The sequence below is a fragment of the Pseudomonas cannabina genome (assembly GCF_900100365.1).
GTDB classification, from domain to species: Bacteria; Pseudomonadota; Gammaproteobacteria; order Pseudomonadales; family Pseudomonadaceae; genus Aquipseudomonas; species Aquipseudomonas cannabina.
Map to the genome: position 1 here is coordinate 5,452,501 of NZ_FNKU01000001.1, position 57,671 is coordinate 5,510,171.

Sequence of the window (57,671 nt, forward strand, 5' to 3'; positions counted from 1 at the left end):
GTAATCGCGAATCAGAATGTCGCGGTGAATACGTTCCCGGGCCTTGTACACACCGCCCGTCACACCATGGGAGTGGGTTGCACCAGAAGTAGCTAGTCTAACCTTCGGGGGGACGGCTACCACGGTGTGATTCATGACTGGGGTGAAGTCGTAACAAGGTAGCCGTAGGGGAACCTGCGGCTGGATCACCTCCTTAATCGACGACTCAGCTGCGCCATAAGCACCCACACGAATTGCTTGATTCATTGAAGAAGACGATGAGAAGCAGCTTTTGCTTTGCACACCCGATTTTGGGTCTGTAGCTCAGTTGGTTAGAGCGCACCCCTGATAAGGGTGAGGTCGGCAGTTCGAATCTGCCCAGACCCACCAGTTACCTGGTGAAGTTGGTCAGAGCGCGTACGACACCCGGATACGGGGCCATAGCTCAGCTGGGAGAGCGCCTGCCTTGCACGCAGGAGGTCAGCGGTTCGATCCCGCTTGGCTCCACCACTTACTGCTTCTGTTTGAAAGCTTAGAAATGAGCATTCCACCCCGATGATTGAAGGGTGCGTGAATGTTGATTTCTAGTCTTTGATTAGATCGTTCTTTAAAAATTTGGGTATGTGATAGAAAGAAATATAGACCGGGCACCTCTTTCACTGGTGCGTGTCCGGGCTAAGGTAAAGTTTGTGAATGCAAACTTTCGGCGAATGTCGTCTTCACAGTATAACCAGATTGCTTGGGGTTATATGGTCAAGTGAAGAAGCGCATACGGTGGATGCCTTGGCAGTCAGAGGCGATGAAAGACGTGGTAGCCTGCGAAAAGCTTCGGGGAGTCGGCAAACAGACTGTGATCCGGAGATGTCTGAATGGGGGAACCCAGCCATCACAAGATGGTTATCTTACGCTGAATACATAGGCGTAAGAGGCGAACCAGGGGAACTGAAACATCTAAGTACCCTGAGGAAAAGAAATCAACCGAGATTCCCTTAGTAGTGGCGAGCGAACGGGGAGCAGCCCTTAAGTTGTATTGAGATTAGCGGAACGCTCTGGAAAGTGCGGCCATAGTGGGTGATAGCCCTGTACGCGAAAATCCCTTTGCAATGAAATCGAGTAGGACGGGGCACGAGAAACCTTGTCTGAATATGGGGGGACCATCCTCCAAGGCTAAATACTACTGACTGACCGATAGTGAACCAGTACCGTGAGGGAAAGGCGAAAAGAACCGCGGAGAGCGGAGTGAAATAGATCCTGAAACCGTATGCGTACAAGCAGTGGGAGCCCACGTTGTTGGGTGACTGCGTACCTTTTGTATAATGGGTCAGCGACTTATTTTCAGTGGCGAGCTTAACCGAATAGGGGAGGCGTAGCGAAAGCGAGTCTTAATAGGGCGTCTAGTCGCTGGGAATAGACCCGAAACCGGGCGATCTATCCATGGGCAGGTTGAAGGTTGGGTAACACTAACTGGAGGACCGAACCGACTACCGTTGAAAAGTTAGCGGATGACCTGTGGATCGGAGTGAAAGGCTAATCAAGCTCGGAGATAGCTGGTTCTCCTCGAAAGCTATTTAGGTAGCGCCTCATGTATCACTGTAGGGGGTAGAGCACTGTTTCGGCTAGGGGGTCATCCCGACTTACCAAACCGATGCAAACTCCGAATACCTACAAGTGCCGAGCATGGGAGACACACGGCGGGTGCTAACGTCCGTCGTGAAAAGGGAAACAACCCAGACCGTCAGCTAAGGTCCCAAAGTCATGGTTAAGTGGGAAACGATGTGGGAAGGCTTAGACAGCTAGGAGGTTGGCTTAGAAGCAGCCACCCTTTAAAGAAAGCGTAATAGCTCACTAGTCGAGTCGGCCTGCGCGGAAGATGTAACGGGGCTCAAACCATGCACCGAAGCTACGGGTATCACCTTTGGTGATGCGGTAGAGGAGCGTTCTGTAAGCCTGTGAAGGTGAGTTGAGAAGCTTGCTGGAGGTATCAGAAGTGCGAATGCTGACATGAGTAACGACAATGGGTGTGAAAAACACCCACGCCGAAAGACCAAGGTTTCCTGCGCAACGTTAATCGACGCAGGGTTAGTCGGTCCCTAAGGCGAGGCTGAAAAGCGTAGTCGATGGAAAACAGGTTAATATTCCTGTACTTCTGGTTATTGCGATGGAGGGACGGAGAAGGCTAGGCCAGCCTGGCGTTGGTAGTCCAGGTTTAAGGTGGTAGGCTGAGATCTTAGGTAAATCCGGGATCTCAAGGCCGAGAGCTGATGACGAGTGTTCTTTTAGAACACGAAGTGGTTGATGCCATGCTTCCAAGAAAAGCTTCTAAGCTTCAGGTAACCAGGAACCGTACCCCAAACCGACACAGGTGGTTGGGTAGAGAATACCAAGGCGCTTGAGAGAACTCGGGTGAAGGAACTAGGCAAAATGGCACCGTAACTTCGGGAGAAGGTGCGCCGGTGAGGGTGAAGCATTTACTGCGTAAGCTCATGCCGGTCGAAGATACCAGGCCGCTGCGACTGTTTATTAAAAACACAGCACTCTGCAAACACGAAAGTGGACGTATAGGGTGTGACGCCTGCCCGGTGCCGGAAGGTTAATTGATGGGGTTAGCGCAAGCGAAGCTCTTGATCGAAGCCCCGGTAAACGGCGGCCGTAACTATAACGGTCCTAAGGTAGCGAAATTCCTTGTCGGGTAAGTTCCGACCTGCACGAATGGCGTAACGATGGCGGCGCTGTCTCCACCCGAGACTCAGTGAAATTGAAATCGCTGTGAAGATGCAGTGTATCCGCGGCTAGACGGAAAGACCCCGTGAACCTTTACTATAGCTTTGCACTGGACTTTGAATTTGCTTGTGTAGGATAGGTGGGAGGCTTTGAAGCGTGGACGCCAGTCTGCGTGGAGCCAACCTTGAAATACCACCCTGGCAACTTTGAGGTTCTAACTCAGGTCCGTTATCCGGATCGAGGACAGTGTATGGTGGGTAGTTTGACTGGGGCGGTCTCCTCCTAAAGAGTAACGGAGGAGTACGAAGGTGCGCTCAGACCGGTCGGAAATCGGTCGTAGAGTATAAAGGCAAAAGCGCGCTTGACTGCGAGACAGACACGTCGAGCAGGTACGAAAGTAGGTCTTAGTGATCCGGTGGTTCTGTATGGAAGGGCCATCGCTCAACGGATAAAAGGTACTCCGGGGATAACAGGCTGATACCGCCCAAGAGTTCATATCGACGGCGGTGTTTGGCACCTCGATGTCGGCTCATCACATCCTGGGGCTGAAGCCGGTCCCAAGGGTATGGCTGTTCGCCATTTAAAGTGGTACGCGAGCTGGGTTTAGAACGTCGTGAGACAGTTCGGTCCCTATCTGCCGTGGACGTTTGAGATTTGAGAGGGGCTGCTCCTAGTACGAGAGGACCGGAGTGGACGAACCTCTGGTGTTCCGGTTGTCACGCCAGTGGCATTGCCGGGTAGCTATGTTCGGAAAAGATAACCGCTGAAAGCATCTAAGCGGGAAACTTGCCTCAAGATGAGATCTCACTGGAACCTTGAGTTCCCTGAAGGGCCGTCGAAGACTACGACGTTGATAGGTTGGGTGTGTAAGCGCTGTGAGGCGTTGAGCTAACCAATACTAATTGCCCGTGAGGCTTGACCATATAACACCCAAGTAATTTGCGACTCCCCTAAGGAGCATCAGATTGCGGTGACTGTGGAGATGACACGAACCGAAGGTTTGCGTCACGAACGACACCAATGCTTGCTATCACATACCCGATTTGCTGAAGCGCGCCGCAAGGCGCGACTCGGTACCCGAATTTCTTGACGACCATAGAACATTGGAACCACCTGATCCCATCCCGAACTCAGTAGTGAAACGATGTATCGCCGATGGTAGTGTGGGGTTTCCCCATGTGAGAGTAGGTCATCGTCAAGATTAAATTCCAAAAACCCTCATCGCTTACGCGTTGAGGGTTTTTGTTTTTCTGGCTTTCGAAAAACTTCATCTCGTCCCTCGGACACATCCCGCCAGTCATCCAGATCAACGTGCATATGGCAATCCAGCGCGCTTGCCCTTATGGTTCGGCCTCAGGTTTCTATCGCACTGGTCAAGGAAGCACGCATGCCCGTAACAACCTCCCTAAGCGCAGGTTTCATGGTGGTTCAAGGTAACCGCCCGGATGAACTGCGCAGTCTGGTGGTGTCTTGGATGCGGCGTTACCCCTTGTCACCACTGGAGAACGAGATCGCGCTGGTACAGAGCAACGGGATTGCGCAGTGGCTCAAGCTGGCCCTCGCCGAAGATGCTCAGGATGAAGACAGCGGAGGCTGCGGTATCGCCGCTGCCATAGATGTTCAGTTGTCCGGCAGTTTCATGTGGACGCTGTACCGAACCGTTCTGGGGCGTGGTGAAATCCCCGAGACCTCACTGCTCGACAAAGGGCCTCTGACCTGGCGTCTGATGCGCTTGCTTCCTGCGTTGATCAATCAGCCGCACTTCGAGCCACTGCAGCGCTTTCTGACCGACGATACCGACCTGCGCAAGCGCTATCAGCTATCCGAGCGCCTGTCTGATCTCTTTGACCAGTATCAGGTCTATCGCGCCGATTGGCTGGAAGACTGGGCCGAAGGGCGCCATCAATTACGCGACGCTCGAAATCAGTCCAGACCACTGACCGCTGCCAATTGCTGGCAGGCAGAGCTATGGCGTGCGCTGCTCGACGATGTCGGTGCCGAAGGCATGGCACAGAGCCGCGCGGGTGTGCATCAGCGCTTCATCGAGCGCATTGGCCACATGACCGAAGCGCCTCCAGGTTTGCCGGCGCGTGTCATCGTGTTCGGTATTTCCTCTCTGCCAGCGCAAGCGCTTGAAGCATTGGCGGGCCTGGCGAAGTTCAGCCAGGTGCTGCTCTGTGTGCATAATCCCTGTCGGCACCATTGGGCCGACATCGTTGCCGACAAGGACTTGCTGCGCCACCAGTACAAACGTCAGGCGCGCAAGACCGGCATGCCGATAATCCTCGATCCGCAAGCGCTGCATCAGCACGCCCACCCGCTACTCGCCGCCTGGGGCAAGCAAGGTCGTGATTACATCAACCTGCTGGACAGCCATGATGATCCGCGCAGCTATCGTTCATCGTTCAAGGACGAGCGCATTGACCTGTTCAGCGAAGTCGAACCTGCCAACCTGTTGAACCAGTTGCAGGACGACATTCTCGAATTGCGCCCGCTGGATGAGACTCGGGAAAAGTGGCCGGTAGTCAATCCGCTGGAAGACCGTTCGGTCCGTTTCCACATCGCCCACAGTGCCCAGCGCGAAGTGGAGGTGCTGCACGACCAGCTCCTGGCAAGGTTCAGCAAAGACCCGGCCCTGCGCCCGCGCGACGTGATTGTGATGGTCCCGGATATCGACAGCTACGCGCCACATATTCGGGCGGTGTTCGGCCAGATCGACCGTGAAGATCGGCGCTTCATCCCTTTCACGCTGGCGGATCAGGGGCAGCGCGGCCGTGAGCCTTTGCTGATCGCAGTCGAGCATTTGCTCAAGCTTCCCGACAGCCGCTTCCCGGTCAGCGAAATACTCGACCTGCTCGACGTTCCGGCGTTACGTGCGCGCTTCCGGATTCAAGAGCGCGACCTGCCGACCATGCATCGCTGGATTGAAGGTGCGGGCATTCGCTGGGGGCTCAATGCGCAACAGCGCGCCAGTCTGGGCTTGCCTGATGCGCTGGAGCAGAACAGCTGGCATTTCGGTTTGCGCCGCATGTTGCTGGGTTACGCCGTGGGTGCTGGTACGGCGTATGACGGTATTGAACCTTACGACGAAATCGGCGGGCTAGATGCGGCCTTGATCGGCCCTCTTGTGGCCTTGATCGACGCCCTTCAGGTGGCTCACACGCAATTGTCTACGCCGACCACACCGGAAGCGTGGGGCGCGCGTTTGCAAGCGCTGCTGCAACTGTTCTTCCAGGCCGAAAGCGAGCACGACGATTACCTGCTGGCTCAGCTCGAAACGTTGCGCGAAAACTGGCTTGAAACCTGCGCAACCGTCGGACTGATCGACGAGCTGCCGCTGACGGTGGTCCGCGAAGCGTGGCTGGCCGGGCTCGATCAAGGGCGTTTGTCCCAGCGTTTTCTGGCTGGCTCGGTGAATTTCTGTACGTTGATGCCGATGCGTGCCATCCCGTTCAAGGTCGTTTGCCTGCTCGGCATGAACGACGGTGACTATCCCCGCGCGCAACCGCCGCTGGATTTCGACCTGATGGGCAGCGATTACCGTCCCGGCGACCGTTCGCGGCGTGAGGATGATCGCTATCTGCTGCTCGAGGCGCTGCTTTCAGCCAGAGACCAACTGTACGTCAGTTGGGTCGGCCGAAGCATTCGTGACAACAGCGAACGTCCGGCCTCGGTGCTGATTGGCCAGTTGCGCGACCACCTTGCCAGCGGCTGGAAGCTGGCAGGCGAAACCGACCCTGCCAGTCCGCAGGATGAAGGCGAGCGCTTGCTGAAAGCCTTGACCGTGCATCATCCGCTGCAACCGTTCAGTGCCCGTTATTTCCATGCCGGCACGGGCTATTTCAGCTTCGCCCGTGAGTGGCGCCTGCTGCACGAGACCGATGCGCCGTCGCCTGCCTTGAGTGAACTGTCACCCCACGAGCAGGAAGAGCCGCTGACCATCGCGCAATTACAGGACTTCCTGAGAACCCCGGTGAAGCACTTTTTCAGCCAGCGCCTGAAGATCTATTTCGAAGTGGCCGAAGCGCCACTGGCCGACGAAGAGCCGTTCGTGCTCGCTGCCCTTGAGCGTTACGGGCTCAGTGAAAGCCTGCTCAGCGCCGCGATGGCCGCCCCTGACGACATCGATAGCGCGCTCCATACACAGGCGCTGAAACTGCAAGCCAGCGGTCTGTTGCCCCTGGCCGGTTTCGGCACCTGTATGCAGGACGAACTGATCGAACCGCTGCCGGACGTGTTGAAGCGTTACCACGACTTGCTGGCGCTCTGGCCCGAGGTACTGAGCAGCGCCTTGCCGATCAGTTTCGCCCACGGTGCGGTGAGCATCGATGGCTGGCTGGGCGGTCTGCACCGCAACGCCAACGGCGATCTGTTGCTGGTGACGGCCATTCCCAACAGCATCGGCTCGAAAAAGACCCGGAAATGGCACCGGCTGATCCGTCCATGGGTGAATCATCTGGTGGCCTGCGCTTGTGGGCTGCCATTGAGCACGGCATTGGTCGCCAGCGATGAAAGCCTGATGCTGGAACCGCTGCAAAAAGACGCCGCGACCACCACCCTCAATCACCTGCTGATGGCCTGGCTGCACGGTATGCAGCAACCGTTGCCGGTCGCCGTCAAAACCGCGTTCGCCTGGCTGGGCCAACCTGCCGACAAAGCTGAAGCCGCAGCACGCAAAGCTTACGAAGGCGACGGCCAGACCTCGGATGGCGAACGCCGCGAAAGCACGGCACTGGCCCGCCAGTTTCCTGATTTCGATGCGCTGATGGACAGCGAAGAGTTCGCAGGCTGGTGCGAGACGCTCTACAAACCGATTTACGACGCGCCCTGGCAATCAGTGTCTGGCGGCGAGGGCAGCGCATGAGCGACCAAACACTTCCTCTGGCGCTACGTTTTCCGTTACGCGGCAGCCAGTTGATCGAAGCCAGCGCCGGGACTGGCAAGACGTTTACCATCTCCGCGCTGTACCTGGGTCTGGTCCTCGGCCACGGTTCCGAACAATCGGGTTTTGGTCGCGAACTGCTGCCGCCGCAAATTCTGGTGGTGACCTTCACGGATGCTGCAACCAAGGAACTGCGCGACCGGATTCGGACCCGGCTGGCCGAGGCTGCGCGTTTCTTTCGGGACGAAATTCCTTCGCCGGATGGTCTGATTGCCGAGCTGCGCGAGCAGTTCGAGGCCGAGCAGTGGCCTGCCTGCGCCAGTCGCCTGGACATCGCTGCGCAGTGGATGGACGAAGCCGCCGTTTCGACGATCCACAGCTGGTGCCAGCGCATGCTGCGTGAACATGCCTTCGACAGTGGCAGCCTGTTCACCCAGACGCTGGAAACCGATCACAGCGATTTGCTCGGCGAAGTGCTGCGCGATTACTGGCGACGGTTCTGCTACCCCATGAGTGGCGACGCGCTGGCCTGGGTGCGGGAGAACTGGAGCGGTCCGGCGGCGCTATTGCCGCGCGTGCGAGGTCTGTTTGGCCGCGAACGCAGTACCGATAGTCGAGAACCCGCGGAACTGATCCAGGCGTCGTTGCAGGAGCGTCGAGCCGCCCTGATCGCCCTGAAAGCCCCTTGGGCCGCCTGGGCTGACGAGCTGTACGCCATCTGCCAGGACGCCGTCGCGCGCAAGGCGGTCGATGGTCGCAAGATGCAGGAGCGGTACTTCAAACCTTGGTTCGAAAAACTCTCCGCGTGGGCCGCTGACCCAACCCAGGAAGAACTGGATCTGGGCACCGGTTTCACGCGCCTGACGCCAGAAGGTGTTGCTGAGGCCTGGAAAAGTGATCCGCCTTCGCACCCGGCAATTGACGCGATGGCCGGGCTCAAAGCCGCGCTCGACGCGCTGCCCAAACCGGACGCGGCGGTATTGCAGCACGCTGCGCAGTGGGTGAGTGCGCGCTTTGAGGAAGAAAAGCGTCGTCGCGCCGAGATGGGTTTTGACGACATGCTGCTCAGGCTCGACGCTGCCCTGCGCAGCGCTGGCGGCGAACGTCTTGCGACCCTGATTCGCGAGCAGTTTCCGGTGGCGCTGATCGATGAATTTCAGGACACCGATCCGGTTCAGTACCGCATTTTCGAGAGTATCTATCGTCTTGAAGACAACGACGAGCAGACCGGCCTGTTTCTGATTGGCGACCCAAAGCAGGCGATCTATGCCTTTCGCGGCGCTGACATCTACACCTATCTGCGCGCCCGCCACGCGACTCAGGGTCGCTGGCACACGCTGGACACCAACTTCCGCTCCAGCCACGCGATGGTCGAATCGGTCAATCATGTCTTCATGCGCGCAGAACAGCGTGCGGAGGGGCGTGGCGCGTTTCTGTTCCGCGACGGCGAAGACAACCCGGTGCCGTTTTCCAGCGCACTGGCCCAAGGTCTTAAAGAGACGCTGGAACTCGATGGCAGTCCATTGGCCGCGTTGACGGTCTGGCAACTGGAGAGCGAGCAGCCGGTGTCCGGCGTCGTCTACCGACAGCAATTGGCCGCCAGCTGCGCCAGTGAAATCGTGCGCTTGCTCAACACGGGTCAGCAAAGTCGTGCCGGCTTCGTCGCGTCTGACCAGACACTGCGCGGGCTGCGCCCGGCCGACATCGCCATTCTGGTCCGCGACGGCAAAGAGGCGCAGGCTGTGCGCAGCCAGCTGTCGGCACGCGGCGTGCGCAGCGTCTACCTGTCGGACAAGGATTCAGTGTTCGCCGCCCAGGAAGCCCACGACCTGCTGTCATGGCTCAAGGCCTGCGCCGAACCGGATTCCGAACGTACGTTACGTGCGGCGCTGGCCTGTATCACGCTGAACCTGCCATTGGCCGAGCTCGAACGGCTCAATCAGGACGAACTGGCCTGGGAAAGGCGCGTCATGCAGTTCCGCAGTTACCGTGACATCTGGCGCATTCAGGGCGTGCTGCCGATGTTGCGTCGTCTGCTGCACGACTTTGCCCTGCCGCAGACACTGATCTCGCGGACCGATGGCGAGCGGGTGCTGACCAACCTGTTGCACTTGTCCGAACTGCTGCAACAGGCGGCAGCGGAACTGGACGGTGAACACGCGCTGATTCGTCACTTGAGCGATCACCTGGCGCTGTCCGGTCAGGCCGGAGAAGAGCAGATCCTGCGCCTGGAAAGCGATGAGCAACTGGTTAAAGTGGTGACCATCCACAAATCCAAGGGGCTGCAATACCCGCTGGTGTTCCTGCCGTTCATTTGCTCGTCCAAACCGGTCGACGGCAGCCGTCTGCCGCTGCAGTTTCACGACGCTGAGGGCCGCGCACAAATCAGTCTGCAGCCCACCGAGGAACTGATTCAACTGGCCGATAACGAGCGCCTGGCCGAAGACCTGCGTTTGTTATACGTCGCATTGACCCGCTCGGAGCACGCATGCTGGCTGGGCGTTGCCGACCTCAAGCGCGGCAATGCCAACAGCTCGATGTTGCACCGCTCGGGGCTGGGTTATTTACTGGGCGGCGGCGCGGCGTTGCCTGAGTCGGCGGCCTTGAAAGTCTGGTTACGTGATCTGGCCGAAGGCTGCCCTGCGATTGCCTTGCAGCCGGTTCCGGAGCCTACGGCCGACAGCTTTGTCGCGCCACGCAGCGAAGCTTCGCTGGTCAAGTTGCTGGTCCCGAAACGCCGTGCCGCGGAGAACTGGTGGATCGCGTCCTATAGCGCTTTGCGGATTGGCGACATAGTGACAGCCGGTGCCGACGAGTCGCCGGACAGCCCGCAGGCGCAGAAGCTGTTCGACGACGAGCGCCTCGACCCCGAAGCGCCTCGCGATATTCTGGTCGGCGGTGCAGACATCCATCGTTTCCCTCGTGGCCCGAACCCCGGCACCTTTCTGCATGGCTTGCTGGAGTGGGCAGGCAACGACGGGTTTGCGCTCACGGCGCATAACGTCGAGCTGATCAGAGATGCCGTTGCCCGTCGCTGTCATCGCCGCGGCTGGGCGGGCTGGATCGAGACCTTGCGCGACTGGCTGCATCAGTTGCTGAACATGCCGATGCACCTGTCGCCCGACGCCGCTCCGGTTGCGCTGGGTGATCTGAATCAGCCCAATCAGTACCGCGTCGAGATGGAATTCTGGTTCGCCAGCAACCACGTCAATGTGGCGCAAATGGATGCCCTGGTGCGCCGCTTCACCCACGACAATGCGCCGCGTGCCGCGACCGAAACCGTCTCGCTCAATGGCATGTTCAAAGGCTTCATCGACCTGACGTTCGAGCACGAAGGCCGCTATTACGTGGCCGACTACAAGTCCAATTGGCTGGGTGCCGACGACGATGCCTACACCGAGCTGGCGATGGAAGCCTCGATACTCGACAACCGCTACGACTTGCAATACGTCCTGTACCTGCTGGCATTGCATCGGCAGCTCAAGGCACGGCTGGCCGATTATGATTACGACCGGCACATGGGCGGCGCGCTTTACCTGTTCTTGCGTGGCAGTCGCTCAGCCTCGCAAGGTGCCTGGTTCACCCGCCCGCCACGCGAGCTGATCGAAAGCCTGGACGTGCTGTTTCAGGGCAAACCAGTACCGCATGACCTGCCGGGAGTATTGGTATGATCCGCACGTTTGACGACCTGTTGCCCACCGCGCTGGACGATGCCGGCCTTGCCGAGCTGAGTCCGCTGACCCGTGTCGACGACCTGCTGATGCTGCTCGAGCGCTGGGTCGAGCGCGGCTGGTTGCGTGCACTGGACCGAGCGTTCGTCGCGTTTCTCGGCGAACTCGATCCGCAGGCCGATCCGCTGGTGCTGGTGGCGGCGGCGTTTACCAGCCATCAGTTGGGGCACGGCCATGTCTGCCTCGACCTCTACGAGACACTGAAAGAACCGGACTTCGCCTTGTCGCTGCCGCCCGAAGGCGATCAGCAAGACGGCGCAATGCTGCTGCCCTCGCAACTGCTGGCTGCGCTGGACGGCGCAGCGTGGTGTCAGGCGCTGGCGCGCAGTGTGCTGGTCGCGGAAGTAGGAGACTCAAGCGCCGAAGCGCTGCAAAAACCATTGGTGCTGGCGGAGCGGCGTTTGTACTTGCGCCGCTACTGGACCTACGAGCGTCGTATCGCGGCGGCCCTGCGTCAGCGACTCGCCCAACCTGACACGCCGCCAGCAGATCTGCCGCAGCGCCTGACCGCGTTATTCGGCGCTGCCGACTCTGCGCCGGACGCCGTTATCGACTGGCAGAAACTGGCCTGCGCTCTGGCAACCCGTCGGGCATTCAGCATCATCACCGGCGGCCCCGGCACGGGCAAAACCACCACCGTGGTGCGCCTGCTGGCATTGCTTCAGGCACCTGCCGTGCAGAGCGGCCAGCCATTGCGCATTCGCCTCGCAGCCCCGACCGGCAAGGCCGCGGCACGTCTCACCGAGTCCATCAGTCAGCAAGTGCAAAGCCTGGACGTCAGCGCCGAGGTGCGGCAGAAAATCCCCAGCGAAGTGACCACCGTGCACCGCTTGCTGGGCAGTCGTCCCGGCACTCGCCACTTCCGCCACCACGCGGCCAACCTGTTGCCGCTGGACGTGCTGGTGGTCGACGAAGCATCGATGATCGACCTGGAAATGATGGCCAATCTGCTCGACGCACTGCCATCCCATGCGCGCATGGTTTTGCTGGGCGACAAGGATCAGCTGGCCTCCGTGGAAGCAGGAGCCGTGCTGGGGGATTTGTGTCGCGACGCTGAAGAGGGTTTCTACAGTCCAGAAACCCAGGCCTGGCTGGAAGCCGTCAGCGGCGAAGATCTGAGCAAAGGTGCGCTGCAACCGGGCGACGCGCAACGACATCCGTTGGCACAGCAAGTGGTCATGCTGCGGCACTCGCGCCGCTTCGGCCAAGGCAGCGGCATTGGCCAACTGGCCCGGCTGGTCAACCAGCAGCAGGACAAGCAGGCGCGCGCCTTGCTGTCGGCAGGCAGCCACACCGATCTGTTCGCCCTGGCGCTCAAGGGCGAGCAAGACCTCAAGTTCGAACGGCTGGTGCTGGACGGTCTTGGCAAGGGTGAACAAGGTCCGCAGGGTTATCGGCATTACCTCAATGTGCTGGCTGCCGAGCGTCCCGCGCAGGGTTCGGCACTCGACGACGCGTGCTGGACGGTCTGGGCCCGCTCGGTGCTGAACGCGTTCGACGCATTCCAGTTGCTGTGCGCCGTGCGCAAAGGTCCGTGGGGCGTGGAAGGCCTGAACCAGCGCATCACTCACGCGCTATTCAGCGCTGGCCTGATCGAAAGCGAACAGCAGTGGTACGAAGGCCGCCCGGTGCTGATGACCCACAACGATTACGGCCTCGGCCTGATGAATGGCGACATCGGCATCACCCTGCGCTTGCCCGAGCGCGATGGCGACGGCAAGCAAGTCCTGCGTGTCGCTTTCCCGCGTAACGACGGCACTGGCGGCGTGCGCTTCGTCCTGCCCAGCCGGCTCAACGAAGTGGAAACCGTATACGCCATGACCGTGCACAAATCCCAAGGCTCGGAATTCGCCCACACCGCCCTGATCCTGCCCGAAGCCCTCAACCCGGTGCTGACCAAGGAACTGATCTACACCGGCATCACCCGCGCCAAACACTGGTTCAGCCTGATCGAACCCCGCCAGGGCATCTTCGAAGAAGCCCTGCGCCGCAAGGTCAAACGCCTGAGTGGCCTGATGCTTGGGCTTTGAATCTGCAAACGCCCGCGCCTAAACAGGCTGCAGTCTGTAATGCACAAGTCGTGAACGCTCTGAAAGGTAGCGTCTGCCCGGGTGGCGCGGGAGCGGGCCTGGCGCTTCGCTTGTAGTGGGAGTGGACTCGTCCGCGAACTGCCGGGAACCGGCAGCAACGGTACACACGGTACATCAGACGCAACTGAGGCAGCCCGTTTCAGGGCCGCCGCAGATCCGACACAACACCTCACACGCCATAATCCACATATCGCGCCATAACGTTCGGGCGACTAAACGTATCAATCGTATAAACCCGCTGCCACATGGCATCAACCTCGGCCTTGAACGTGGCGTCATCCATATCAATCCAGTAGCGTGGGTTGCGGCCATTTTGCTGATCGTGGCTGGCGGTCACCGGGTCTAAATGCCGGTAGGGTTCGAACAACGGAATATCCGGAATCGGCCCGCTGACGTCCATGTAGTTTTGCAGGAAGTCCCAGAGTGCGCAGGGGCGTTGCTGGAAGTCGTCCGGGCCGAGTAATGCGTGAAAGTTGATGCGCTGGTCTTCACAGCGATGCTGGAGGATCAGGCCGTAAGACGGTCCATGTCGATTGCACGTAGTAATCATATAAGCGTCGAACTCGTAGAACGGGGCGATGAACTCGTCGATGACGCCCTCCTTGCGGTGACGCTTGTAGTCAAAGATCGTGACCAGACCCGTCCTGCGATTAAGCTCCCAGAGCGGACCTTTTGGAGGGCGGAACCAGATTCGTGGGAAGTGGTTGATGACGATGTGGCCGATTAGCCAACTGAGTAGTGGGGGGAGTGAAATAAAATAGCTGCCACCGATGAACGCTTCAAGAAATTCTACTTTTGTATATGAGTTTTTTGAGGCTATATGCATCGTCATACAGATCAATGCATAGAGAGGCGTTAACGTCAGAAAAATCCATTTCCCTCCAAGATTTAAGATAAGCCAGAGTTGCGACCGCATAGGTAATTGTGCATAGCGCAGACGCTCGTGATCGTATTTCTGATGAAGGTTTGCACCTTCAAACGGAGCGGGTACATAAGAACCATTGTTTGCTTTTTCTCGTTTTTTGCGTTTGAAATCTTCCCAGAAAAGCATCTCGGCTGGTGTGGGATCATCCAGAAGCCTATCAGGCACAGCGGCCGTAGTTTGCCCCCATGGCAATCGTATACCTTCAAAGTTATAGACGGATTTTGCTGGCTGAGCGCGGACCCCGTCGGATTTGTACGCTTGCGTGCCGTAATAAGATTTGCTGCTGGATTTAAGCATTGGGCGAAGCCTCATGAGTAGTCTCATCTGCCCAGAACGGTTGGTTGATCTTATTGAAATCAGGCTTTGCCCAGCTCTGGCTGTACTGAGTAGGATCCTTGATTGCCGGGGCAGGGAAGTATTTTTTTTCTCCTCTGTGGGTCAAAATAAATTGGGCTCGTACCGCCCATTTGTAATAGTGTCGACGGCTACCCGAGGATAGGGCATGGTTAATTGGCGTCGTGAAAAAAAGCTCCAGTGCATCAGGCAGTAGGCGCTGTGCTTTAGGTGTTTCAGGTCGGTCGCCGATCTCACTTTCTGCTCGATAAGGAATACCCTGATTACTGGTCCTTTCAGTCATATGACGCAGCCTGCATTCATTTTTAATACTAAGGCTGTCGAGATTTCCTATAAATCCCGGCAGACGACTCTCTAAACGGATGACAGTGTCAGCGCTACGTATTGCATGAGGTAGTTCTGCGTGTGGATCAAATTTGGCCTGCAGTTCGTAAGCAGGATTTTTTTCGACTGAGATACTGATTGCTGCAAGCATGCTCGTTAGTCGATAGAAAGCCTCCGTTGGGTCCTGCAAATATCGGTCGATCGGGTCGCTCTTGCCGAACGGTCCATTTGCTAGCCATAATTCCAACGGGGTTGAGCTCAATAGAGTGACTAAGCCCACGCCTACGGCAATCAGGAGCAACGCGGCCCAACCCAATACTGGAAGTCCGAGCAGCGTTGTTGCCGCTCCGAACAAAGTTCCTAGTGACCCCGATAGTCCACCCAGAGATAGCAGGAGATAACCATGCATAGCGCCATCGTCCCACTGCCATGCTTGCCATGCATCGATAACATTGACTATGGATAGAATCCAGCCAGAAATGAAGAAGCCCACGATTCGACCAGTCACTTTTGTGGTCAGCTTTTTGGCCAAAGCCTCGCCGAAGAAAATGGCGGCTTTTTTTGATGAGATGCTGAATAGCGTTGTTCTGGCTACTGAAAGTTTTGATTGCTGACCACCCAGTTTTACTGCCAATGCTTCTAACGCTATTACAAAATACAGGCTGGCACCTAAGATACCTAAGGAGGCGCTGATTTATTCGATTTTTCGTCCCTGCAACGCTCTGGAGGCCTTGATTTATCTGGGGGCAACAGCTGGGTTTTAGAATAAATCAGCGTCTCCCTAAACCTGTTCTGACTGCCCCTTTCTCCCTAACCGTCTGCTCCCATGCAGATATCTCCGAACTCACATTCCAAACCTCCAGCATCAACACCGCCAGACAAAACGGGGTTGACGCCAGCACTCTGTAAGCCGCCTTGTTCCTCTGCGAGTCCAGCCCCTCTATCACTTCACTCAGCCCGCTTTTCGCCCGGACATGAGCCGCTTGCGCTTCCCCCACGGCGCCGGCTGTTTCCCGAGCTTTTTTCAGTGCTCGGTTCATGTCGCCGACCACCTGTGCGGTCTTGTGTCCGCGAGGGATCACCAGCACCCAATTGTCGCCCGTGGGCACGCGAGTCGAGTAGTTGGGCGGTGAGTCGATGTCGCCGAACGGGCTGCCGTCGGCGCGCAGGTATTCGCCATAGCGCGTTTTTGGCATTGACTCCCGAGCAGGCAGGTCTTCCAGGCCGAATACGTAGTGTTGAGGCGTGACCTGATTGCGGCGCATCAGGAACGCTGCACCGAAATGCTCGGGCATCATGCTGCGCAGTTGTTGCACGCCGCGGCCTTGGCGGTTGACGTTGATCTTGTGTGCGTTCGCACCCAGTCGCTCTTGCATCTGCGCCAGTCGGTCAGATGCAGAGCGGGCGTTGGCGCTGGCGTTTTGCACGTTGCCGTTGGCTGGCGCGAGTGCCTGGCTGGCCTTGTCGATTGCATTCGCTGCGCCATCTGCGGCGCTCTGCAGATTTTCGAAGATCCCGACCAGCGCCGCCGTGGTCGCCTTGCCGTTGTTGATGAGGAAGAAGTTCTGCAGGCTGTCGCCTTCCAGCAGGTTGGCCAGGGTGGTGGCGTCCAGCGTGACTTGAGCGACGGGGTCGGGCGTTGGCCGGTTTTCGAAGCGGGCCAGTTCGGTGGCCCGAAAGCGCCCATCGCCCAGGTTTCTAGTGTCTTCAAGCGGCGTTACGTAGGGCGCGCAGACTGTCTGCAGATCGCACTCGGGCCACAGCATCGCGTGCAGAGAGGAGGTGTCGTCGCTGGCAAGCGCATTCAGAAATGTCTGCCCCGGACTCACGGCCTGATCCCAAAGGCCGATACCCGTGACCGCGTCCACAATGTCGCCGCTGGGAGCCAGCGGGTCGACATTGGACGGCACCAGCGCCACCGTCGCCAGTGTCCGGCTCAGCTCGTACATTGCCGCCACGTAGGCAAAGCCATCCAGACTCAGGTGATCGGCCAGCATCTGCACGGTGCCCGCCTGCTTCAGGGTGGCAACCAGTGTGTCCTGCGTTCCGATCATGTGCCGCCAGACCATGGCACGTTCAACGGTGGCGGTGCATTGGTTGATGGCGCGCCTGCCAGGCTCATGCAACTTGGCCATCGTCGCGTGTAACGGGTTTTCCTTGCCGCGAATGCTGCGCGGTACGACCAGTTGCTGCACCAGCAGTGCGCTGGCGTGATGCGGCTGACGAATGGCCAGTCGGGCACACAGGCCGAACAGTTGCTGATAAGTGTCGATGCGTTGCCGCAAGTGACGCAGCCGAAAACACGCATCGTCCAGTAGCACACCGCAGACTTGACGCTGTCGCGCAAGGGTCAGCACATCGTCGGCATTCGGCTGTGCTTGCCAGAGCGTATCGGTATCGACGGTCTCGTCCTGCGTTTCAGCCGGTAAGCTGGCGAGCAAGGCGTCGGCCATCGCCGTGAGTTCCAGAGCCCCGTCATCCTGAGCGGCAGTGCCTCGGGCAGCCTGAGCCAGAAAGGCTTTGGCTTGCCTGAACGACTCGACCGGAAACTGCCCCGACAGATCACACAGGTAGCGCGCCGGATGATCGAGCAGGCGCTCATAACCAGGTTGCCGCGCACGCTGCGGTGCCGCCAGGCTAACCGGAAAGGCGCTGTGTTCCAAGTTGAGACGAGTCGCGTTGACCCGAGCGATCACCGCTTGGGCCGCGTAATCTTTTGCATCGAACCCGGAAAACGCTTTGAGCATCGCCGCGCCATCGGGCTTGCCCTTGTACAGGTCCGTGAAGCGCTCTTTTGACCAGCTCAGGTCCGGGCTCTTGCAGCGTTGTGCTCTCAGCGTCGCATCGGTTTCCAGACGTTCAAGACGCGGCGCGCTGAGCTGGATTTCCGAAAAGCAGAGTTGCAGATTCTGCACTCGTCGGTTGTTGCAGATTGCCGGCAGCCAGATATCTTCAAGCGCCGCGCCGGTGGCCTTGCGCTCACCGGGTAGAAAACCGACTGGCTGGCGATAACGGGCTATGTCGATGTCGTGATAAGTACTGCCGGTTTCACCGACTTGAATCTCCAGCTCGCGCCACAGCGTCGCCTGATAAAACACGTACACGTAACCCGCGCGCGCCAGCACGGGTGTGCCGAGGTCGTACGCGGTCTTTGAACAGGGCAGCGGTACAAAGGGCAGCACCGGCACGATCTGGTTGAACTGCGTATCGGACTGTCGCGGTGTCACCTGCGTGTCGTTGAATAGTGGCAGACAAATCGGCTCGCCCTTGGTGGTTGCGATCTGCAGTTCAAGACGCGTGCCGCTAATGTGATCCCAGACCTCAAGGGTGCTGCTGCACAGCGTGTGCTCTAGCTTTTCCGGTGTTGACGAATAGACACGGTCGCCGGTTTCGCTGATCAGTTGAACCTTCTGCTGGTCCGAATGATGCTTGCCCACGATCTGGACGATCAGCTTGTCCATTTCGCAGGACGGCCCTGCGCTCAAGCTGCTGGCGGTCATTGTGGAAATTCCTTGATCTGGCGGCGCAATGCGTCTTCCTGGCGTTGGCTCAGCGCCAGGGTCATGGGAGGCTGCGGGGGAACCCAGTGAGGCGCGTGCGGATTGTCGATGCTCATCCAGTGCTGATTGCCTTGCGCAACGTCTGCCCAGGTTCCGCCATACCAGCGAAGTCGAGACATGGGCCCCAGCCATTGGGCACTGGATTGCGCGGTGTCGGCGGTAAACAAATAGCTGGCAGTCACCGGGTGCGAATAACGCAAAACGCCTCGGCGTACCCCTTCGAACCTGACGAATAAAATGTGCCTGAGATGCGCGAGCACGACCTCCACAGGTGAGGCGCTTTCGATGATCAGGCCGGGCCAGGCGTCGGGGTGCTCAAGCACGATGTTCAGCAGCGGATGCTGGACGGACGCATCCAGCAAGACGGGACTTTTATCCCGGTAGGCAGCGAGCTCGGTCTTGTCGAACAGCAGGGTCGGCGCTGGGTCGGGCAGCCGTCGGTAAAGCTGTTCCAGCAGTGAGTCAGTGCGTTCCAGCAACAGATAAATGTTCATCTCCGGGCCCCCGACTGCAACGCTTTTCGGCAGCCGCAATCGGCCAGCGGGCAATTCGCAGGTGTTCCACCTTTCGGTTTTTGGCAGAGTTCAATGATCGGCCCCGATCCACTCAGACGCTGCATCAGCAACTGCCCCGGCGCGCTGTCATCGACCCGCTGCACCCGCCCCGGCAGTCGTGGTGTGGGCGCTGTTCCGTCAGGCAACTTGCCCCCGGAATCGAGCCTGACGACCTGCGGCCCGTCCACGGTGATACCGCTGGCGTCGATCTTGATGAAGGAATCGCCAGCCTTGAAAGTGATCTCCAGACCTGCCTCGATCACCACGTTATTGCCAGCCCTGATGTAGATTTCCTGCCCAGCCTCTGCCAGCAACCCATCTGCCACTCTGATGTGCTGCGTGCCTCCCACCGTCAGGTGATCGCTCCTTTTGACTTCGGTCAGCCGGGCACCTTTAACGGTCCGGTGCTCCTCAGCCCCGAACTCGCTGTAGCTGTTGGCTTCGACCCGGTCATGACGCTCATGGCCGACGTTGATTGTCTGGTCGTGCTTGACGATCTGGTCCCAGTCGCGCTGGGCGTGAATATAGATATGCTCCTGCCCGGCGCGGTCTTCGATACGCAGTTCGTTCGATCCTCCACCGCCCGGACTGCTCAAGGTCTTGAAGACACTTTGCGTCTGATTCGCAGGCAATTTGCCGGGCTGCAGGTGCTCTGCATGGTACAGACAGCCGCTGACCAATGGCCGGTCGGGGTCGCCTTCCAGAAAGGTCACCAGCACTTCCATGCCGACTCGCGGGACGACCATGCCGCCGTAACCATTACCTGCCCAACTGGACGAGACCCGCAGCCAGCAACTGCTGCGGTCATTGCCCGCGCCTTCGCGATCCCAATGGAACTGCACCTTGATTCGGCCATGTCTGTCGCAGTGAATTTCCTGGCCTTTCAGGCCGGTGACGACGGCGGTCTGACTGCCGAAGATCTTTGGTTTTGGGTGGCGCAGAGGCGGGCGGTAGGGCGCCTTCCTGGGTGTGGCCAGAAAGGTGTTGCGGTAGCCTTGTTGAGCGTTCCCCTCGTGCTGGCCGGGCACTAGAGATTCCTCCAATACCTGCGGCTGACGGCCTTCATGGCGTACTTCGGTCAGCAGCCAGAGGTCGTTCCAGTCTGTGTTGGGATGGTGGCTGAACGGCATGATATGACCGCTGGCCAGCCTGTGCTGGTTGCTTTGACTTTCGGCCTGACGGTAGTCGTGGCGATGGCGCTCCTGGGCCCGTTTAGCCAGGTGAATGCCGCGATCTTTATCGGTGAAGCCGCCGGGATAAGCGTAGTCTTCGAGCGGGTTGTTTTCGTCATTGTAAGTTGCGCCCTGCATGTCCACGCGCGGACGTTCAAAATGATAGTCGCGGCGCACGGTCTGGCCGGGCCGGGTTTCCAGCCTCTCCAGGAAGTGGTTGACCACGGGCTCACCTTCCACCAGCCCCGAACTTTGCTGATAGCGCACTGGCGCCAGTTCAGGAAACATCGTTTGGTCATCGCCGAAGATTAATTTATGCGCTGAAGAGCTGTGTTCAAAGTGATAGTGCACGGCTTCTTCTTCACACAATCTCTGGATGAAGTGCAGGTCCGACTCGTTGTACTGCACGCAGTATTCGCGTTCTGGATAAGTTGTGCGGAGATGGAATTGATAACTGTCGCCCAGTAATCGGTGATCTTTCAGCACCAGAGCAATGATCTGTGGCACTGTTTTATGCTGAAAAATACGCTGGTTGGTGCGATGCTCAAGTCGGGCCAGGTGCGGGCGCAGGATGATCGAATAATGCGTCAGACGGGTGCCGGAATCGCCTTGGGCGATACGATCGATCAGCCCGTGGACGCCTCGGTCGTTAGGTCCGAATTGCAAAAAAGCCGGTAGTCCCAGCAGGCTTTCGAGGTCCAGTGACAGGCGTTCGCTGACCAGTTCCAATTTGAAGCAGAAGGGCTGGTTGATGGCTTCATGGCCGGAGAAGGCCAGAACCTGAAAGCCATGATCGATGTTATTAGGGCGTTCAGAGCGATCAATGCTCAGGCTGAAGCGTGGCTGATGGGCAGAAGCGAACATCCAAAACTCTCCGCAGTAACGGACAATCGCGCCCGTCGAACTGAGAGAGTCATTACAAGAACAGTGCCATCTGATTTTTTTCCATTCAGATCAATGGGTTAAAAATATTCCAACGAAAAAACAGCAAGAAAACCGAAAAACCTGCGCAGGATAGTGCGCGCTTTCCACGCCAGACTGCGCAGTATCTGACGAGCAAATAATCCGCGCCCTCAAGCCTGAAAATCGCCTGTGACGCAGGTCTTATTGAGCAATCTCTTGCGCATCACCCGACGAACCGCAGCGCTGCCCCTTCACCCAACAAAAACCCCTTATTCAACTCCGTCACCTCCCGAATGTAATCCCACAGCAACGTGATCCGCTTCAACTTGCGCAGGTCCTCCCGGCAGTACATCCAGAACTGACGAGTGATGTTCACTTCATCCTCCAGCACCGGCAACAGCCTCGGGTCTTGCGCGGCGAGGAAGCACGGCAGGATCGCCAGCGCGCGGCCTTGCAGGGCGGCGGTGTATTGGGCGATGACGCTGGTGCTGCGCAGTTGCGCCTGGGCGTTGGGCAGCAGGTTGCTCAGGTACAGCAGCTCCGAGCTGAACGCCAGGTCGTCGACGTAGCTGATGAATACGTGTTCGCTCAGGTCGGCCTTGCGCTGGATCGGCGCGTGGCTGTCCAGGTATTCCTGGGTCGCGTACAGGCGCAGGCTGTAATCGCAGAGTTTGCAACACACGTACGGGCCGTGTTCCGGGCGTTCTAGGGCGATGACGATGTCTGCCTCGCGCTTGGACAGGCTGATGAAATGCGGCAGCGGCAAGATATCCACTGAAATGCTTGGGTAGCTGCCGAGAAAGTGGCTGAGCTGCGGGGTGATGAAGAAACTGCCGAACCCCTCGGTGCAGCCCATGCGGATATGCCCGGACAAAGCCACGCTGGAGCCGGAAACCTGTTCGCAGGCCATGTGTAGCGTGCTTTCGATGGACTCGGCGTAGCCCAGCAAGTGTTGACCTTCGGCGGTCATGATGAAGCCGTTGTTGCGCGACTTTTCAAACAGCAATGTGCCGAGCGAGGTTTCCAGCGAATTGATACGCCGCGACACGGTGGTGTAGTCGACGGCCAGGCGTTTGGCCGCGCTGCTGACTTTGCGGGTGCGTGCCACTTCGAGGAAAAACTTCAGGTCGTCCCAGTTCAACAGGCTTAGGGAAGTGATGTTTTTTTGCATGTTAACCCTGCTTTTATCTGCGTTCTTATTAGAAGTTTGCACATCTATACTCCAAAGCACGCCCCCTGACCAACTCAAAAACAACACTGTCGGGAGACCACGAACATCCATCGGCAACTGCCCCGGATCGCGTGGTTTGCTGAAGGGAGAACCGCTGAAATGAATGCCTCGCTGAATAGCACCGCTACTTCGGTAGCCCGCGTCAAACTGTTGATCGATGGCCAGTGGCTCGACTCGCAAAGCAGCGAATGGCAGGACATCGTCAACCCGGCCACGCAGGAAGTGCTTGCGCAGGTGCCGTTCGCCACAGCCAGTGAAGTCGACGCCGCCGTTGCTGCCGCCCACGCGGCCTATCGCACCTGGCGTGACACGCCCATCGGCACGCGCATGCGCATCATGCTCAAGTTGCAGGCGCTGATCCGCGAGCACTCCAGGCGCATTGCGGCGGTATTGAGCGCCGAGCAGGGCAAGACGCTGGCCGATGCCGAGGGCGATATCTTTCGCGGCCTTGAGGTGGTCGAGCACGCGTGCTCGATTGGCACGCTGCAAATGGGCGAGTTCGCCGAGAACGTCGCCAGCGGCGTCGATACCTACACGCTGCGCCAGCCCATTGGTGTGTGCGCCGGCATCACGCCGTTCAACTTCCCAGCGATGATTCCGCTGTGGATGTTCCCGATGGCGATTGCCTGCGGCAACACCTTTGTCCTCAAACCCTCCGAACAGGACCCGCTATCGACCCTGCTGCTGGTCGAACTGGCGATCGAGGCGGGCATTCCGCCGGGCGTGCTTAACGTGGTGCATGGCGGCAAGGACTTGGTCGACGCGATCTGCACGCACAAAGATATCAAGGCTGTTTCCTTCGTCGGTTCGACCGCTGTCGGTACGCACGTTTACGACCTGGCCGGACGACATGGCAAGCGCGTGCAGGCGATGATGGGTGCGAAGAATCATGCCGTCGTGCTGCCCGACGCCAATCGTCAGCAGACGCTCAACGCGCTGGTGGGCGCAGGCTTCGGCGCGGCAGGGCAACGTTGCATGGCGACCTCGGTGGTGGTGCTGGTCGGCGCGTCGAAGCAGTGGCTGCCGGACCTCAAGGCGTTGGCGCAGAAACTCAAGGTCAATGCCGGTCACGAGCCGGGCACGGACATCGGGCCGGTGATTTCCCGACGGGCAAGGCAGCGCATTCTCGACCTGATAGAAAGCGGCGTGCGTGAAGGCGCGACCCTTGAGCTGGATGGCCGGGAAATCTCGGTGCCGGGCTATGAAGGCGGCAACTTCGTCGGGCCGACGCTGTTCTCGGGTGTCACCACCGACATGCAGATTTACACCCAGGAGATCTTCGGCCCGGTGCTGGTTGTGCTGGAGGTCGACACGCTGGATGAAGCCATTGCGCTGGTCAACGCCAATCCGTTCGGCAACGGCACGGGCTTGTTTACCCAGAGCGGCGCTGCGGCGCGCAAGTTTCAAAGCGAGATCGACGTCGGCCAGGTGGGCATCAACATCCCGATTCCCGTGCCAGTACCGTTTTTCAGCTTCACCGGCTCGCGGGGTTCCAAGCTGGGTGATCTGGGGCCGTATGGCAAACAGGTGGTGCAGTTCTACACTCAGACCAAGACCGTCACCAGCCGCTGGTTCGATGACGACAGCGTGAATGATGGCGTGAACACCACGATCAGTCTGCGTTGATCGTTCTACACACGTCCAACTGACTCTCGTGCCACCGCGTTGGCATGCATTTCTGGACGCTCTGCGTCTGATCTTGAGCGCGCGGCGCGGTGCAGATGTGTGACGCGGAGCGTCATGAAAGGCGTTCCCACGCTGGAGCGTGCGGAACGAGAGGTGTCTGGGCACCACTTGGCGTGAATCAGTTGGGCTTGCTTATAACGGCGAGGACCATACCAAGGAGAACAACAATGAACATCGCATTTATCGGTCTGGGCAACATGGGCGCGCCCATGGCTCGTAACCTCATCAAAGCCGGGCACAACCTGCATGTGTTCGATTTGAACAAGGCGGTCTTGGGCGAATTTGCCGAGCTGGGCGCAACGGTCAGTGATTCACCCAAGCAAGCAGCAGAGGGCAGCGAGCGGGTCATCACCATGTTGCCCGCCGCCGCACATGTGCGCAGCGTGTACCTGAACGACGACGGGGTGCTGAAGGGGATTGCGCCCGGTGTTCCGGCCGTTGATTGCAGCACCATCGACCCGCAAACGGTCCGCGACATCGCCGCCATCGCTGCGCAGCAAGGTGTCGTACTGGGCGACGCGCCGGTATCGGGGGGCACCGCAGGGGCGCAGGCTGGCACGTTAACGTTCATGGTCGGCGGTTCGGTGCAGCACTTTGCCGTGCTCAAACCGCTGCTTGAAATAATGGGCCGCAACATCGTGCATTGCGGCGAAGTGGGCACCGGGCAGATCGCCAAGATTTGCAACAACATGCTGTTGGCGATTTCCATGATCGGCGTTTCCGAATCAATGGCCTTGGGCAACGCGCTGGGCATCGACACCGAGGTGTTGGCCAGCATCATCAATACCTCGACCGGCCGTTGCTGGAGTTCAGAGGCGTACAACCCTTGGCCGGGCATCGTCGAGACTGCGCCGGCATCGCGCGGCTACAGCGGCGGCTTTGGCGCGGAGCTGATGCTCAAGGATCTGGGGCTGGCAACCGAAGCAGCAAGGGCAGCGCATCAGCCGGTGATTCTCGGTGCTGTGGCCCAGCAGCTTTATCAGGCGATGAGCCTGCGCGGTGATGGCAGCAAGGACTTCTCGGCGATCATCGAGGGGTATCGTAAAAAAGCGCTTTGACAGAAAAGAGGCCGGGGCGGTCGTGCGGCCGCGAAATGTTGTCACATCTTGTCCAACCTTCCTGAATGCAGATGCATACGATTCTCTTTTACTTGTGAATCGTAAGGAAGCTCCATGCATTCTCCTCTTCGTTTGCGGCCTGCGGCTGTGATGGTCAAACTCGCGCTGGCCTGTCTGGCAGTGGGCCAGGCTCATGCTGCCGAGCCCGTCATCGAGCCCGCCAACGTGCTGTCGCTTGACGACGTGGTGGTCACCGCTTCCGGTTTCGAGCAGAACCTGGAGGATGCACCGGCTTCGATGACGGTGATTACCGGCGACGAATTGCGCAAGAAATCCTTTCGCGATCTGACCGATGCATTGCGTGACGTCGAGGGCGTGACCGTCAATGGCGGGGCCAACGAAACCGATATTTCCATTCGCGGCATGCCTGCCGATTACACGCTGATTCTGGTCGATGGCAAACGCCAGAGCGCCCGTGAATCGCGGGTCAACGGCAACAGCGGTTATGAGCAGAGCTTCATTCCGCCCGCCGAGGCCATCGAGCGTATCGAGGTGGTTCGCGGGCCGATGTCATCGCTGTACGGCTCGGATGCAATTGGCGGGGTGATCAACATCATCACGCGCAAGGTCACGTCGGAGTGGGGCGGTTCGATCACCTACGATTACTCGGCGCGCCAGCACAGCGATCAGGGCAATGCGCGGCAGACCCAGTTCTTTCTCGGCGGCCCGATCAAGGAGGACCTGTTGGGGTTGCAGGTCTGGGGGCGTTATCTGGATCGTCAGGCTGACGACGACGTCGAAACCACCAACGGTTTCAGCAAAGCCGAACATCGCGATCTGACGGCCCGGCTGTCGTTCACGCCGACCATCGACCACGACATCCTTCTGGAAGCCGGGGCCACGCGTCTCAAGAACGGCGATGGCGTGAGTGCCAACTGGGCCACTCGTGAGCAGGAAAACAACCGCGATCACTGGTCGATTTCGCATCAGGGGCGCTGGGGCTGGGCGACCTCGGACGTGTCGCTGGCGTATGAAAAATCCAGTCGCGAAGGCGAGGCCAGCGCGACCCAGACTGACGTATTGGGGCGCAAGCCTGAAGTTGAAAACCGGGTGCTCGACGCCAAGCTGGTGATGCCCACTGAGCGCAATATCACCACCACCGGCCTGCAGTGGAACGACACCACCGTGACCGACTGGAATCAGGGCCTAGGCGACCGCAAGGACTACGAGTTCTCGGTGGTGCAGAAGGCGCTGTTCGCGGAAAACGAATGGTCAGTGACCGACACCTTCGCGCTGACCACCGGCCTGCGCATGGACCACCACGAACAGTACGGCGTGCATTTCAGCCCACGGGTGTATGGCGTGTGGCGCGCTACCGATGACTGGACCATCAAAGGCGGTGTGGCGCGAGGCTTCAAGGCGCCTGAAGTGCGCGCCGTGGTGCCGGGTTATTCGTACCTGCGTCGCAACCGGTTCGTGATGTTCGGCAACCCGGACCTCAAGCCGGAAACCAGCACCAACTACGAGTTGTCGGCGCTGTGGTCGAACCGCAACGACCTGTCGGCGGGCATGACGGTGTTCTACAACGACTTCCAGGACAAGCTTTCGACCGTGACCACCACCGAGGTGTGGAATGGTTTTATCGTCATGGACCGGGTCAATGTCGACAAGGCGGTCATCAAGGGCGTCGAGCTCAATGGTCGTTGGGACATCACGCCTGCGGTCGCGATCAAGGGCAATTACACCTACACCGATTCTGAACAGAAAAGCGGCGCCAACGCCGGTGCCCCGCTGGCGCTCACGCCGGAGCAGAAGGCCAATCTGCGCGCCGAGTGGACGCTCAACGACCGCACTCAGTTATGGGCGTCAACCAATTACTACGGCAAGGAATACGGCAACACGCTCACCGACGAAGCCGCGCCGGGCTACACCACAGCGGACCTGGGCGGCTCTTATGAACTGAGCAAAAACATCTCGCTCAACGCCGCGCTGTACAACGTGGCAGACAAGCGACTGGATGACGAAACCTACGGCACCGTCAATTACGGCCGGACGCTGTGGGCGAGCACCACTGTACGGTTTTGAGGTGGGATTTATCGTTCCTCACGCATCAGTCTTGTGGGAGCGTCCGGATCGCCGCCCCGGTCACTCCCACGAAAACGGTGCTTTGACCCGCAGCTGCGATGTGAATACATATCTCAGTGGGAGTGACCGGGGATCTATATTCCGCCCGCAGGCAACCGCACCACTGCACACAACCCCGCGAGCGGGCGGTTTTCCAGGGTGAGTTCGCCGCCGTGGGCCTGTACGCAGGCGCGGGCGATGGCCAGCCCAAGGCCGAGCCCGCCGCCTTGAGCGTGGTCGATACCGGTCTGGCTCAGTTGCACGAAGGGCTCGAACACGTGAGTCAGCCATGCCGCTTCGATGCCCGGACCATGATCGAGGATCTCCAGGCGGATATCCTCGTCAGGCGCTTTGTATAAACTCACCGTGGCATCCCCGGCGTGCTTCAGTGCGTTGTCGATCAGATTGGTCAGTGCGCGTTTCAGCGCCAGTGGCCGGCAGCGGCACCTGATCTGGCTTGCACCATCCCAGCCAATCGGCGTTCCCATCGTCGCGTAACGCCTGGCCAGATCATCGATCAGAGCGGTGAGCGATATCTCTACCGTGGCTTCCTGCACCGCATCACCGCGCACGAAATTCAGGGTCTCGCGCACCATCGCCCGCAGCTCATCGAGGCTTTCGAGCATGTCATCGCGTGTTGGCCCGTCTTCAAGCAACTCCATGTGCAGGCGCAGTTCGGTGATCGGCGTGTTCAGGTCATGACTGATGGCGGCCAGCATGCGCGTGCGACCTTCCACATGACGGGCAATGCGCGCCTGCATGATGTTGAATGCCGTGGTCAGCTCACGCGCCTCCTGCGGGCCGGACAGCGGCAGCGGCGGTATCCATTCACCGCGGCTGACGCGCTCGGTGGCCTTGGCCAGGGTCTTGACCGGTTGCACGATACGGCGCATGAAAAACACCACGATCAGCAACACGGGAATGGTCGTCACCGGCAGCGTGTAGGCCAGCATGCGACCCCATTCATAGCCACCCGCCGGGTGCTGAATGCCGTTCAGGTACGAGCCGTTCAGCAGGTTGATACTGGTGCGCAGGCGCAAAGGCGCCCAGCCTGCCGCCACGAACACGTGCTCGCGCGCCGGGCCACCGCTGATGCGTTCCAGCTGCATGCCAATGGTGGTTTCGGCGGGCAGCTTCAGCCGGTGGCTCAAGTCCGCGACCAGTCGATATTCTTCGGCACGCATGTCCAGCGTGGTGGCGATGGGCCGGGCGGACACCCACAGCTCCGAATCCGGCGTCTGCATGGCGGCCAGCAGGCGCGATGCGTCTGCGGCCGACAGGCCCTGCGTGGCATGGTAAGCGGTGATCAACCGTTCGATGGCAAGGGTGCGCGACAACGGATGAATCAGCGCGCCGGTACGTTGCAGATAAAGCATCGCGATGGCATTCGAGGCCAGTAGGGCAATCAGCAGCAACAGCGCCAGTTGTTGCGTCATGCGTCTGGGCCACAGCCGGTTCAACAGGGTCATGCGTCGAGCGTGGCGACAGTGGCCGCCAGCAGGTAGCCGTCGCCCCAGATGGTGCGCAACAGCTCGGGCTCGACCGGGTTGTCACCGAGCTTGCGGCGCAGGCGGCTGATCTGCCGGTCGATAGCGCGGTCGTAGACTTCGCTGCCCGGTCGCGCGGTCAGATCGATCAGGCGCTGGCGACTGAGAATAGTGTTGGGATGGCTGAGCAATACGCCCAGCAGACGACTTTCCACCGTGCTCAGCCTGACTGCCGAGCCGTCTTTGCGCAGCAGCGTTGCGGTGCTGCTGATGAAACGCAGGCCGGCGAACGCATAGTGCTGCGTCAGTGCAGGCGCAGCGTCGACCGGTTTCGCCTCAATGATCGCCGGGACCGGCCCGCGCCTGCGCAACACGCTGTTGAGGCGGGCCACCAGCTCGCGCGGCTCGAATGGCTTGGTGATGTAATCGTCGGCGCCAATGTCCAGGCCGCGTACCCGGTCGGCGCAGGTGTCGCGCGCGGTGAGCAGAATCACCGGGATGTTCTCGCGTCGATGCAAGCGGCTGCACAGCTCAAATCCGTCGCCGTCCGGCAGCATCACATCCAGCACCACGGCATCGAACGGCAGTTGCTTGAGCAGTTGCCACATGCCCGCCGCATCCTCGGCCGTGCGCACGTCGAACAGGTGGCGACGCAGATAGACCGCCAGCGGATCGCGGATTTTGCGGTGATCGTCCACGACCAGAATGCGCGGGGCAGGGCGAGGCTGAGGGGTGGGGCGCATCATGTAGTTCCTGCAGTACGGCTGGGGATGATTCTCATTGAGTGTCGCGATATTATCCCATTTGTGACTGGGGAGTTGCCTTGCGGGGCGACAAGCCGGTGCTTGGCTCAGCGGATAAGTGACGTGCATCGATATTTTTTACGCTAGGGAGACGCTGATTTATTCTAAAACCCAGCTGTTGCCCCCAGATAAATCAAGGCCTCCAGAGCGTTGCAGGGACGAAAAATCGAATAAATCAGCGCCTCCCTAGGTAAACGCGCCAGAAACAGCTACTTTGGAGCGGGTCAGATTCGCGCAGGGATGCCCGGTACGCTTCGACGAGAAGCGCAGCATCCCTCGACCAGAGGCTGGCGCCGCACTCATCAAACGTTCCGACTCAGCAGAAGAAGAGATCGATCATGAAGCTCGAACCCCTCGCCAGGTCGCTGATCGCGACGGCACTGATTGTTGCGTACTCCCCCACATTCGCCGCATCACAGGCCCCGGTCGCCGCTGAAAACGGTATGGTCGTGACTGCCCAGCATCTGGCTACCCACGTGGGTGTCGATGTGCTGAAGAAGGGTGGCAACGTGATCGATGCCGCCGTGGCGGTCGGTTACGCGCTGGCAGTGGTCTATCCCGCAGCCGGCAACCTGGGTGGCGGCGGCTTCATGACCATTCAACTGGCCGACGGGCGCAAGACCTTTCTGGACTTCCGGGAAAAGGCTCCTCTAGCCGCTACCGCCAATATGTATCTGGACAAGGACGGCAACGTCATTCCGGACCTGAGCACCAAAGGCCATCTGGCCGTCGGCGTGCCGGGCACTGTGTCCGGCATGGAAATGGCGCTGAGCAAATACGGCACACGCAAGCGCGAAGAAGTCATCGCACCTGCTATCAAGCTGGCTGAAGACGGTTTCGTGCTGGGGCAGGGCGACATCGACATGCTGTCCAGCGCCACCGAGGTGTTCAAGGCCGACATGGCTGATTCCGGGTCGATCTTCCTCGACAAGGGCGAGCCGATGCAGGTCGGTCAGAAGCTGGTGCAGAAAGACCTCGCCAAGACACTCAGGGAAGTGTCCGAGAAGGGCAGTGACGGTTTCTACAAAGGCTGGGTCGCCAAGGCGCTGGTCGATTCGAGCCAGGCGGGCAAGGGCATCATCACCCAGGCTGACCTCGACCATTACAAGACCCGCGAGTTGGCACCGGTCGAATGTGATTATCGCGGTTATCACGTCGTATCCGCGCCGCCGCCGAGCTCCGGCGGTGTGGTCATCTGCCAGATTCTGAACATTCTTGAAGGCTACCCGATGAAAGAGCTGGGCTTCCGTTCGGCGCAGGGTATGCACTATCAGATCGAAGCCATGCGCCATGCCTACGTGGACCGCAACAGCTATCTGGGCGACCCGGATTTCGTCAAGAACCCGGTCGCGCATTTGCTGGACGTGAAGTACGCGGCCAAGCTGCGTGAGGCCATCGAGCCACAGAAAGCCGGTGACTCGAACAAGATTAAACCGGGCGTCGCGCCTCATGAGGGCAGCAACACCACCCATTACTCGATTGTCGACAAATGGGGCAACGCGGTCTCGGTGACCTACACCCTGAACAACTGGTTCGGCGCGGGTGTCATGGCCAGCAAGACCGGCGTGATTCTCAACGATGAAATGGATGACTTCACCGTCAAGGTAGGCGTGCCCAACATGTACGGGCTGGTGCAGGGCGAAGCCAACGCCATCGCGCCGGGCAAGACGCCGTTGTCGTCGATGAGCCCGACCATCGTCACCAAAGACGGCAAAGCCGTCATGGTCGTCGGTACGCCGGGCGGCAGTCGCATCATCACGGCAACCCTGCTGACCATGCTCAATGTCATCGACTACGGCATGAACATTCAGGAAGCGGTGGACGCGCCGCGCTTCCACCAGCAATGGCAACCTGAGACAACCAACATCGACACGTTCGCAGTCAGCCCCGACACGCTGAAGATTCTCGAGAGCTGGGGCCACAAGTTTGCTGGTCCGCAACCGCTCAACCACGTGGCGGCGATTCTGGTCGGTGCGCCTTCGCTGGGCGGCAAGCCGGTCGGTAACAACCGTTTCTACGGCGCCAACGACCCGCGCCGCAACACCGGGTTGTCGCTGGGTTACTGAGTCAACGCCACGGCATTGAGCTTCAGGGCCGTGGTCTGCTGCCCTGCTGCCGGATCAGTTGCGCACCCAGCGCTGGCGGCTCCAGCCACTCAATGCATCGACGGCGAACACCAGTATCAGCATCGCCAGAATCACCGTGCTGGCCTGCGCTTCCTGAAACAGGCTGAGGCTGACGTAAAGCATCTGGCCCAGCCCGCCAGCGCCGACAAAGCCCAGCACGCTGGCCATGCGAATGTTGTTTTCCCAGCGGTACAGCGTATAGGCCAGTAACTGCGGCCAGAGGTTGGGCAGCGTGCCGTAGCCGAAGGCTTGCCAGGCGCTGCCACCGTGCAGGCGAATCGCCGCGGCGGGCTCAGGCGAGGTGTTTTCCAGCGCTTCGGCAAACAGGCGGCCGAGGACGCCAGTGGTGTGCAACGCCAGCGCCAGCGTGCCCGCGTTGGGGCCAAGCCCGGCGGCCAGCACCATCAGCACGGCCCAGACCAGTTCTGGAATAGCGCGCAACGCTGAGCAGCAAGCGGCTCAGGCTGCGCAGCGGCCAGCCCAGACGCCCGGCAGCGGGCAGGGCAAGCAGCAGACCGGCGACGGCTGCCAGCAACGTACCCAGAGCCGACATGGCCAGGGTTTCCAGAGCGCCCTTGGCGATGGCTTGCAAGTGATCGCTGCTCAGGTCGGGGCTCATGAAGCGCACTGCATAACGGCCCATCTGCGTCAGGTTGTCGTGACTGCCCAGCGTGAAAAGGTCCAGGCCGAGGTACACAAATGATCCGATCACCCCTGCGACAATCGCCAGCAACAGTAACAAATTGTCTGTGCGCCTCATGTGAACCGCCTGCGCAACAAGCGACTGAGCTGATCGGCAATCAGCACCAGCAGCAGGAAGGTCAGCAGCATGCTCGCCACTTCATCGCCTGCGAACATGCGCATCGACAGGTCGATCTGTTGGCCCAGGCCGCCCGCGCCGACAAAACCCATCACCACCGAGGCACGCACTGCGCACTCCCAGCGATACACCGTGTACGACGTCAACTCGGCCGCTGCATTGGGCAGAGTGCCGTAAGCCAGCGCGGCCAGCCGCCCGCTGCCGGACTGGAGCAAGGCGTGAGCCGGGCGCTGGTCCACTGATTCATATATTTCGGCGTAGACCTTGCCGAGCATGCCCGCGTAAGTAATCGCGATGGCCAGTACGCCTGCCGTGGGGCCGAGACCGACCGCGCGCACGAACAGCAACGCCCAGACGATTTCCGGCACGCTGCGCAGAAAGATCAACAGCCCACGCACCGGCCAGCGCAGGCATTGGCCGAGCCAACCCGGGCGCCCGCCCCGCGAAGCCGCCGACAACGACAGTGCCTTGCTGGCGAGCAGGCTTGCCGGTACCGCCAGCAGCAGGGCAAGGGCGATACCGGCAGTGGCGATGGCGAGGGTTTGCAGCGTGGCGTCCAGCAGCAGGCCGAGGAATTCTGCGGAGTGCGCCACAGGCCAGAACCCGGCGAGGAAGTTGCCCATCGTCCGGGCGTTGTCGGCTTGCAGCAGCACAAACGGATTCAGCTCAGCCAGACGAACGCCCGGCCAGAGCAGTGCAACGGCCAGCAGCGCCAGCAACAGGCGTGGCACTGCCGCCGGGTCACGCCGGTCCCGATTCAGCATCGTGGCGTCCAGGCGGTTTCTGCAACCTCGGAAACCTGCTGCGGGCTCAGTTGGTCATTGGCGTACAGCGTGTCGAGGTGTTGTCGTTTGACCTCGCTGGCCGGGAGGTCGAAATGGATGCGCCCGTCGCGCACGCCGACGATGCGCGGAAAGTGCGCCAGCGCCAGTTCGACTGCGTGCAGGCTGGCGACCAGCGTGACGGTGTGTTCGATGGCGTGCTGACACAATAACGCCAGGGTGTGATCGGCCAGACGTGGGTCCATAGCCGAAACCGGTTCGTCGGCCAGTAACAATTCGGGGGCCTGATACAAGGCGCGGGCGATGCCGACGCGTTGCAACTGGCCGCCGGACAACTGCTGGCAGCGTTCGAACAGTTTATCGGCCAGATCGAGACGCGCCAGCACCGCGCGTGCGCCGGGCACATCCAGTGGGTGCAGCAGGTTCAGCAGGCTTCTGCCCAGCCCCCATTGCCCCAGCTTGCCCGCTGACACCGCTGTGACCACACGCTGGCGCGCAGGCAACGGCGGTGCCTGATGAATCAGGGCAATGCGGCTGCGCAAACGCTGGCGTTGCCGGCTGGACAGCTGCCACGGATCGACGCCCAGCACGTCCAGTTGTCCGGCGCTGGGTGGCAGAGTGCTGGCCAGCAGGTTGAGCAAAGTGGTCTTGCCCGCACCGGACGGGCCAATGATTGCCACCCGCTCGCCGCGCTCAATGCTCAGGTCCAGCCCGCGCAACGCCAGCGTGCCATTGCTGTGGCGCAGGTCGATGGCGGACAGGCGCAAGGTCATTTCAGCAGGTCGGCAGCGCGCGCGGCTTCTTCGATACCCTTGTAGTTCTCGGGTTTGGTTTCGATGAAGCGGCTGGCGGCCTGCAAATCGAGAATCGCCTTCTGCTCAGGGTTGGCCGGGTCGAGGCCAAGGAATGCCTGCTTGATCTTCGCCGCCAGTGCCGGGTCAAGGCTGCCGCGCACCGTCCAGTTGTAGTCGAAATAGGTCGGCGTGGTTGCGAAGACATGAACCTTGCTGGTATCGACTTTGCCGCTGGCGACCAGTTTGTCCCACACGCTGGCATTGAGCACGCCGGCATCGACCTTGCCGGCCTGAACCCAGGCAGCAGTCGCGTCATGTGCGCCGGAATAGGCAACGCGGCTGAAGAACGTCTCCGGCTTGATGTTTTCCTTGAGCATGAAATAGCGCGGCATCAGGCTGCCGGAAGTCGACGACACCGAGCCGAAGGCAAACGTCTTGCCCTTGAGGTCGGCAAGCGTCTTCACGTCCGGATCGGAGGTGATGAATTTGCTGGTGAATTTGGCGTCCTGCTCGCGCTGTACCAGCGGCACAGCGTTACCGGTCTTGAGGTTAACCTGTACGAAGGTGAAGCCACCCAGCCAGGCCATGTCGAGGCGATCGGTGGCCAGCGCTTCGACGACTGCCGGGTAATCCGCTACCGGGACGAATTCGACTTTCATGCCCAGGCGTTGCTCCAGATAAGCCCCCAGCGGCTTGAACTTGCGCAGCAGTTCGGTGGGCGCTTCGTCGGGGATGGCCGACACGCGCAGGGTATCGGCCGCATGGCTGGTCAGCGCGGAGAAGGACAGGGCAAGGCCGGCGGCGAGCGCCAGGGTACGCTTGAGCATGGAAGTTCTCCGGTTCAATAGCGGAAAAAAGGGGTGAAGGCCACGTGAGTGAACAGGCAGCGCTTTGCAGAATTTGGTAGCAGTGCGCGGGGATTATAAGAGGCATGGCGAGAAAGGCCAGTTCAGCGACGGGCTGTCGGCCGTGACAACCGGCAAGCGACGCGGTTTGCGCTGATACGCGAACAGCCCCTAGACTCCGCAGCCTGTTTCCCGCTTACCGAGAGTGTCGCGATGAATGAGCCAATCCGCCTGACCCAGTACAGTCACGGAGCGGGGTGTGGCTGCAAGATTTCCCCCAAAGTGCTGGATGTGATCCTCGCCGGCAGCGGCGCGCAGAACCTTGACCCGAAGCTCTGGGTCGGCAATACCTCGCGTGACGACGCCGCGGTTTACGCGCTGGACGACGAGCGCGGCGTGGTCTCGACCACCGACTTCTTCATGCCCATCGTCGATGACCCTTTCGACTTCGGCCGCATCGCTGCGACCAACGCGATCAGCGACATTTATGCGATGGGCGGCGACCCGCTGATGGCCATTGCGATTCTCGGCTGGCCGGTCAATCTGCTGCCGCCCGAAGTGGCCCGCGAAGTGATCCGCGGCGGTCGCGCGGTGTGCGATGCAGCGGGCATCCCGTTGGCGGGCGGGCATTCCATTGATGCGCCGGAGCCGATCTTCGGCCTGGCCGTCACCGGCGTAGTGCAGAAAAAGCACATGAAACGCAATGACACGGCCCAGGCCGGCTGCACGCTGTACCTGACCAAACCGTTGGGCATCGGCATTCTGACCACCGCCGAAAAGAAGTCAAAGTTGCGCGACGAGGACGTCGGCCTGGCGCGAGACTGGATGTGTACCCTGAACAAGCCGGGCAGTCGCTTCGGCAAGCTGGCCGGTGTGCTGGCCATGACCGATGTTACCGGCTTCGGCCTGCTCGGGCATCTGGTTGAAATGGCTGATGGCGCCGGGCGGACCGCTCGTCTTGATTACGCCGCCGTGCCGCGCCTGCCGGGTGTCGATCACTACATGGCCGAGGGCTGCGTGCCGGGCGGCACACTGCGCAATTACGAAAGCTATGGCGACAAGATCGCAACGCTGAACGATGCCCAGCGCGACCTGTTGTGCGATCCGCAGACCAGCGGCGGCTTGCTGGTCGCGGTCAGCCCGGAAGGTGAGGCGGAGTTTCTGGCGGTGGCGGCCGAACTGGGCCTGCTGCTCAACCCGATCGGTACCTTGCTCGAGCGACAGACACACGCCGTCGAGGTGTTCTGATGGTCGACAACAGTAGCGACTACCGCGCACTCTTTCTCAATGACGTGCCGATGATGGACGCTCGCGCCCCGGTGGAGTTTTCCAAGGGCGCGTTTCCGGGTGTGATCAACCTGCCGCTGATGAACGACATCGAGCGGCAGAAGGTCGGCACCTGCTACAAACAGCACGGCCAGGAGGCGGCCATTCAGCTCGGGCATCAACTGGTCTGCGGACAGGTCAAGGATGAGCGGGTCGAGGCCTGGGTCGAGTTCGCCCGGGCCAACCCGAATGGCTACCTGTACTGCTTTCGCGGTGGCCTTCGTTCACAGACCGTGCAGCGCTGGCTGAAGGACGCAGGCGTCGATTACCCGCGCATCCTGGGTGGTTACAAGGCAATGCGCACGTTTTTGCTCGATTCCCTGCACGAAGCCGTGACCGAGTGTGATCTGGTCGTGCTCGGCGGCATGACCGGCACTGGCAAGACCGAGGTGCTGACGCAACTTCCCAACAGTCTGGACCTGGAGGGCATTGCCAACCATCGCGGCTCCAGCTTCGGCAAGCGCGCCACCGGGCAGCCAGCACAGATCGATTTCGAGAATCGCCTGGCCATCGACCTGCTTAAAAAACGAGCAGCCGGCATTGAACAATTCGTGGTCGAAGACGAAAGCCGTCTGGTCGGCAGTTGCAATGTGCCGCTGGAATTGCACCAGGCCATGCAACGCTGTCCGATGGTTTGGCTGGAAGACAGTTTCGAGCACCGCGTCGAGCGCATCCTGGCGGATTACGTGGTCAACCTCTGTGCAGAGTTCATCAGCGTCAAGGGCGAAGAGCTCGGCTTCGGTCTGTTCGCCGATCGCCTGCTGCAAAGCCTGAACAACATTCATAAGCGTCTGGGCGGCGAGCGTCATCAGCGCTTGCTGACACTCATGCAGGCGGCGCTGGAAGAACAACAGCGCAGTGGTGCAGTTGAGCTGCATCGGAGCTGGATCGAAGGCCTGCTCGGCGAATACTACGACCCGATGTACATCTACCAACGCGAACAGAAGGCGACCCGCATCGAGTTCGCGGGTAATCAGATGGACGTGTCGGGTTATCTGAACGAGCGTGCATCGCGGGTTTAGCCTGCGAGACGTTTTGCCTGCGGACAGGGATGCCATGAGCACAGTCTTCGATTTCTACCAACACCTTGGGTGGGGCCTTTCAGCGCTGGTGATCGGCATCTTTCTGCTGGCGGGCACGGTCAAGGGCGTCATCGGCCTTGGCCTGCCAACCGTCGCAATGGGCTTGCTGGGTCTGGCCATGTTGCCGGCGCAGGCTGCGGCGCTGCTGATTATTCCCTCCACCCTGACCAACGTCTGACAACTGGCGTCCGGCGGGAATTTGCGACCGCTGCTGAAACGCCTGTGGCCGATGCTGAGCATGATTTTTGTCGGTACGCTGGCCGGGTCGGCCTGGCTGGGGATGAGCGGCAGCCATTCGATGACGCGGGTGCTGGGCGCGGCACTGCTGCTGTATGCGCTGAGCGGACTGTTCCTGCCGACCTTCAAGGTCAGGGCCACTGCCGAGCGCTGGCTGGGGCCGCTCTGTGGTTTTGTCACCGGAGTCATCGCTTCGGCTTCCGGGGTCTTCGTGATTCCTGCGGTGCCCTATCTGCAAGCGCTCGGGCTTGAGCGTAATCAGCTGATACAGGCGCTGGGATTGTCGTTCACCGTGTCGACCCTTGCGTTGGCAATCGCGTTGTCCTGGAGCGGCGCTTTGGGTGGCGCAGAGCTGGGCGCTTCCTTGCTGGCCCTGGCACCGGCGCTGCTGGGAATGCTGTTCGGCCAATGGCTGCGGCAGCGGATCAGTGCCGTGTTGTTCAAGCGCATGTTCTTCATCGGCATGGGACTGCTGGGTCTGCATCTGCTGATCGCGGGCTGATTGCGTTGGAAATACTCACTCTAAGCTGACTTTCCCCTGCGCACCGAGGCACTGAGATCAGTAATTCGAGTCAGATTCGTGACTCGGCAGCAAGAGTATTTTGCCTGTTATCGGCTTACTCGCTGACGCATCCCTCTTTACTCCGGTTTCATCCATTAACGATCTTCGCCAGAGCTGCAGATGGGCCGATGTCATCCTCTGACAGATGCCCGGCTGGTGGATGGGTGCTGAGGGTTAAGTGCTTTCTGGATTGACTCACCTCAGGGTTGCAGGCCAGGCGTCTTCGCTTGTTCATTTCAGGCGGTACATCTTCAGCGGATGTACGCTCTCCTTGTGGGAGCGAACTTGTTCGCGAAAGCTTTATTTCGGGCGGTACATTTTTAGCGGATGTACCGGCTCTTTCGCGAGCAAGCGACGCGTCGTCCGGTCCGCTGCGACATGCCCTTTCCCGCATAGGGCATGCTTTCCAGCCTGTAGGCGCCTAGACCTGTGGACGACAGAAGACGCGGAGGGGGGCCGCACAATCGTCAGTGATGCTCGCGGGTAGCGCGGAATTTCACGTCGGGCCAGCGTTCTTCCATCAGGGCCAGGTTCACGCGGGTAGGGGCGAGGTAGGTCAGGTGACCGCCGCCGTCCACTGCGAGGTTTTCCACCGCCTTGTTTTCAAACTCTTCGAGCTTCTTTTTGTCGGCGCATTCGATCCAGCGGGCAGACCACACGGTGATCGGCTCGTAGGCGCATTCGACTTTGTATTCTTCCTTCAGACGGCTGGCGACCACATCGAACTGCAGCACACCGACAGCGCCGAGAATGATGTCGTTGCTGCGCTGCGGGAAGAACACTTGCGTGGCGCCTTCTTCGGCCAGCTGTTGCAGACCCTGGCGCAGTTGTTTGGACTTGAGCGGATCCTTCAGGCGCACGCGGCGGAACAGTTCCGGGGCGAAGTGCGGGATACCGGTAAAGCCCAGCGCTTCGCCTTCGGTGAAGGTGTCGCCGATCTGGATGGTGCCGTGGTTGTGCAGGCCGATGATGTCGCCTGCGTAGGCTTCTTCCAGTTGCTCACGCTCGGAGGAGAAGAACGTCAGCGCGTCGCCGATCCGCACGTCTTTGCCCAGCCGCACATGGCGCATTTTCATGCCTTTTTCGTAGCGGCCCGAGCAGATGCGCATGAAGGCGATCCGGTCGCGGTGCTTGGGGTCCATGTTCGCCTGGATCTTGAACACGAAACCGGCGAATTTCTCTTCGACCGGTTCGACGGTGCGTTCGTTGGCGACCCGTGCGAGCGGTTTGGGTGCCCAGTTCACTACCGCATCGAGTACGTGGTCGACGCCGAAGTTACCCAGCGCCGTACCGAAAAACACCGGCGTCAGTTGACCGTCGATGAACTCCTGCTGATTGAATTCATGGCAGGCGCCCTGCACCAATTCCAGCTGCTCGACAAAGCGGTCGTACTCGTCACCGAGGTGGGCACGGGCTTCGTCGGAATCGAGCTTTTCGATGATCCGGGTTTCGGTGCGTTCGTGACCGTGACCTGCGGTGTAGACAATGATGTAGTCGTCAGCCAGGTGATAGACACCCTTGAAATCCCGGTAGCAGCCAATCGGCCAGGTGATCGGCGCAGCCTTGATCTTGAGCACCGCTTCGATCTCGTCGAGCAGTTCGATCGGGTCACGAATGTCGCGGTCGAGCTTGTTGATGAAGCTGACGATCGGCGTGTCGCGCAGACGGCAGACGTCCATCAGGGCGATGGTGCGTGGCTCGACGCCTTTACCGCCGTCGAGGACCATCAAGGCCGAATCGACCGCTGTCAGGGTGCGATAGGTGTCTTCGGAGAAGTCTTCGTGACCCGGCGTGTCGAGCAGGTTGATCATGTGATCGCGATACGGGAACTGCATCACCGACGTGGTGATGGAAATACCACGCTGTTTCTCCATTTCCATCCAGTCGGAGGTGGCGTGACGGTCGGATTTACGCGACTTGACCGTACCGGCGATGGAAATGGCCTTGCCCATCAGCAGGAGTTTTTCCGTGATGGTGGTTTTACCCGCATCCGGGTGGGAAATAATGGCGAAAGTGCGGCGTTTCGCGACTTCGGCGGCCTGTTGGGTCATGGGAAATCGCCTGGGATGGGATTGAAAAAAGGGCGCAGATTATAGCTCAAGTCTCGGCAATATCCGAACCGTTCAGACAATAAACGATGGCCAGATAGTATCTCGTGTGGGAACCTTTCAGGTCGTGGAGACGTCCACTCCCCCGTCAAAGCCGCTACCAAGGCCAACTTCTGGGGTTGAATCATCAGCATGTTGGCTTGACGAAGCTGCGCTTATGGCTTGTGTTTTCGCCGAGGTTAAACCCTTACCGGCGACCCACCCGCTGCTCTTCGCGAACGTTATTGCGGCGCCTTTTCCGGGCGTTCAAGTCAACGCGTTCGCCGACTGAAATAAGGAGTCCGCCTGTGGCTAATCGCTATGGCAAGGGGCTATTGGGAGGTGCGGTTGTGATCGCACTCCTGGCCCTGCTGATCCACTGGATCGGCATCAGTACTATCAAGCAATACCAGGATGACCTGCTGTTCTATCTTCAGGCTCACCTGATTCTGGTTCTGGTTTCAATGTTGGCGGCCCTGGTGGTCGGTATCCCCGCAGGCATCGCCCTCAGCCGACCAAGCATGGTGGGTCGCGCCGAACGCTTCATGCAGATATTCAACATTGGTAACACCGTTCCGCCTCTCGCCGTTCTGGCCATTGCCCTCGGGATTCTCGGGATCGGCAGCGGTCCGGCCATCTTCGCGCTGTTTCTCGCCTCGCTGTTGCCCATTGTGCGTAACACCTATGAGGGCCTGAAAAACGTTCAGGGCTCACTCAAGGAAGCCGCTGTCGGTATCGGCATGACCCCGCGTCAGGTGCTGTGGCGTGTCGAATTGCCCAACGCCGTGCCCATTATCATCGGTGGTGTGCGCGTTGCGCTGGCGATCAACGTCGGTACTGCTCCGCTTGCCTTTCTCATCGGTGCGAACAGCCTCGGCAGCCTGATTTTCCCGGGCATCGCCTTGAACAACCAGCCGCAACTGGTGCTGGGTGCAGCGTGTACCGCGCTGCTGGCGCTGCTGCTTGACGGGCTGGTGACACTGGCCAGTCGTCTCTGGCTGGAACGCGGGCTGGCTCGCTGAGCGAAGGAATTATCATGAAAAGAATATGCTTGTTTTTAGGCTTTGCCTTGCTGTTTCCGGCATTTGCCCAAGCCGCGGAAAAGCCGCTGTTACGCATCGGCGCACGCGTCTTCACCGAGCAGACCATGCTCGCTGAGCTGACTGCGCAATACCTGCGTACCAAGAACTACGATGTGCAAATCACCGGCGGTCTGGGCAGCAACCTGGCGCGCAGCGCGCAGGAAAGCGGCCAGCTCGATCTGCTGTGGGAATACACCGGCGTTTCATTGGTGGCCTACAACCACATCGATGAAAAGCTCGACAGCGCACAGACCTACGCGCGGGTAAAGGAAGTCGACGCAAAGAAGGGCCTGGTCTGGCTTTCCCCGTCGAAGTTCAACAACACCTACGCGCTGGCACTGCCGCAGAAGATTGCTGACAAGTACCCGCAGGTCAACACCATGACCGACCTGACCAAAGTACTGAAAGATGAAGCGAAAGAGGGTCATGTCGTAGCGCTGGACACCGAATTCGCCAATCGTTCCGACGGCCTGATCGGCATGGTCAAGCACTACGACATGAATCTCGGTCGGGAGAACACTCGGCAGATGGACGCCGGGCTGGTCTACACCGCGCTGCGTAATGGCCAGGTTTTCGCCGGTCTGGTGTACACCACTGACGGTCGTTTGAACGCGTTCAAGCTCAAGGTGCTGGAAGACGACAAACACTACTTCCCGGACTACACCGCTGCGCCGGTGATCCGTCAGGAGTATCTGGATAAACATCCGGACATCGCCACGCTGCTCAAGCCGCTGGCTGACCTGCTGGACAACCAGACCATGATCGACCTCAACGCTCGCGTCGATGTCGGCCATGAAAGCCCATCCACGGTTGCCGCAGATTTCCTGCGCCAGCATCCCTTGAACTAAGGAAGGAGACGATATGAGTTTCTTGAGCGCCTTCTCCCATCTGGACTGGGCCCAGGTCCTGCAACTGACCTGGCAGCACATCACCCTGGTCGGCATTGCTGTGACCCTGGCCATTCTCGTCGGCGTGCCGCTGGGCGTACTGATGACCCGCTTTCCGGCACTGGCCGGCCCGCTGCAAGCCAGCGCCACCGTGCTGCTGACCGTGCCGTCGATTGCCTTGTTCGGCCTGTTGCTGCCGTTCTACTCCAAGTTCGGTCAGGGCCTTGGCCCGATGCCGGCGATCACCGCAGTGTTTCTCTATTCGCTGCTGCCGATCATGCGTAATACCTATCTGGCCCTGACCGGCGTCGAGCCGGGTATTCGCGAAGCCGCCAAAGGCATCGGCATGACCTTCGGTCAGCGCCTGCGCATGGTTGAACTGCCTATCGCGGTGCCCGTGATCCTCGCCGGTGTGCGCACCGCCGTGGTGATGAACATCGGTGTCATGACCATCGCCGCGACCATCGGTGCCGGTGGTCTGGGTGTACTTATTCTTGCTTCCATCAGCCGCAGCGATATGTCGATGCTGATCGTCGGCGCGGTACTGGTCAGCATTCTGGCCATCATCGCCGACCTGCTTCTGCAATGGCTGCAACGCACGCTGACTCCAAAAGGATTACTGAAATGATCGAACTCCAGAACCTCTCCAAGACTTTCCAGAGCAACGGCAAAGAAGTGAAGGCTGTCGATTCGGTCAGCCTCACGGTCAACGAAGGCGAAATCTGCGTCTTCCTCGGCCCGTCAGGCTGCGGCAAGAGCACCACGCTGAAAATGATCAACCGTCTGATCATGCCGACCTCCGGCAAAGTACTGATTAACGGCGAAGACACCACTGACCTGGATGAAGTGACCCTGCGTCGCAACATCGGCTACGTGATCCAGCAGATCGGTCTGTTCCCGAACATGACCATCGAAGAGAACATCGTGGTCGTGCCCAAGTTGCTGGGCTGGGACAAGCAACGTTGCCACGATCGTGCTCGTGAACTGATGAGCATGATCAAGCTTGAGCCCAAGCAGTACCTGCACCGCTACCCGCGTGAATTGTCCGGCGGTCAGCAACAGCGTATCGGCGTGATCCGCGCGCTGGCGGCCGATGCGCCGTTGCTGCTGATGGACGAGCCGTTCGGCGCAGTTGACCCGATTAACCGCGAGATGATCCAGAACGAGTTCTTCGAGATGCAACGGGCGCTGAACAAGACCGTGATCATGGTCAGCCACGACATCGACGAAGCCATCAAACTGGGCGACAAAATTGCTATCTTCCGTGGCGGCAAACTGCTGCAGATCGATCACCCGGACACCTTGCTCGCGCATCCGGCTGACGACTTTGTCAGCAGCTTCGTCGGTCAGGACAGCACGCTCAAGCGCCTGCTGCTGGTCAAGGCCGAAGACGCCGCCGACAATGCACCGTCGGTCAGCCCGGAAACCCCGGTCGCCGATGCGCTGGAGGTGATGGACGAAAACGACCGTCGCTACATCGTCGTGACCGACAGCGAGAACAAGGCAATGGGCTACGTGCGTCGTCGTGACTTGCACCGTCAGCAAGGCACGTGCGCGCAGTTCTTGCGCGAGTTCAACGCCACAGCGGCCTACGACGAGCATTTGCGCATCCTGTTGTCGCGCATGTACGAGTTCAACCGCGCCTGGCTGCCAGTGCTGGACGCGGAGAACGTGTTCCTGGGCGAAGTGACGCAAGAGTCGATTGCGGCTTACCTGAGCTCGGGCCGTTCGCGCGGGATGAAGACCAGTATTGTTTCGCCTGCGGATCAGGTCGCTTCCTGACTGTGGCATTACCGCCGGTCATCGTGACGGGCGGTAATTATTGCGATAACGAGTTACTCAACGTCGCAGTGAGTGATGTCATTGTCTTGTGATGCCGACGCAGTTAGTGTGTCGGCGGCATGGCTTTCGTAAAGCGTTGTAGTCATCCCTTGATATTCGATGATCACCTTACAGTGATCGTCGCCATCAAACTTTTTGCTGCTGGTCCAGACTCGGTTAGACACGCTTGAATAGTAGGCTTTGCCTTGAGTAATCTCGGAAGCGTAGAGGCCGTTAACATGAAGTTTGTAGTCATGTTCTTTGAACGTATCTCCCTCGAAATACACATCCAGGGTGTCGGTTCGCCTGACGACCTTCGAAACCGTTTTTTTCAATAACAAGCCTTGGGCTTTATTCAAGTACGAACGGTAGGCCGCTCGGTTAGTCGGGTTGATAAGAGGGTTACCGTTTACCGTCAGGTGAAGCGCATCGATGGCGGCCAGATCAACATGGGCCGATAACAGCGTCATCGTGTAGTCAGTAAAAAGTTCGCGGATAGGCAAGGCCAGTTTCGCCTGCTCAACGGTTCCGGAAAACAGCGTGTACGTATGACCTGTGCTTCGAGTAGCCGTAATGGAGACTTCTTGATGGCCGATACTGCCTAAACGCGTCCAGGTGTTCTGGTTCAAGTCGGAACCAACCGGAAAGCCTTTTTCTAGGGAAGGTCTGAAAAAGCCTTTTCTTCAAAAGTCGAAGCCAGTAAATACAGGCGCTCCAGCCCGGTTCCTCTCCAAAAAAATGGGCTTTTTCAGAGGATACCTAGCGTGGCGTAAGGAGGGTTGCCGTACTGTATGGTGTAGTCATGACTTTTGAATGCCTCATCTTCGAAGGTGACCTGTATCAGGCCCGCACCGACGACCACATACCTGATTGTTCTTTGCAGCAGCAAAAGCTGTGCGCGATGTAGCAGGCGGCTGTGTAGCTCATCGGTCCGGTCTTTGTCCAGGTTGTCGAACAGTACTTCTAGCCGGAGTTGCGTGATGCCTGGCCTGAGCTCGGTGCAACGTTCATCGGTGAACAGCGCTTTGATATTGAACAGCAGTATGGGACGTGATGCCGTGCTGGATAACGTGAACTGCCCCCCACCGACATGCACATTGACGGCGGCATTATCTTCAGCTGTCAGCGCGGTGTTGGTCTCAACGAACGCTATGCCTTCTTCGATGTAAGCTGTGCAATTGACACACACACCGTTATCAACCGATGCAACGACAATGCCCTCGAGGGTCATTTCGTAGCGGTAAGGTTTATACCAGTCCTCGGCGACAGTAAATTTTATGCGGTCCTGGAATGTGGCGTTCAGACTGGATCGGATATGCGCAAGTTCTGGAATGTAGGAGGATACTGGAAGGTGAATCGGGAACGTCGTTGTTGCATCGGTTTCCCAGATGGGGTGCGCAAGCGCAGGCAAATCTGCAATTTGCCTGAGCGTTTCCGGGGTTGGATACAGTCCCCAGCGGTCAAAGAACTCCGCGAGGTTGACCTGGCTCAGCAGGGAAGTTTCGACAATGAATCGTTGCGCCTTATCATCATCTGCAGTCGACGGGTTTTGCATGAGTCGATAGCGCTGGTGCAATTGCGGGTAGAAAGAACTACCGAAGGTCAGGCGCAGTTGCCAGAGCATGACGAGCTTGTGCCCTGCGTCCTTGATGGTGTTGTAATCTCTCAGGTTACTGGCCAGGTACTCTTTCATGGGGGGGTAACTGGAGTCGGCGCCTGTAGCACGGCCAAGGAAAAACTCTTGGGCGGCCATCGAGTAGATATTGACCGTGACCTCTGTCATTCCGGTGCCGGTGCCCCATGTCATAGGGCTGAGTTGTCGTTGATGGCCGCTTTCGTGCCAAGGGCCCCAACCATCTTCAGGGGCGGTCGACAGTAAAAGCGACAGCGCAGCCGATCCGTTAAACCCCATATGACCGTTTGTAGCAAACATGTAAAGCTGGTCCGCTTCCACGTAGAAATGTTTACTGGGATCAAGCGCCCATTCCATCATGCCGTAGTTGATAACGCCTGAAATACCATCCTGCGCGCTAATGGCATCATCGAAATTGCCCATCAGCTTTACGGGATCGGTCAGGTAGAGCTGTGCGCTTTGATAGCGCACCACGACAATAGCCCTCGGGCTGGTAAGCAGCACGACAGGCGCTTCGCTGTAGTGCGCCATTTGCTGTTCCCATTCCAGATTGGTCATATCTATTCTGAAAAACGGCACATGGTTGTACTGTCCTGTTATGTCCAGAACCACGTGACCAAGCGGGTCCAGATTGGTAAAGCCCAGCAGGCCTGTGTTGGTAGCGACAAGAACGTTCAGGCCACTTTTCAGCGGGTAGGAGGTGGGGGTATCCAGTTCCGGCACCCCGATCACTGCAGACACCAGATTCATGTACAGACTGGTTGCTGTTATTTCCAGCCGATCGCCTTTCGTTACATAAATGTTAGTCGGCTGAAAGTCGGTGTGTGTCCTGGCTCGGGCGTGACGTTGGCGATGACTTTCGGCAGATCCGAAGCCGAAGGCTTGCCACCGGGTTTGGGTTTGAACTGCACTGGGCGCAACGGAACTCGCGGCGTGAGGGTGTCGGTCATCCATGATCGTTACCTGGAAAGGTGGTCTGAGCTGATTATTGAGCGCGCAACCCGTGTATCTGTCTACTGACAGAACTGACAGAACTGACAGGCTGATTGGCTTTGCGTGCCGGTGAATAAGGTGATGCCCAGCGTGCTGCGAAAAGGCATTGGCGGCGGAGGTGGGGAACATCTGCCTGTCATGCAGGTCGGTTAAACAGGTCCTTGGCGAGGCAACTCAAGCGCCTTGTGCAAAAACGCGACATTTTTTGTTGATCTCCGGCCCCTCAGGTCCTAAAGTTCGCGCCGAACGTCCATGCTGGAAACGATCCATCCGGCTCAAGTACTGACGACGAGACAGCAAGGCCAGGAAGGCAGCCCCTTCAGGGCCTTTTTGCTTTCGGCGACATGCCTTGGGAAGTAGGCGAACCAAAGTGGGGATACGGAGGGCGTTCATTTGCACCCATTGACCAATACCGTTTGCCATCAGGAGTTCCAGCAGTATGTCGATCAATGTCGAAGACTACTATTCAGCCGAAACCTTCAAAAAAATGAAGGCGTTCGCTGACAAGCAAGAAACGCCGTTCGTGGTCATTGATACCGCCATCATCAGCAAGGCCTATGACGACCTGCGTGCGGGCTTCGATTTCGCCAAGGTTTACTACGCCGTCAAAGCCAACCCGGCCGTTGAAGTCATCAATCTGCTCAAGGACAAAGGTTCGAGCTTCGACATCGCCTCGATCTACGAGCTGGACAAGGTCCTGAGCTGCGGCGTTGGCCCGGAGCGCATGAGCTACGGCAACACCATCAAGAAATCCAAGGACATCCGCTACTTCTACGAGAAGGGCGTACGTCTGTTTGCAACCGACTCCGAAGCTGACCTGCGCAACATCGCCAAGGCAGCACCGGGCTCGAAAGTCTACGTGCGTATCCTGACCGAAGGCTCGACCACCGCTGACTGGCCACTGTCGCGTAAATTCGGCTGCCAGACCGACATGGCCATGGATCTGCTGATTCTTGCTCGCGACCTGGGTCTGGTGCCGTACGGCATTTCGTTTCATGTCGGCTCGCAGCAGCGCGACATCAGCGTCTGGGACGCGGCCATTGCCAAGGTCAAAGTGATCTTCGAACGCCTTAAAGAAGAAGACGGTATTGTTCTCAAGCTGATCAACATGGGTGGTGGCTTCCCGGCCAACTACATCACCCGCACCAACAGCCTGGAAACCTACGCCGAGGAAATCATCCGCTTCCTGAAGGAAGACTTCGGCGATGACCTGCCGGAAATCATTCTGGAGCCAGGCCGTTCGCTGATTTCCAACGCCGGTATTCTGGTCAGCGAGGTGGTGCTGGTCGCGCGCAAGTCGCGTACTGCGGTCGAGCGTTGGGTCTACACCGACGTGGGCAAATTCTCCGGCCTGATCGAAACCATGGACGAAGCCATCAAGTTTCCGATCTGGACCGAAAAGAAGGGCGAGATGGAAGAAGTGGTCATCGCAGGCCCTACCTGCGACAGCGCCGACATCATGTACGAAAACTACAAGTACGGCCTGCCACTCAACCTGGCCATCGGTGATCGCATGTACTGGTTGTCGACCGGGGCCTATACCACCAGCTACAGCGCAGTGGAATTCAACGGCTTCCCGCCGCTGAAATCGTTCTACCTGTAAATTTCCGGCCTCAGAAAAAAACCCATGAAAATGGGTTTTTTTTGCTCGCAAAAAAATAAATATATAAACCTCTTCAGGCGTTGAAGTGCGTTAGGGAGACGCTGATTTATTCTAAAACCCAGCTGTTGCCCCCAGATAAATCAAGGCCTCCAGAGCGTTGCAGGGACGAAAAATCGAATAAATCAGCGCCTCCCTAAGAGGGTGTAGACAAAATCATGTAGTGAGTCGGCGCGCGAGTATTCGAGCCTCGGCCAACCAAACCCATGCCTCGCTTACCGCAAAAAGGCGATCATGATGCATGATCAGTCGCCGAGCTCTCTCATTCCAGGCATGAGTTCGCTCCACTACCCATCGCTTGGGCATGACCACAAATCCAGTCTGAACAGGCTCCACGGAAAATAGATCGCCTTGTTCAGAGTGCCATTGCCCTGTTCTTCTGTTATTCGGGCCACGGATCACTTGAACATCGATAGCGTGCAGTTGATGGGTGCGCTGTGCCCATTTTCCTGCGTACGCACTATCAACAAAAAGCGTGCTCAGTGACGGATATTTTTCCTTCGAGTACGCCACCGCATCATCCGCCGCGTCACGATCCTGCACGCTTGCAGCACTGATACTGACAGCCAGCAGCAGGCCCAATGTATCGACAATCAGACTTCGTTTACGCCCCTTCACTTTTTTGCCTGCGTCGTAGCCGCTGTCACCGCCTTGAGGAGAACTGCGGGTCGACTGTGAATCCAGGATCGCTGCTGACGGGCTGTCAGCGCGTTCTTCCCGCTCACGCCATTGAGCTCGCAAGCGATCATGCATTTGCTCGAACTTGCCTTGAGCGCTCCACCGGCGGAACGTTTTGTAGACATTGTCCCAATGAGGAAAATCGCGGGGTAGCATTCGCCATGAGCACCCCGTGCGTACGACATAGCAACAGGCTTCCAGCAACGTGCGCCGAGAGTGAAGCGGTGGCACTCCTCGTCCGCCCTGGCTTTCAAACAGGTCGGCGACCAGTGCCCACTCGGTATCTGTCAAGCAACTCGGATATAGCTGCTCCGGCAGTTGGCGGCGGTGGGTTTCATTGTAGCCATAGGCTTTATTAGGTTCAGGTGACTGAAAACTTCCCTTGGCCCGCTGCTTTACACGCGTAATCCCTGCCATTTTCAACGCTTTTGCAAAGGTGTCGGGATGCGCAGTGATACCGGTTTCGGCGAAGAATACGAGCGCCAATTCGGCCTGGCTGGAATAGGGCTGTGCATGAGCGAGTTTCACCAGCACGGGATAGTGCTCGGCGGCAATCGAGCGAGGACGTCCGGTTTTAGGCATGGCTTGAGGGCTATTCAGACAAGGGAGTGAAAGTTTAATTTATTTTGTCTACACCCTCTAAGGAGACGCTGATTTATTCTAAAACCCAGCTGTTGCCCCCAGATAAATCAAGGCCTCCAGAGCGTTGCAGGGACGAAAAATCGAATAAATCAGCGGCTCCCTAACAGGGGGCATTGACAACGCTATTCCCGGTCTGGGGCCGGACGCCATTGCTGAGCTGCATGTTGGCATTCAGGCCCATGCCAGAAGTTGGTCGGCGATTGAGACCAATATGCAGAAAGTCGGCGGCGATCTTTATGTGTTCTCAGGCAATCTGATCACCATCGCCACTAATGTCGTGGATTTCATCAAGGGGCTGGAATCCTATCAGACCCTGCAAGTAGGGGATCTGACCCCGGCGCAGATTGATCAAATGCCTCCTGCCGCGTTGACGGGCCAGGACAGCAAGAAAATACCTAGTTTACTGGCCCTGGTGGATGATCTCAAGATCCATATCAAGGACCACAGCGCAAGCACCACCCGCACCAGGGTCGGGGTGACTGATTTCAAACGTCGCCTCAAGGAAGAGATAGCCCCCGGCGTGGCGCTGAAGATAAGGCTGGCCCGCTCGGGCAGCGCAAGTGACGAAATCGCCAAGCTCACAGCCGATGTTGATCAGCTTAACAATCGCATCAATCAGAAACTTGCTGAATATGAAGAATACTCGGAATACAAGTGGATCGGTTTCTGGTGGGGGCCCATCGGCGGGGCCCTGTCCTACTCTATTTATGGTCTTAAAGCCTCGGCAGCGCTCAGTGAAAAAGATCGCCTGATTGAAGAGAAACGTCAGGTCGAGCTGACGTTGAAAAAACAAAACAGGTTGTTGGGCGATTTGCTGGCGTTCGAAACCAGCCTTCAGGATTTGAAAACCAGAATCGATGGCGCTGCCAGTGGCGTCAGCAACATTGAAAGTTTGTGGGTGTTATTGGAGGAATTGGTCGAGTCCTCTTACGACCGCATCAAGAACACCAATAATGCTGTGTACCTCGTCAGTTTTGTCTCTCGTTTTCAAACCCTGATGAGCAACTGGAAAGAGATTCAAGTTCAGTCCTTCGATCTGCTGACTGCGTTCAATAAAACTCTTGAAGAGCCCGCTGTTTAAGCATCGAACCACTTATACCTAAGGAGGCGCTGATTTATTCGATTTTTCGTCCCTGCAACGCTCTGGAGGCCTTGATTTATCTGGGGGCAACAGCTGGGTTTTAGAATAAATCAGCGTCTCCCTAATGAGAATTCCGTTATGAACGTTCATGTACTTGATACGCCTTTTCAACTGCCAAAACTCGATATGGAAATTATCGTTGGCAGTCGTGAAAAGCTGAAACATCAGGCCGATGCGCTAGGTATCCTCTGAAAAAGCCCATTTTTTTGGAGAGGAACCGGGCTGGAGCGCCTGTATTTACTGGCTTCGACTTTTGAAGAAAAGGCTTTTTCAGACCTTCCCTAGAGGGTGTAGACAAAATAAATTAAACTTTCACTCCCTTGTCTGAATAGCCCTCAAGCCATGCCTAAAACCGGACGTCCTCGCTCGATTGCCGCCGAGCACTATCCCGTGCTGGTGAAACTCGCTCATGCACAGCCCTATTCCAGCCAGGCCGAATTGGCGCTCGTATTCTTCGCCGAAACCGGTATCACTGCGCATCCCGACACCTTTGCAAAAGCGTTGAAAATGGCAGGGATTACGCGTGTAAAGCAGCGGGCCAAGGGAAGTTTTCAGTCACCTGAACCTAATAAAGCCTATGGCTACAATGAAACCCACCGCCGCCAACTGCCGGAGCAGCTATATCCGAGTTGCTTGACAGATACCGAGTGGGCACTGGTCGCCGACCTGTTTGAAAGCCAGGGCGGACGAGGAGTGCCACCGCTTCACTCTCGGCGCACGTTGCTGGAAGCCTGTTGCTATGTCGTACGCACGGGGTGCTCATGGCGAATGCTACCCCGCGATTTTCCTCATTGGGACAATGTCTACAAAACGTTCCGCCGGTGGAGCGCTCAAGGCAAGTTCGAGCAAATGCATGATCGCTTGCGAGCTCAATGGCGTGAGCGGGAAGAACGCGCTGACAGCCCGTCAGCAGCGATCCTGGATTCACAGTCGACCCGCAGTTCTCCTCAAGGCGGTGACAGCGGCTACGACGCAGGCAAAAAAGTGAAGGGGCGTAAACGAAGTCTGATTGTCGATACATTGGGCCTGCTGCTGGCTGTCAGTATCAGTGCTGCAAGCGTGCAGGATCGTGACGCGGCGGATGATGCGGTGGCGTACTCGAAGGAAAAATATCCGTCACTGAGCACGCTTTTTGTTGATAGTGCGTACGCAGGAAAATGGGCACAGCGCACCCATCAACTGCACGCTATCGATGTTCAAGTGATCCGTGGCCCGAATAACAGAAGAACAGGGCAATGGCACTCTGAACAAGGCGATCTATTTTCCGTGGAGCCTGTTCAGACTGGATTTGTGGTCATGCCCAAGCGATGGGTAGTGGAGCGAACTCATGCCTGTAATGAGAGAGCTCGGCGACTGATCATGCATCATGATCGCCTTTTTGCGGTAAGCGAGGCATGGGTTTGGTTGGCCGAGGCTCGAATACTCGCGCGCCGACTCACTACATGATTTTGTCTACACCCTCCTAGGGAGGCGCTGATTTATTCGATTTTTCGTCCCTGCAACGCTCTGGAGGCCTTGATTTATCTGGGGGCAACAGCTGGGTTTTAGAATAAATCAGCGTCTCCCTAGGGAGGCGCTGCAAAAATAGCCAACTGTCCCCACCCTTGGCACACTAAGTTCCTTCAACAGCCTCCCTCTCCGTGAGCGTTACGCGCGTGCAGAAGACCTTCTCCGAACTCGAATATACCGGCAAGAAAAAGCAGACTCGCCGAGATCGCTTCCTGGCTGACCTTGAACAGTTGGTGCCCTGGGCCCTGCTGGAGGCGCAAGTGGCGCCGTTTTATAGCAACACCGCAGGCAAGCGCGGACGCCCTGCGATAGGGGTGTCGCGCATGTTGCGCATGTACGTCGTGCAGCAGTGTTTCGGTTTCTCCGATGAAGGTTGCGAAGATGCCGTCTACGACAGCCAGGCCATCCGCGGTTTTATGGGTATCGACCTGGGTCGCGAGTCTGCACCGGATGCCACCACCTTGCTGCGTTTTCGCCGCTTGCTGGAAGTCCATCAGCTAACCCGGCTGCTGTTTGAAACGATTAACCAGCATCTGGCCAGCCGGGGGCTGCTGCTCAAGGAAGGCACTATCGTCGACGCTACTCTGATCGCCGCGCCGCCCTCGGTCAAGAACCGAGAAGGCAAGCGTGATCCTGAGATGCATCAGGCCAGGAAAGGCAATCAATGGCACTTTGGGATGAAGGCCCACATTGGTGTAGACGCCACGTCGGGGCTGGTGCACAGCGTAGTAGGGACGGCCGCTAACGTGGCGGATGTCACCCAGGTTGGCCAGTTGCTTCACGGTGACGAAACCTATGTTTCGGGTGACGCTGGATACACCGGTGCGGCCAAGCGACCGGAGCATGCTGAACGGGACGTTATCTGGTCGATTGCAGAACGGCCAAGCAGTTACAAGCAGCACGGCGAAGGCAGCGTGCTGTATCGGGTCAAGCGCAAAATTGAATATGCCAAGGCGCAACTGCGTGCCAAGGTCGAGCACCCCTTCCAGGTAATCAAGGTGCGCTTCAATCATCGCAAGGTTCGCTACCGTGGGCTGGAAAAGAATACAGCGCAGTTGTTCAGTTTGTTTGGGTTGGCCAATCTGATGCTGGCCAAGCGGTATTTACAACAGACGGCAGGATAAATCCGTCTGAAAGGCGGGACTGGCCCGCCTTTCAGCAAAATGAGGGCAGAAATCTGCTCGAGAAACGTAAAATAAGGCCGGCAGGTTGAAAAAAACCGGCTTGGAAATGGGGACGGTGCGAACGGGTTAATTGTTCAGCGTCTCCCTAGGAGGGTGTAGACAAAATCATGTAGTGAGTCGGCGCGCGAGTATTCGAGCCTCGGCCAACCAAACCCATGCCTCGCTTACCGCAAAAAGGCGATCATGATGCATGATCAGTCGCCGAGCTCTCTCATTCCAGGCATGAGTTCGCTCCACTACCCATCGCTTGGGCATGACCACAAATCCAGTCTGAACAGGCTCCACGGAAAATAGATCGCCTTGTTCAGAGTGCCATTGCCCTGTTCTTCTGTTATTCGGGCCACGGATCACTTGAACATCGATAGCGTGCAGTTGATGGGTGCGCTGTGCCCATTTTCCTGCGTACGCACTATCAACAAAAAGCGTGCTCAGTGACGGATATTTTTCCTTCGAGTACGCCACCGCATCATCCGCCGCGTCACGATCCTGCACGCTTGCAGCACTGATACTGACAGCCAGCAGCAGGCCCAATGTATCGACAATCAGACTTCGTTTACGCCCCTTCACTTTTTTGCCTGCGTCGTAGCCGCTGTCACCGCCTTGAGGAGAACTGCGGGTCGACTGTGAATCCAGGATCGCTGCTGACGGGCTGTCAGCGCGTTCTTCCCGCTCACGCCATTGAGCTCGCAAGCGATCATGCATTTGCTCGAACTTGCCTTGAGCGCTCCACCGGCGGAACGTTTTGTAGACATTGTCCCAATGAGGAAAATCGCGGGGTAGCATTCGCCATGAGCACCCCGTGCGTACGACATAGCAACAGGCTTCCAGCAACGTGCGCCGAGAGTGAAGCGGTGGCACTCCTCGTCCGCCCTGGCTTTCAAACAGGTCGGCGACCAGTGCCCACTCGGTATCTGTCAAGCAACTCGGATATAGCTGCTCCGGCAGTTGGCGGCGGTGGGTTTCATTGTAGCCATAGGCTTTATTAGGTTCAGGTGACTGAAAACTTCCCTTGGCCCGCTGCTTTACACGCGTAATCCCTGCCATTTTCAACGCTTTTGCAAAGGTGTCGGGATGCGCAGTGATACCGGTTTCGGCGAAGAATACGAGCGCCAATTCGGCCTGGCTGGAATAGGGCTGTGCATGAGCGAGTTTCACCAGCACGGGATAGTGCTCGGCGGCAATCGAGCGAGGACGTCCGGTTTTAGGCATGGCTTGAGGGCTATTCAGACAAGGGAGTGAAAGTTTAATTTATTTTGTCTACACCCTCCTAGGTGACATTTATTTACCCGTGATGAAGGAAACGCTGCGCAGCCTGGTGAACGAAATAGGTAATGTCGATAAAGAGGCACTGGATACGCTGACGCTGGTTCCGCATTTTTTCAATGACGATGAGATGCTGCCTTTTGTTGAAGCGATTGCAAAGCTCAGGGGCGAGCCCGACGAGGCGAAAAGTGAAAGCGCCATTTTAGAATTCAATGAAGAGCTCAGTATTCTTCTGGACGCACGCACTGCCTCTCTGGCCAGCCAGGCTAAAGCGCTCGATAAAGCGCTGATCAATTTGAACGCCGTGCAGGTCAATGCAGTGGATCATCTGACGCCCGCGCTTGACCAGGAGATCAGCACGCTGCAGGCCAGGCTGGCGATTGAAAAAGCGCGTCAGGAAGAAGTGTTGGCGAAGGAAAAAGTGGTCAATGCATTGATTGCCGATGTAGAGAGTCTCAGCTTTTTCGACAAGCTGAAGCCTTTGATCGCTTCGCTGGAAACGCTGGCGGACATCGATCCCAAAAATCCGTTGATCGGGTCCATCAAGGCGGGTATCGCCGGCGTGTCCAATATTCTGGATCTGCTGGACGGTGCCGTTGATTATGATCACCTGATGACCCTGCGCGTTACATTGCAGGCGCAGTTGCTCGTTCTGCAGGACGCGGTAGGTGAGGCTCGCGCGGCACTTGACGTCGAATTGAGCAAGCGCGATCAGCTTTCTGGCCTTGCATCGATTCAGGTCTGCAAGAATGACTACGTTCGAGAGATCGGCAAACTGCATACGGCGCTGACTCAGGTCCTGGCCAATTGCCGACTGCCCGCCTCCGAAGGGCTCGAGGAGCGCGTTGAACATTTCAGTCGCCAGGCAAATGCACTGAATACCTATCTGGTAGATATAAGAGGCAGCTGGCGCAGCTGATAATTTGCCATTGCCCCGCTTGTCAAAGTAGGCGGGGTTTCCGGCGTGTGGCAAAAAGTACGTTACAGATAGACGCGTTACAGATAGACACGATATGGCCGTCAGTGCATTAATTGCGCCGCGCAATATGAGTGAGAGTAGCGAGCGTGTTGAAGAAAGTCCTGTTTCAACTGCACTGGTTCTTCGGGATCACGGCAGGTCTGGTGCTGGCCTTGATGGGCATCACGGGAGCCTTGTATTCGTTCGAGGACGAGATTCTCGACGCGCTCAATCCTGACACTTTGCTTGTCGAAGAGCGCGCTGCTGCATTGCCTCCCCTTGAGCTTGTCCACAAGTTGGAGGCCGCAACCGGGCTCACCGTGGCTATCTTGCGTGTCGAGACCCTTGGCAATCGCGCCGCTCAGGTGTATTTCACGCCGGAACCGGGCGAAAGGCGCGGCCCCAAACGCAATTTCGATCCTTACACCGGCGAGCTGAAAGGCGATGCGGTGGGTGAGGGAGTTTTCGATTTTATTCTGCAATTGCATCGTTATCTGGCTGCAGGTGAGGTGGGCAAGCAGGTCACGGCAGCCTGCACGCTGATTCTGCTGTTCTTCTGCCTGTCCGGGCTCTATCTGCGCTGGCCTCGCAAGGCCTTGAACTGGCGTGTCTGGCTGACGCTGGACTGGGCAAAGAAGGGCCGCAGTTTCAACTGGGATCTGCATTCGGTTTTTGGTACGTGGTGCCTGGTGTTCTACCTGTTGTTTGCCCTCACTGGCCTGAACTGGTCTTACGACTGGGTGAGCAACGGTCTGAACAAACTGCTGGGCGACTCGCCGCTGGAGCAGCGCAAAGTCACTGTCGCTATTGCCGGCAACAAAGCACCGCTGGTCGTCGACTATGCGGCCATCTGGGACAGTATTCAGAAAACCGCAGGGCCCGGACTGCGCTCTTATAACCTGCGCTTGCCTGCTGCAGGTGACCAGCCCGCTACGGTGTTTTACCTGCTCAAGGACTCACCACATTCGCGCGCGCTGAACAGCATTACCCTTGACCCCGCAAGCGGGCAGGTCAGTTCGGTGTCACGGTATGCCGAGCGCAGCTTCGGTGCGCAACTGCTGGCCAGCAACTATGCACTGCACGTTGGCAGCTACTTCGGAATCGTTGGCCGAATCGTCATGACTGTTGCGTCGTTGATGATGCCGCTGTTTTTCATTACCGGCTGGCTGTTGTATCTGGATCGCCGCCGCAAACAGCGCGAGATCAAGAGCGCACGCTTTGCTGTACCGGAAGACCTTTCCACTGATGCGTCGTCCTGGCTGATCGGTTTCGCCAGCCAAAGCGGTTTTGCCGAGCAGTTGGCGTGGCAGACCGCGAGCCAGTTGCAGCTTGCCGGCGTGTCTGCGCACGTGCAGCGGTTGGGTGAGCTGACCGTGCAGGATCTGCTTCAAAGCCGCAACGCGCTGTTTATCGTCAGCACCTTCGGTGATGGTGAGGCGCCGGACAGCGCTCGCGGTTTCGAACGCAAGTTGCTGGGTAGTCCATTGGCGCTGGAGATGCTCAATTACGTCGTACTGGCGCTGGGAGACCGGCAGTATGCGCATTTCTGCGGCTTCGCTCATCGTCTGCATGACTGGCTGGCGCAGTGCGGCGCGCGCACGCTGTTTGCTCCGGTTGAAGTGGACAGAGTCGATCCCGCCGCCTTGCAGCACTGGCAGCAGCAACTCGGGCAACTGACCGGCGCTGTACCGCAATCGAGCCACTGGCTGACTCCGGTTTTCGAGAACTGGACCCTGGCGGGTCGCGAGCACTTGAATCCAGGCAGCAGCGGCTCGAAGGTGTATCTGCTGGACCTGATTGCGCCAGCATCCGCCCGTTGGCAGGCGGGAGATCTGGTCGAGGTGATGCCCCGAAACTCAGCGGCTGTCATCGAGCTGTTTCTTGACGGGCTGGGTATTGATCCATTGACTCAGGTGCAGGTCGGCGGGTTGCAGGAGACGCTTGCTCAGGCGCTCGCCAGCCGCCAGTTGCCGCA

Annotated in this window: 31 protein-coding genes, 2 tRNA genes, 3 rRNA genes and 8 pseudogenes (2 of these 44 only partly in view); 26 read left to right on the forward strand and 18 right to left on the reverse strand. The window is 58.5% G+C overall.

The window, feature by feature from the left end:
* The 8 genes from BLT55_RS25630 to recD all read left to right on the forward strand — a co-directional run.
* Positions 1 to 196: ribosomal RNA gene (locus BLT55_RS25630) — 16S ribosomal RNA — on the forward strand (it extends 1,343 nt beyond the left edge of the window).
* Positions 197 to 292: 96 nt separating this feature from the next.
* Positions 293 to 369, forward strand: a tRNA-Ile gene (locus BLT55_RS25635).
* A gap of 44 nt (positions 370 to 413) precedes the next feature.
* Positions 414 to 489 (forward strand) — tRNA-Ala (locus tag BLT55_RS25640).
* 241 nt (positions 490 to 730) lie between these two features.
* A 23S ribosomal RNA gene (locus tag BLT55_RS25645) occupies positions 731 to 3,623 on the forward strand.
* Positions 3,624 to 3,785: 162 nt separating this feature from the next.
* Positions 3,786 to 3,901, forward strand: a 5S ribosomal RNA gene (rrf, locus tag BLT55_RS25650).
* Together the 16S, 23S and 5S rRNA genes with 2 tRNA genes alongside form the textbook arrangement of a ribosomal RNA operon.
* 186 nt (positions 3,902 to 4,087) lie before the next feature.
* Positions 4,088 to 7,564: an exodeoxyribonuclease V subunit gamma gene (gene recC / locus BLT55_RS25655; RefSeq protein ID WP_055001646.1), complete on the forward strand. Its 3,477-nt coding sequence runs from the start codon at positions 4,088 to 4,090 to the stop codon at positions 7,562 to 7,564.
* Positions 7,561 to 11,253, forward strand: a complete 3,693-nt coding sequence (gene recB / locus BLT55_RS25660; RefSeq protein ID WP_055001645.1) for an exodeoxyribonuclease V subunit beta — start codon at positions 7,561 to 7,563, stop codon at positions 11,251 to 11,253. Before recC ends, recB begins: the two co-directional genes overlap by 4 nt.
* Positions 11,250 to 13,343 carry an exodeoxyribonuclease V subunit alpha gene (recD, locus tag BLT55_RS25665; protein ID WP_055001644.1) on the forward strand — a complete coding sequence of 698 codons (2,094 nt, stop codon included), beginning with the start codon at positions 11,250 to 11,252 and terminating at the stop codon, positions 13,341 to 13,343. Before recB ends, recD begins: the two co-directional genes overlap by 4 nt.
* Before the next feature lie 229 nt (positions 13,344 to 13,572).
* Here recD and BLT55_RS33585 read toward each other — a convergent pair whose 3' ends face one another.
* From BLT55_RS33585 to BLT55_RS25710, 6 genes and pseudogenes are all read right to left on the reverse strand, one after another.
* On the reverse strand, positions 13,573 to 14,454 hold the full coding sequence (locus BLT55_RS33585) for a hypothetical protein (RefSeq protein WP_162234982.1): 882 nt from the start codon (positions 14,452 to 14,454) through the stop codon (positions 13,573 to 13,575).
* A 163-nt stretch (positions 14,455 to 14,617) separates the two neighbouring features.
* The gene (locus BLT55_RS25685) at positions 14,618 to 15,640 is read right to left on the reverse strand and encodes a hypothetical protein (RefSeq protein ID WP_223862769.1); all 1,023 of its coding nucleotides are present in this window, start codon (positions 15,638 to 15,640) and stop codon (positions 14,618 to 14,620) included.
* Positions 15,641 to 15,794: 154 nt separating this feature from the next.
* A pseudogene (locus tag BLT55_RS25695) lies at positions 15,795 to 18,506 on the reverse strand (hypothetical protein); the annotation flags it as partial.
* Complete coding sequence (locus BLT55_RS25700) at positions 18,503 to 19,060, reverse strand: DUF4123 domain-containing protein (RefSeq protein WP_055001037.1); 558 nt, start codon at positions 19,058 to 19,060, stop codon at positions 18,503 to 18,505. The gene BLT55_RS25700 and the pseudogene BLT55_RS25695, both read right to left, overlap by 4 nt.
* Entirely contained in the window at positions 19,057 to 21,156 is a 2,100-nt protein-coding gene (locus BLT55_RS25705; RefSeq protein WP_074801106.1) for a type VI secretion system Vgr family protein, read from the reverse strand. Before BLT55_RS25705 ends, BLT55_RS25700 begins: the two co-directional genes overlap by 4 nt.
* Before the next feature lie 262 nt (positions 21,157 to 21,418).
* The gene (locus BLT55_RS25710) at positions 21,419 to 22,366 is read right to left on the reverse strand and encodes a LysR family transcriptional regulator (RefSeq protein WP_055000796.1); all 948 of its coding nucleotides are present in this window, start codon (positions 22,364 to 22,366) and stop codon (positions 21,419 to 21,421) included.
* 159 nt (positions 22,367 to 22,525) lie between these two features.
* On the opposite strand from BLT55_RS25710, the gene BLT55_RS25715 reads away from it, so the two are divergent.
* The 3 genes from BLT55_RS25715 to BLT55_RS25730 all read left to right on the forward strand — a co-directional run bounded on the left by BLT55_RS25715 (position 22,526) and on the right by BLT55_RS25730 (position 27,255).
* On the forward strand, positions 22,526 to 24,052 hold the full coding sequence (locus BLT55_RS25715; RefSeq protein WP_055000797.1) for a CoA-acylating methylmalonate-semialdehyde dehydrogenase: 1,527 nt from the start codon (positions 22,526 to 22,528) through the stop codon (positions 24,050 to 24,052).
* A gap of 227 nt (positions 24,053 to 24,279) precedes the next feature.
* Entirely contained in the window at positions 24,280 to 25,170 is an 891-nt protein-coding gene (gene mmsB / locus BLT55_RS25725) for a 3-hydroxyisobutyrate dehydrogenase (protein WP_055000798.1), read from the forward strand.
* Between the two features lie 114 nt (positions 25,171 to 25,284).
* Complete coding sequence (locus BLT55_RS25730) at positions 25,285 to 27,255, forward strand: TonB-dependent receptor domain-containing protein (RefSeq protein ID WP_055000799.1); 1,971 nt, start codon at positions 25,285 to 25,287, stop codon at positions 27,253 to 27,255.
* Between the two features lie 134 nt (positions 27,256 to 27,389).
* Here the strand turns inward: BLT55_RS25730 and BLT55_RS25735 are convergent, their stop codons facing one another.
* Positions 27,390 to 28,730, reverse strand: a complete 1,341-nt coding sequence (locus BLT55_RS25735) for an ATP-binding protein (RefSeq protein ID WP_055000810.1) — start codon at positions 28,728 to 28,730, stop codon at positions 27,390 to 27,392.
* Between the two features lie 29 nt (positions 28,731 to 28,759).
* Positions 28,760 to 29,524 (reverse strand): response regulator transcription factor, encoded by a 765-nt coding sequence (locus tag BLT55_RS25740; protein WP_055000800.1) that lies wholly within the window; start codon positions 29,522 to 29,524, stop codon positions 28,760 to 28,762.
* Between the two features lie 398 nt (positions 29,525 to 29,922).
* Between BLT55_RS25740 and ggt the strand changes: the two genes are divergently transcribed.
* Positions 29,923 to 31,650: a gamma-glutamyltransferase gene (gene ggt / locus BLT55_RS25745; protein ID WP_055000801.1), complete on the forward strand. Its 1,728-nt coding sequence runs from the start codon at positions 29,923 to 29,925 to the stop codon at positions 31,648 to 31,650.
* A 54-nt stretch (positions 31,651 to 31,704) separates the two neighbouring features.
* Here ggt and phnE read toward each other — a convergent pair.
* The 4 genes and pseudogenes from phnE to BLT55_RS25765 all read right to left on the reverse strand — a co-directional run bounded on the left by phnE (position 31,705) and on the right by BLT55_RS25765 (position 34,933).
* Positions 31,705 to 32,470, reverse strand: a pseudogene (gene phnE, locus BLT55_RS25750) (phosphonate ABC transporter, permease protein PhnE).
* Positions 32,467 to 33,294 (reverse strand): PhnE/PtxC family ABC transporter permease, encoded by an 828-nt coding sequence (locus BLT55_RS25755; protein WP_055000802.1) that lies wholly within the window; start codon positions 33,292 to 33,294, stop codon positions 32,467 to 32,469. Before BLT55_RS25755 ends, phnE begins: the two are co-directional and overlap by 4 nt.
* Entirely contained in the window at positions 33,288 to 34,085 is a 798-nt protein-coding gene (locus tag BLT55_RS25760) for a phosphonate ABC transporter ATP-binding protein (RefSeq protein WP_055000803.1), read from the reverse strand. Before BLT55_RS25760 ends, BLT55_RS25755 begins: the two co-directional genes overlap by 7 nt.
* Positions 34,082 to 34,933 carry a putative selenate ABC transporter substrate-binding protein gene (locus BLT55_RS25765; protein WP_055000804.1) on the reverse strand — a complete coding sequence of 284 codons (852 nt, stop codon included), beginning with the start codon at positions 34,931 to 34,933 and terminating at the stop codon, positions 34,082 to 34,084. The genes BLT55_RS25760 and BLT55_RS25765 overlap by 4 nt, the downstream gene beginning before the upstream one ends.
* A gap of 231 nt (positions 34,934 to 35,164) precedes the next feature.
* Between BLT55_RS25765 and selD the strand changes: the two genes are divergently transcribed.
* From selD to BLT55_RS25785, 3 genes and pseudogenes are all read left to right on the forward strand, one after another.
* Positions 35,165 to 36,199: a selenide, water dikinase SelD gene (selD, locus tag BLT55_RS25775; RefSeq protein ID WP_055000805.1), complete on the forward strand. Its 1,035-nt coding sequence runs from the start codon at positions 35,165 to 35,167 to the stop codon at positions 36,197 to 36,199.
* Positions 36,199 to 37,299 (forward strand): tRNA 2-selenouridine(34) synthase MnmH, encoded by a 1,101-nt coding sequence (gene mnmH / locus BLT55_RS25780; protein WP_055000806.1) that lies wholly within the window; start codon positions 36,199 to 36,201, stop codon positions 37,297 to 37,299. The genes selD and mnmH overlap by 1 nt, the downstream gene beginning before the upstream one ends.
* A gap of 34 nt (positions 37,300 to 37,333) precedes the next feature.
* Positions 37,334 to 38,098, forward strand: a pseudogene (locus BLT55_RS25785) (sulfite exporter TauE/SafE family protein).
* Positions 38,099 to 38,625: 527 nt separating this feature from the next.
* On the opposite strand, the gene BLT55_RS25790 reads toward BLT55_RS25785, so the two are convergent.
* Positions 38,626 to 40,209, reverse strand: a complete 1,584-nt coding sequence (locus BLT55_RS25790) for a peptide chain release factor 3 (protein WP_007253274.1) — start codon at positions 40,207 to 40,209, stop codon at positions 38,626 to 38,628.
* A gap of 344 nt (positions 40,210 to 40,553) precedes the next feature.
* Here BLT55_RS25790 and BLT55_RS25800 point away from each other — a divergent pair, with 344 nt between their 5' ends.
* Genes BLT55_RS25800 through BLT55_RS25815 form a run of 4 tightly spaced genes read left to right on the forward strand, consistent with a single transcriptional unit; the run spans position 40,554 to position 43,996 of the window.
* Positions 40,554 to 41,267, forward strand: a complete 714-nt coding sequence (locus BLT55_RS25800; protein WP_003379713.1) for an ABC transporter permease — start codon at positions 40,554 to 40,556, stop codon at positions 41,265 to 41,267.
* A 14-nt stretch (positions 41,268 to 41,281) separates the two neighbouring features.
* Entirely contained in the window at positions 41,282 to 42,175 is an 894-nt protein-coding gene (locus BLT55_RS25805; RefSeq protein ID WP_055000807.1) for a glycine betaine ABC transporter substrate-binding protein, read from the forward strand.
* Between the two features lie 13 nt (positions 42,176 to 42,188).
* The gene (locus tag BLT55_RS25810; protein ID WP_005745339.1) at positions 42,189 to 42,842 is read left to right on the forward strand and encodes an ABC transporter permease; all 654 of its coding nucleotides are present in this window, start codon (positions 42,189 to 42,191) and stop codon (positions 42,840 to 42,842) included.
* Complete coding sequence (locus tag BLT55_RS25815) at positions 42,839 to 43,996, forward strand: osmoprotectant ABC transporter ATP-binding protein OsmV (RefSeq protein ID WP_055000808.1); 1,158 nt, start codon at positions 42,839 to 42,841, stop codon at positions 43,994 to 43,996. Before BLT55_RS25810 ends, BLT55_RS25815 begins: the two co-directional genes overlap by 4 nt.
* A 53-nt stretch (positions 43,997 to 44,049) precedes the next feature.
* Here the strand turns inward: BLT55_RS25815 and BLT55_RS25820 are convergent.
* From BLT55_RS25820 to BLT55_RS32750, 3 genes and pseudogenes are all read right to left on the reverse strand, one after another.
* A pseudogene (locus BLT55_RS25820) lies at positions 44,050 to 44,694 on the reverse strand (M60 family metallopeptidase); the annotation flags it as partial.
* Between the two features lie 104 nt (positions 44,695 to 44,798).
* Positions 44,799 to 46,622, reverse strand: a pseudogene (locus tag BLT55_RS25825) (M60 family metallopeptidase); the annotation flags it as partial.
* Positions 46,623 to 46,835: 213 nt separating this feature from the next.
* Entirely contained in the window at positions 46,836 to 47,111 is a 276-nt protein-coding gene (locus BLT55_RS32750; RefSeq protein ID WP_139206446.1) for a hypothetical protein, read from the reverse strand.
* On the opposite strand from BLT55_RS32750, the gene BLT55_RS25830 reads away from it, so the two are divergent.
* Positions 47,101 to 48,264 (forward strand): type III PLP-dependent enzyme, encoded by a 1,164-nt coding sequence (locus BLT55_RS25830; protein ID WP_007253270.1) that lies wholly within the window; start codon positions 47,101 to 47,103, stop codon positions 48,262 to 48,264. The genes BLT55_RS32750 and BLT55_RS25830 overlap by 11 nt on opposite strands.
* 213 nt (positions 48,265 to 48,477) lie before the next feature.
* On the opposite strand, the gene BLT55_RS25835 is transcribed toward BLT55_RS25830, so the two are convergent.
* A complete protein-coding gene (locus BLT55_RS25835; protein ID WP_004663854.1) occupies positions 48,478 to 49,581 on the reverse strand; it encodes an IS5-like element ISPsy19 family transposase in 1,104 nt (367 codons plus the stop codon).
* Positions 49,582 to 49,741: 160 nt separating this feature from the next.
* Here BLT55_RS25835 and BLT55_RS25840 point away from each other — a divergent pair.
* From BLT55_RS25840 to BLT55_RS25850, 4 genes and pseudogenes are all read left to right on the forward strand, one after another.
* Positions 49,742 to 50,722 (forward strand): annotated as a pseudogene (locus BLT55_RS25840) (alpha-xenorhabdolysin family binary toxin subunit A); the annotation flags it as partial.
* Between the two features lie 138 nt (positions 50,723 to 50,860).
* Positions 50,861 to 50,965, forward strand: a pseudogene (locus BLT55_RS32765) (alpha-xenorhabdolysin family binary toxin subunit B); the annotation flags it as partial.
* Positions 50,966 to 51,124: 159 nt separating this feature from the next.
* The gene (locus tag BLT55_RS25845; RefSeq protein ID WP_074801114.1) at positions 51,125 to 52,228 is read left to right on the forward strand and encodes an IS5-like element ISPsy19 family transposase; all 1,104 of its coding nucleotides are present in this window, start codon (positions 51,125 to 51,127) and stop codon (positions 52,226 to 52,228) included.
* A gap of 209 nt (positions 52,229 to 52,437) precedes the next feature.
* On the forward strand, positions 52,438 to 53,415 hold the full coding sequence (locus BLT55_RS25850; RefSeq protein ID WP_007247761.1) for an IS5 family transposase: 978 nt from the start codon (positions 52,438 to 52,440) through the stop codon (positions 53,413 to 53,415).
* A 165-nt stretch (positions 53,416 to 53,580) separates the two neighbouring features.
* Here the strand turns inward: BLT55_RS25850 and BLT55_RS25855 are convergent, their stop codons facing one another.
* Positions 53,581 to 54,684 carry an IS5-like element ISPsy19 family transposase gene (locus BLT55_RS25855; protein ID WP_004663854.1) on the reverse strand — a complete coding sequence of 368 codons (1,104 nt, stop codon included), beginning with the start codon at positions 54,682 to 54,684 and terminating at the stop codon, positions 53,581 to 53,583.
* 55 nt (positions 54,685 to 54,739) lie between these two features.
* Here BLT55_RS25855 and BLT55_RS25860 point away from each other — a divergent pair.
* Both BLT55_RS25860 and BLT55_RS25865 read left to right on the forward strand, forming a co-directional pair.
* Positions 54,740 to 55,657: pseudogene (locus BLT55_RS25860) on the forward strand (alpha-xenorhabdolysin family binary toxin subunit B); the annotation flags it as partial.
* A 149-nt stretch (positions 55,658 to 55,806) separates the two neighbouring features.
* Positions 55,807 to 57,671, forward strand: the 5' portion of a protein-coding gene (locus BLT55_RS25865; protein WP_055001545.1) for a PepSY domain-containing protein. The gene runs 661 nt beyond the window's last position; 1,865 of the gene's 2,526 nt are visible here — the first part of the coding sequence; it begins with the start codon at positions 55,807 to 55,809; the stop codon falls past the right edge of the window.

Coding starts and splice junctions, on each gene's coding strand:
- recC (WP_055001646.1), top strand. CDS start 4,088: ATGCCCGTAACAACCTCCCTAAGCGCAGGTTTCATGGTGGTTCAAGGT.
- recB (WP_055001645.1), top strand. CDS start 7,561: ATGAGCGACCAAACACTTCCTCTGGCGCTACGTTTTCCGTTACGCGGC.
- recD (WP_055001644.1), top strand. CDS start 11,250: ATGATCCGCACGTTTGACGACCTGTTGCCCACCGCGCTGGACGATGCC.
- BLT55_RS33585 (WP_162234982.1), bottom strand. CDS start 14,454: ATGCTTTTCTGGGAAGATTTCAAACGCAAAAAACGAGAAAAAGCAAAC.
- BLT55_RS25700 (WP_055001037.1), bottom strand. CDS start 19,060: ATGAACATTTATCTGTTGCTGGAACGCACTGACTCACTGCTGGAACAG.
- BLT55_RS25705 (WP_074801106.1), bottom strand. CDS start 21,156: ATGTTCGCTTCTGCCCATCAGCCACGCTTCAGCCTGAGCATTGATCGC.
- BLT55_RS25710 (WP_055000796.1), bottom strand. CDS start 22,366: ATGCAAAAAAACATCACTTCCCTAAGCCTGTTGAACTGGGACGACCTG.
- BLT55_RS25715 (WP_055000797.1), top strand. CDS start 22,526: ATGAATGCCTCGCTGAATAGCACCGCTACTTCGGTAGCCCGCGTCAAA.
- mmsB (WP_055000798.1), top strand. CDS start 24,280: ATGAACATCGCATTTATCGGTCTGGGCAACATGGGCGCGCCCATGGCT.
- BLT55_RS25730 (WP_055000799.1), top strand. CDS start 25,285: ATGCATTCTCCTCTTCGTTTGCGGCCTGCGGCTGTGATGGTCAAACTC.
- BLT55_RS25735 (WP_055000810.1), bottom strand. CDS start 28,730: ATGACGCAACAACTGGCGCTGTTGCTGCTGATTGCCCTACTGGCCTCG.
- BLT55_RS25740 (WP_055000800.1), bottom strand. CDS start 29,524: ATGCGCCCCACCCCTCAGCCTCGCCCTGCCCCGCGCATTCTGGTCGTG.
- ggt (WP_055000801.1), top strand. CDS start 29,923: ATGAAGCTCGAACCCCTCGCCAGGTCGCTGATCGCGACGGCACTGATT.
- BLT55_RS25755 (WP_055000802.1), bottom strand. CDS start 33,294: ATGCTGAATCGGGACCGGCGTGACCCGGCGGCAGTGCCACGCCTGTTG.
- BLT55_RS25760 (WP_055000803.1), bottom strand. CDS start 34,085: ATGACCTTGCGCCTGTCCGCCATCGACCTGCGCCACAGCAATGGCACG.
- BLT55_RS25765 (WP_055000804.1), bottom strand. CDS start 34,933: ATGCTCAAGCGTACCCTGGCGCTCGCCGCCGGCCTTGCCCTGTCCTTC.
- selD (WP_055000805.1), top strand. CDS start 35,165: ATGAATGAGCCAATCCGCCTGACCCAGTACAGTCACGGAGCGGGGTGT.
- mnmH (WP_055000806.1), top strand. CDS start 36,199: ATGGTCGACAACAGTAGCGACTACCGCGCACTCTTTCTCAATGACGTG.
- BLT55_RS25790 (WP_007253274.1), bottom strand. CDS start 40,209: ATGACCCAACAGGCCGCCGAAGTCGCGAAACGCCGCACTTTCGCCATT.
- BLT55_RS25805 (WP_055000807.1), top strand. CDS start 41,282: ATGAAAAGAATATGCTTGTTTTTAGGCTTTGCCTTGCTGTTTCCGGCA.
- BLT55_RS25810 (WP_005745339.1), top strand. CDS start 42,189: ATGAGTTTCTTGAGCGCCTTCTCCCATCTGGACTGGGCCCAGGTCCTG.
- BLT55_RS25815 (WP_055000808.1), top strand. CDS start 42,839: ATGATCGAACTCCAGAACCTCTCCAAGACTTTCCAGAGCAACGGCAAA.
- BLT55_RS25830 (WP_007253270.1), top strand. CDS start 47,101: ATGTCGATCAATGTCGAAGACTACTATTCAGCCGAAACCTTCAAAAAA.
- BLT55_RS25835 (WP_004663854.1), bottom strand. CDS start 49,581: ATGCCTAAAACCGGACGTCCTCGCTCGATTGCCGCCGAGCACTATCCC.
- BLT55_RS25845 (WP_074801114.1), top strand. CDS start 51,125: ATGCCTAAAACCGGACGTCCTCGCTCGATTGCCGCCGAGCACTATCCC.
- BLT55_RS25855 (WP_004663854.1), bottom strand. CDS start 54,684: ATGCCTAAAACCGGACGTCCTCGCTCGATTGCCGCCGAGCACTATCCC.